Genomic DNA, 51,911 nt, shown 5'->3' with positions numbered 1-51,911 from the left:
GAGGTGCCCATGTTGACGCCATGGGGCACCATGCCGCCACGCCAGCCCATGCCGGACATGTGTACCTCGCTCACTCCGGTGAACTCCAGTATGGTGCGCACGTTGTCGGCATTGACCCCGGCACCGGGCATCAGGCTGGCACGGCCCGCCAGCACCTGCTGCATGGCCTGCAGAGTTTCCAGCCCCGCCAACGCGGTCGGCGCATGACCCGAGCTCAGGATGCGCTCGCAGCCGGCAGCGACTATCGTCTCCAGATCCAGCCGCCAGTCGGAGGAAAGGTCAATGGCGCGATGGAAGGTGACGCCGAGCGGCCCGGCCGCAGCCACCAGCTGGCGCAGCTGGTCGGCGGGCACCCGCCCCTCTTGATCCAGCAGGCCGATCACTACCCCCTGCAACCCGGCGGCGCGGGCGGCGGCGATATCCGCCAGCATCAGTTCAAACTCGTCGGCGCTGAAGCAAAAATCCCCGGCGCGGGGGCGGATCATGGCGTAGACGGGGATGCTGGCGTGGCGTGCAGCCAGCTGCATAAAGCCATAAGAGGGGGTCAGGCCACCCAGTCCCAGCGCAGAGCAAAGCTCGATGCGATCCGCGCCTGCTTGCTGGGCGGTGAACAGGGATTCCAGGTTGTCGATACAAATTTCAAGACGGGTCATGATGACTCCTTTATTGGAGAGATCAGACAGCACATCTGATCTCATAAATTGAGCAAGGCCGCGCCGCGCACCCCGCCGGCGCCACCAAAGCGGGCCTGGCGGATCTCGGGCAGGGCGACACCGGGCAGCAGATGGCCGGGCAGACGCAGCGGCAGCTGTTGGTACAGGGCAGGCAGGCCACTCAGGCCGCCTCCCAGCACCACCACCTCGGGATCAACCACAGAGATGGCGGTGGCAAGCCCGGCAGCCATGATCTCGAGCCAGCAGTCGACCGTGGCCACCGCATGGGGCTCATGGGCCTCGAAGCGCCCTACTATCTGGTGACCGCTGGCACGCTGGCCATGAAAATGGTGATAGAGCCGCTCCAGCCCGGTACCAGATGCATAGGTTTCAAAACAGACCAGGCGACCGCAGCCACAACGGGGACGAGGCAAATCGGGATACTTCATCAGCATGGTGGCCGGTAGCGGATAGTGGCCTATCTCCCCTGCCAGCCAGTTGCGGCCCTGGATCAGCTTGCCCGCCAGATAGACGGCGCCGCCGATACCTGTGCCTATGGTGACTCCCAGCGCGCTGTCTGCCCCGGCCGCAGCCCCCTGGTGCACTTCCGACCAGAGGAAGCAGTTGGCATCGTTGTCCACCTTGACCGGGCGACCCAGCAGCTCGGCCAGATCGGCGCCCAGATGGCGACCATTGATGGAGGGCAGGTTCGCCGCCACTATGCTGTGATCGTGCCGATTGAGGATGCCGGGAAAGCCGATGCCCACCGCGCCTCTCGCGCCGAAGCGGGCGTCCGCCTGCTCGACCCGGTCACGGATGAGCTGCTGCAACCCCTCGTAATCGTTGCCGGGCGTACTCATGCGCTCCTCATGGCAGAGGTTCAAGGCGCCGTCATACACGGCGAACGCTATCTTGGTGCCACCAATATCAAAGCCGTAATACATGCCCACACTCCCTTGTCGGTGAGTCACCTCACCTCAGCCTGTCCAGAGCAGCACATTGTATTAATTCGCAAAAAAAATAAAGTGACCGAGGGCGAAAAATGGGAGAGAGATCAAAGCAAACGGGACATTTGCCGTTGCAGGCAAGCCTGACCAAGGCTCATCAGGGTGCGCGCCTGACCGTCGAAGACGAAGCCGCGCCTCAGGTAAAACCCCTCGCCGATCCGGTTGCCATCGAGCAGCCACAATCTGACGCTGTCGCAGCCGGCGCGACGCATCTGCATGGCCACCGCCTGCCACAGCCGCTTGCCATGGCCCTGGCGCCAGTGATCGGGATGCAGGTAAAAGGCGCGGATCAGGGCGTTCGGCTCTGTGCCATCCAGCACGAGCTGCCAGTAGAGCAGGCCTATGACCACCTCGCCCTGGCAGAGCAGCATGGGCCTGGGGCCGGATTCGGCGAGCCGGCTCTGCCAGATCTGCAGGTGCTCGGTCACCGAAAGCTGGGCCAGCATGTCGGCACCGAGCACCTCGCAATAGGCCGCGAGCCAGCTGGCCCGCTGCATCACCGTCATGGCAGGGGCATCATCGGGCCGCGCCATGCGCAGGCTTACGCCTTGCATTGGGGCACCAGACCGGCGGCGCGGGCCTGTTCGTAGAGCGGCATAGCTTCAGCCTGCAGCGCCTGCAGCTCGGCGATCCGGTTCTCGTTGCTGGGGTGGGTGGAGAGCAGTTGCGGCGGCGCCTTGCCACCGGCGGCGGCACTCATGTTCTGCCACAGGGGAACTGCTTCGGCGGGATTGAAGCCGGCGCGGGCCATCAGATCCAGACCGAGGCGGTCTGCCTCACTCTCCTGCTCGCGGCCATAGGGCAGCATGACGCCCACCTCGACCCCGAGTCCCAGCGCCGCCATGGTGGCGCCGCGATACTCGCTGCTGCCCATGGCGATGTCGGCCGCCGCCAGACCGAGACCGGTCAGCTGGCTGCGGGATAGCCGCTCGTTGGAGTGCTGGGCCAGCACGTGGGTCAGCTCGTGGCCGATGACGGTGGCGAGCTGATCCTGGTTCTTGGCGACCTTGAGCAGGCCGCTGTAGACCCCGATCTTGCCGCCGGGCAGGGCGAAGGCGTTGACCTGCTTGGAGTCAAACACCACCACTTCCCAGCTGGTGATGCCGTACTGGCTCGGCACCTGGGCGGTCACCGCCTTGGCGACACAGGAGACATAAGCATTCATCCTGGCATCCTTGCTCACCTTCTCCTGCTTCTTCATCTCTTCGAAGGAGTCGGCCCCCAGCTTGCTCATCTGCTGGGGCGAGAACAGCAGCATCTGGCTACGACCGGTAGGAGACTGGGCACAGCTGGCCAGCAGGGTGGAACAGAGTGCCGCCAGGCCGAGCTTGAACAGGGGAGATGTCATGGAGGTGTCCTTCACCATAAAGATGCCCTATTTTCGGAAATGCGGGCGTCCGGCGCAAGTCGACAAATCATGCTGTTCGGCGAAAGTGGTCACATGTCGCCATTGTGGATCCACTCAAAAAGAAAACGGGCCCCGCAGGGCCCGTGTTGCAGAGGAAACCGGCTTACATTATGCCCAGTTTCTTCAGGTCGGCTTCGACCACCTTGGCCGGTACCGGTACGTAGCCATCTTTGGCCACTATGTTCTGGCCCGCCTTGGAGAGCACCATCTTCAGGAACTCTTGCTCCATCGGGGAGAGCGGCTTGTTCGGGTGCTTGTTCACGTAAACGTACAGGAAGCGCGACAGCGGATACTTGCCGGTGATGGCGTTGTCGGCGTTCGCTTCGATGAAGGTCTTGCCATCCTTGGAGAGCGGTACGGCGCGCACACCCGAGGTGACATAACCGATGCCGGAGTAGCCGATACCGTTCAGGGAGGAGGAGACAGACTGCACCACGGAGGCAGAACCCGGCTGCTCGTTCACGCCGCTCTTGAAGTCACCGTTGCACAGCGCGTGCTCTTTGAAATAGCCGTAGGTACCGGACACAGAGTTGCGACCGAACAGTTGCAGATCCTTGGAGGACCAGTTGCCGTCCAGACCCAGATCGGCCCACTTGGTGGCGGCCTTGGCTTCGCCGCACTTGAGGGTGCTGGAGAAGATGGCATCCAGTTGCGGCATGGTCAGCCCCTTGATGGGGTTGTCCTTGTTGACGAACACGGCCAGGGCGTCGACCGCGACGCGGATGGCGGTGGGCTTGTAGCCGTAGCGCTTCTCGAATGCCTCTTCCTCGCCGGACTTCATGGCGCGGCTCATGGGGCCAAACTGGGCGACACCTTCGGTCAGTGCGGTCGGGGCGGTAGAGGAGCCGGCGGCCTGGATCTGCACGTTGACGTTGGGGTACATGCGCTTAAATTCTTCGGCCCACAGGGTCATCATGTTGGCCAGGGTGTCCGAGCCGACAGAGGACAGGTTGCCCGAGATGCCGCTGGTCGGAGTGTAATCCGGCAGGTTTTTATCCACACCGGCAGCCAGGGTGCTGACGGAAAACAGGGTAGCTGCGGTGAATCCGATTACACCAGCCAGTTTGTTGAGTTTCATCCAATCTCTCCAAGGTTGCAGAACGCAGTCCATCAAAACACGGGTTAACTTGGCTCACCGTCGGTCACGCCGAGCGATTCGCTGAGTGTCATTTCATGCCCTCTTCCCCCAGTCCAGCGGTGGCAGAAGGCAATCGTCAATCTGAGGCCGAAAGTTGTAGCATCCCGAGCACTGCGATCGGCTGGTCGCGTTTCGTACTCTACCTGCGCCAAGTCGACGACAGGTCCGTTCTCAAGACGGCGCCAGTATCTGACCTGGCAGTGACAAATTTATGGATTTAATGTGACACTTTAATGACATGGCAAAGCTTTTGACCAAATGAAAAGAGGGCCGCTGTCGCCGCCCTCTTTGCACTGCTAACCCATTGCTGAAAAAGATTATTTCAACACCACCATGCGGGCTGGAATGAGGAAGCTGAAGCGGCTGCCGAGGCCGACCCGGCTCTCGATATCGAGCTGAGCGTCGTGATGACTCAAGGCATGCTTGACGATGGCAAGCCCCAGCCCGGAGCCGCCGGTATGCCGTGAGCGAGCCTTGTCGACCCGATAGAAACGTTCTGTCAGCCGCGCCAAGTGCTCGGGCGGGATCCCCTCCCCCTCGTCCTGCACCGCAAACAGCGCCATGGCCCCCTGCTTGCGCCACTCCACGCTGATCTTGCGCTCCGCCGGGGTGTAGTGAATGGCGTTGTAGACCAGGTTGGAGACGGCGCTGCGCAGCTGATCCTGATCCCCGCGAACGAACAGATTGGGCTGCACACTGAACTCGATCTGGTGCGCCCGATCCCCCGACAGCGCCCGTGCCTCCTGCTCCAGCAGCCCCAGCATGGCGGGCATGTCCACCAGATGGGAGAGATCCACCGACGGAGCCGCCTCGATGCGCGACAGGGTGAGCAGCTGATTGACCAGATTGTCCATGCGGATGGTCTGCTCCATCATCACCTTGTGCGCCTTGGCCCACAGGGCGGGGGGGGGCGGCTCTTCGGTCATCTCCAGATAGCCCTTGAGCACGGTGAGCGGAGTGCGCAGCTCGTGGGAGACGTTGGAGACGAAGTGCTTGCGGGTCTTCTCCAGGCTGCGCAGCCGGGTGACATCCCGCACCACCAGCATGGCCTGATCCTCGGCGTAGGGCATGATCCGAAACTCGAGAAACTTCTCCTCGTTGATGGGTGAGGTCATCTCGAACGGTTCGTCATACTGCCCCTTGTTCAGATAGGCGCCGAAGGCGGGATTGCGAATGAGGTTGCCTATGTGCTGACCGGCGTCTTCCGGCCAGCGAAAACCGAGCAGCTGCTCCGCCAGCCGGTTGCACCAGAGGATGCTGCCGTCGGTGCGAAACACCACGGCGGCATCGGGCAGGGCTTCCGCCCCTTCCCGAAAGCGGCGGATGAGGCCCGCCAGCTCGCGGCGCCGGGCACGGTGGCGCTGCTGCAACTTGTAGATGCCGTTGAAGATGTACTCCCAGCTACCGCTGCCGTTGGGGGGCACCAGGCTGCGATCGTGCCACAGCCAGTCCGACAGCCGCTTCTGGAAGCGATAGTGCCAGCCCAGATGCAGCAAGGTCGCCACCAGCAGGCAAAGAATGAGGGTATCCGTCAACCAGCCGACCAAGACGAAGGGCGCATAAAAAAACGCCATCCGCCACAACTGTCGCCGCCAGGCGTAAGGTTGCAACATAACTTCCTCTACAGACGGGTTGAGAAGCGATAGCCTGCGCCGCGCACCGTCTGAATCAATCGATCGTGACCCGTCTCTTCAATGGCCTTGCGCAAGCGACGAATATGCACATCCACGGTTCTGTCCTCGACGTACACATTGGTACCCCAGACATTGTTGAGCAACTGCTCGCGGCTGTAGACCCGCTCGGGGTGGGTCATGAAGAAGTGGAGCAACTTGAACTCGGTCGGCCCCATGTCCAGCGCCTTGTCCTCGGCGCTGACCCGGTGGGAAACCGGATCCAGCTTGAGCCCCTGCACCTCGATCACCTCGTCCACCGAGGTGGGGGAGACACGGCGCATCACGGCATGCAGACGGGCGGTCAGCTCCTTGGGGGAGAAAGGCTTGGTGATGTAGTCATCGGCACCCGCCTCCAGACCACGTACCTTGTCCTCCTCCTCACCGCGGGCGGTCAGCATCACCACCGGGATCTGGCGGGTCACCTCATCCTGCTTGAGTTGCTTGATGAACTGGATGCCACTGCCACCGGGCATCATCCAGTCCAGCACGATGAGTTCGGGGTAAGGCTCGCGCACCTTCGCCAGTCCATCGGCGTAATCTTCAGCTTCAATCGTCTCATATCCCTTTTGCTCGAGCACGAAGCAGAGCATTTCGCGGATCGGTGCTTCGTCCTCGACCACCAGAATTCGCTTAGCCATATCCCTTCTCTCTCCTGTGTGAAGATGGGTGCGCCAATTATTAGAACTTTCTGTGACACTTTTATGACTTTATGACAGGCGGGATGATAAACGTTTTCAGATTCAGTTGGCAGCCGCGAGTTGCAGCAGGTCCCAGCGGTTGCCACTGATGTCCTCAAACACCACCACCATGCCGTAGGGCTCGCTACGTGGCTGTTCACAAAAATGAACACCGTACGCCTGCATGCGCTGATAATCCCCCCAGAAGTCGTCGGTTTCGAGGAATAAAAACACCCGGCCGCCCCCCTGCTGACCGATGGCGGCCTGCTGCTCCGGCGTGGCGGCCCGAGCCAGCAAGAGCGCTGATCCTGGCGCGCCGGCAGGCGCCACCCGCACCCAGCGCTTGCCCGGTTTGCCCGGCTCGTCGAGGGGCGTGTCTTCCAGCAGCGCAAAACCCAGCCCCTGGGTGAAGAAGGCGATGGCCTCGTCATAGTCGGCCACCAGCAGGGCCAAGGCGCCTATGTGTTGTGCCATGGGAATACTCCTCAACAGATGAATGAAGGGGGCTCACGCCCCGGCTGGGGCGCATCATAACGGCTGGAAGGGCTGGGCTCCAGCCGTTATGCCCCGCTCTAAGAGCGGGCGCTTCGCCGCGGGCCTGGCCTGCGAGCTAGGCCACCTCGACCCGGTTGCGGCCCCGTTTCTTGGCCTGGTAGAGCGCCTCGTCGGCCCGCTTGAGGGCCTGCTCCAGCGGATCCCCGCGCCGCTCAGCCACCCCGAACGAGGCCGTGATGGGCAGCGCCAGCGGCCAGTGCGGATAGGCCACCAGGGCGACTCGCAGCCGCTCTGCCAGTCCCTCGGCGCGGACCTGCTCGTAGTGCAGGCAGACCAGCACAAACTCCTCCCCGCCCCAGCGCACCAGCCGGCACAGGCTATCGCAGTGGCGCAGCACTTCGCTCACCATGTGCTTGAGTACCTCGTCCCCCACCGGATGACCGTGGCCGTCGTTGACGCGCTTGAAGTGGTCTATGTCTATGTAGATGAAAGAGAGTGGTATCTCGCCAAGCTCGGCCAGCAGCTTGTTGCCACCGAGCCGGTTGAGGGCGCCGGTCAGGGGATCGTACCTGGCCTCCTCCTCGGTGCGCCGGGTCTTTTCGCTCAGACTCTGGCTGAGCGCCTCCGCCGCCTGCTTGGCCGCACGGGCCTTGCGCAATCGATCCCGCATCAGCAGGTGTTGTACCAGAAACAGCAGCAGGCAATAGCCCAGCCAGCTCAGCAGCAGGGGACGATAGAAGGAGCCCGGCTGCACCCAGCGACCATGAAACTCCATCTGTTCCAGCACCAGCCGGTAGTGGCCGGGCTGCATGCCGATACCGGAGGCCAGCTCGACGGCATAGACATGCCTCAGGTCAGGCCCCTGTTGCGCCAGCGGTATCTTGTACTGTTGCACCCACCATGTAGCCGGGGTGAACACCTTGAGCGGCACATCCTGCACCCGGCCGTAATCATCGGGGCGAAAGATCACCTCGTTGAACTTGTGGGACAACGCATCCCCGGCCCTGGAATAGGCGGGGTGATAGTTGCGCAGGTAGAGCCGCCAAACCTGGGGCCCCTCCCCCTCGACCCTGAGCCGGATGCGCACCCAGTCGAAGCGGGAGAGATCGATCCCCCGCTCTGGCTCGGTCAGGGTCAGCACCAGCTCGCAGAACGGAAAGGCATACCCGGCGCGCAGCTGACAATCGATGGCGGGTTTCTCCGCCGCCGCATGATTGTGCACCGAACCGCCCCCGGCCGACAGCAGGGTGGTGACCGACTGGCCGCCGTGGACCCTGTCATCCTGCGCCGTGACGGACAGACGGGCATTGCTCACCATGTCCAGCCGCCGATCGGGCCCGAATTCAAACAGCAGGATCGCCAGCAGGCTCAATCCCAGCAATACCCAGAACAGCACATTGGCCAGACGAGAATAGGAAGGGGTCATATAGGCTCCGCCCGACTAGGGCTCTGACTCTATACCAGGGGATCCGGCGTGCCGGGATCCCCTGGTTATTACACGCGCCGACACGGGCGCCATAGGGTATTTTCTCAGCCGGATACCGGCAGACAGGGCCGGACTCGCCCCGGGGTCAGGCGCGCCGCCCGGGCGCGGCCGTCCAGCGCCAACCAGGAGGTGCCAGGTCGGTCCCCCGGAAAGACGCACGCTTGCCAATCAGATGTGAACACAGGATAGAGCACTCCATGCCATGGAAAAATAACGAGAAATCAATAAAAAGGGCCCTGATGGGCCCATCTTACACAAGGGAAATGGCGAGCGACAGCACCCTCAGGGGCTCTCGCGCAGCGTCCGGTAGAGGGTGGTACGGCTGATGCCAAGCTGGCGCGCCGCCTCGCTCACGTTGCCCCCGCAATCCGCCAGGGTCTGCTGCACCCGCAGCCGGTTCTGCTGGCGCAAGGTGTGGGTACTCGCCTGCGACGAGGGCGCTGCCGATGAAGCGGGCAGATGCAGGTGCGAGGGCACAATCCAGCCCAGTCCTTCCGCCAGCACGCAGGCCACCTCCAACGCCTGCTTGAGCTGGCGCACGTTGCCGGGCAGCGGATGGGCCAGCAGTTGCTGCTCAGCGTCGCTGGTCAGACGCAGGGTCGGGTCCATCTCCGCCAGCAGTCGCTGGATCAATCCCAAGCGTTCGCTCTGTGGCCATGCCCGCAGCGGTGTCAGCTGCTGACGCCAGCCGCAGACTCGGTAATAGAGATCCTCGCGAAATGTCCCGGCCTGCACAATGGCCGCCAGATCCCGGTGGCTGGCGCTGACCAGCCAGAAATCCACCGGTTCGGGCTTGTGGCTGCCCACCGGGGTGACGCTGCGATCCTGCAACACCCGCAGCAGCCGGGTCTGCGCCAGCAGCGGCAACTCGCCGATTTCATCCAGCATCAGGATGCCGCCGTGGGCGGCGCGCAAATAACCCTGACTGCCCTGGCTGCGGGCACCGCTGAAGGCCCCGCCCACATAACCAAACAGCTCGGCTTCCACCAGATCTGCCGGCAGGGCGCCGCAGTTGACGCACACCAGGGGCCTCTCCTGCCGGCTCGACTGGCGGTGCAGGGAGCGCACCAGGTGCTCCTTGCCGCTGCCGGTCTCCCCCTCGATGAGCAATGAGATACCGCGCTCCAGCATCTTGAGCGGCACCTGTGCCGCCCCTTGTTGCGCTGTTTGCCGGGGCGCCGCAACCGGCTCTGGCACCAGCCGCAGGCCACGGCGTTCGCGCAGCAACTGCTGACCATCAAACCTGTGCTGGCCGAGCCAGAGCCGTCCGGCCCGATTGGCGCCGAGCAGCTCGCCCCCCTCCCCCAGCAGCAGACGGGCGGACCAGAGACTCTGGGGGTCGAGATCCACCAGCCAGCCCGGCTGGCGCGCCAGCAGCGCGTTTTCCAGCGTCATGGCCAGCAGCCGAACCGTGCCCAGCATGTCGCCGTCGTGATGGGCCGCATCGGTGGAGATGTCGAGCACCCCGAGCAATTGCCCGTCCGGCCCGAGCAGGGGGCAGGCGCTGCAACTGAGGAAGCTGTGCTGGGCGAAGAAGTGCTCGGCACCCAGCACCTGCACCTCGCTCTGCTCGGCCAGCGCAGTGCCGATGGCGTTGGTGCCCTTGCTCGCCTCCCCCCAGCGGGCGCCGCTGCGCAAAAAGATGCGCTCGGCGTGGCGGGCAAAGCCGTCGTCACCGCTGGCGGCCAGTATGGCCCCCTCGCCGTCACACAGCAGCAGGCGACAGGGCCTGCCCGCCAGCAACTGGACAAACAGCGGCAGCACGAAGCGCTGGAAGCAGACAATCAGCGTCTTGTGCTGCTCCTGGCGGGCCGACAGCTCCCCCTGGGGCAGCAGATCCAGCTCGGCGCTCTGCTGGCGATGCAGGCCCTGATGCAGGCAACGCTGCCAGGAACGCTGGATCGGGCTGGGGCTGAGACTGGATTGAGGTCGCTCGCTCATCATGCCTCCTGTTCACAAACGGCACGCATGGGGCCGGCAAATGTGGGTAACTCGCTCATCACGCCTCCTGTTCACAAACGGCACGACTGTCGCGGCCACTGTCCAGAAACGGCACAGTGTCATCGTCACGGCCGGGGTCATTGGTTAATCAAGATACGCTGCCGCACCCCGCTTTGTAACGTTTTTGTAACCTTTTGCCCGCTGGTCAGACCCTTTGGCATGGCCCTTGCGATACCCCGGCGTACCACACCGGCCAGCCAGCGCGTGCAGCCGGGCAGGACCTTCACACACATAAGGATGATGAGATGATTTATACCGCTCCCGGTCAGGCAGGTGCCCTGGTCAGCTTCAAGTCCCGTTACGACAACTTCATCGGTGGCGACTGGGTGGCCCCCCGCGCCGGCCGCTACTTCGAGAACATCTCGCCGGTGGATGGCCGGGTGTTCTGCGAGGTAGCCCGATCCGATGCCGCCGACATCGAGCTGGCGCTGGATGCCGCCCACAAGGCGTTCGCCAGCTGGAGCAAGACCAGCGTCACCGAGCGCAGCAACCTGCTGCTGCGCATCGCCGATCGCATCGAGCAGAACATTGAGGTGCTCGCCATCGCCGAGACCTGGGAGAACGGCAAGGCGGTGCGCGAGACCCTGGCCGCCGACCTGCCGCTGGTGGTGGATCACTTCCGCTACTTCGCTGGCTGCATCCGTGCCCAGGAGGGCTCGGCCGCCGAGCTGGATCAGCACACCGTCAGCTACCACTTCAAGGAGCCCATCGGCGTGGTCGGCCAGATCATCCCCTGGAACTTCCCGCTGCTGATGGCGGCCTGGAAGCTGGCCCCCGTGCTCGCCGCCGGCTGCTGCAGCGTGCTCAAGCCCGCCGAGCAGACCCCGGTCACCATCATGCTGATGATGGATCTCATCAAGGACATACTCCCCCCCGGCGTGGTCAACGTGGTCAACGGCTTCGGCGCCGAGGCGGGTCAGGCGCTGGCCACCAGCAACCGGATCCAGAAGCTGGCGTTTACCGGTTCGACCGAGGTGGGCGCCCATATACTGCGCTGCGCCGCCGACAAGCTGATCCCCTCCACCGTCGAGCTGGGTGGCAAGTCCCCCAACATCTATTTTGCCGATGTGATGCAGCACGAGAGCCAGTACATCGACAAGGCGGTGGAAGGCATGCTGATGACCTTTTTCAACCAGGGCGAGGTGTGCACCTGCCCCTCCCGCGCTCTGGTACACGAGAAGATCTACGACGACTTTATGGACAGGGTGCTGGCCCGCGCCCGCACAATCGTGCAGGGCAACCCCCTCGACACCGCCACCCAGGTGGGTGCCCAGGCATCCCGCGAGCAGTTCGACAAAATCCTGAGCTACATGGAGATAGGCCGTGGCGAGGGGGCCAAGATGCTGATAGGCGGCGGCCCGGCCAAGGTGAGCGGGTTGGAGGGGGGCTTCTACATCCAGCCCACCATCTTCTCGGGCCAGAACAAGATGCGGGTGTTCCAGGAGGAGATCTTCGGGCCGGCACTCGGGGTCACCACCTTCAAGGACGAGGCGGATGCGCTGGCCATTGCCAACGACACCCAGTATGGCCTTGGGGCAGGTCTGTGGACCCGCGACAGCAACCTGGCCTGGCGCATGGGGCGCGGCATTCAGGCCGGCCGGGTCTGGGTCAACTGCTATCACGCCTATCCGGCCCACGCGGCGTTTGGCGGCTACAAGAAGTCGGGGATAGGCCGCGAGACCCACAAGATGATGCTGGATCACTACCAGAACACCAAGAACCTGCTGGTGAGCCACGACATCAACCCCCTCGGCTTCTTCTAGGCCGCTCACCTGCCATGAGAAGGGCGCCTGCGGGCGCCCTTGTTGTTATGGTTCGCCAGGCGACCCTTCCCGATCTATCCCCATGCCTCCCAGCTGCTGGCGATAGCGCTGGGGCGAACAGCCCAGCTCACGGTTGAACATGGCGATAAAGGCTGAAGTGGAGCCGTAACCGAGCCGCCAGCCAATCTCCTGCACCGGCAATTCCCCCTTGAGCCAGGCCAGCGCCTTGAGCAGCTTGAGCCGGGCCCGCCACTGGCCGAAGTTCATGCCAAGTTCCCGCACGCAGCGCCGGGCCAGGGTGCGCTCCGTGCTGTGCAACTGCTCGGCCCACTGGGCCAGGGTGCGCGGATCGGCAGGGTCGTTGCGCAGCGCCGCCAGCATGGGGGCCAGCAGCTTGTCCTGGCTCATGGGCAGGTAGCTGTCCTGGCAGCGGGTGCGGGTCAGCTTCTCCACCAGCAGCTCGGCCTGGCGCACATCCCATTCATCCTGCATGTGGCCCAGCTTGCGCTCGCAAAAATCCGCCAGCATGGCCCGGATGAGCGGCGTCATCTCCAGCAGGCAGGGCTCGGCAGGCAGCCTGGCCGCCAGGGCGTGATTGACATAGATGGAGGTATAATCGAGGGCCTGCTGGTTGTAGGAGGCGTGGTCCAGATCCGCCGGCACCCAGATGAGGTAGTCGGCGGGAGCCACCAGCCGGTGATCGTCCAGCACTATCTCCATCACCCCCAGGCTTATCAGGCTGAGCTGGCCCCAGGGGTGGCTGTGGGGCGCGCAGGCGCTCTCGGCCTGGATCTGCTGATAGCGCAGATAGAGTGGGTTGGGCTCGGGCAGGGCTATGTCCGTCGAGTGATAGTGATGTAGTGCCATATCAGGGCAACTTGTCCTTTCCGCGGGATGAATTGTCAGTTTTACGTTACTTGATAACAGAAAGACAAGAGTAGACTGGCCATCTCGATAATAAGGAACCTTTGATGCGTATCTTCTTCCCGCTTATGTTCCCGCTGATGGCCGTGCTGATCTGGGCCACCAATACAGTGGTGTCCAAGGCCGCCGCCGATGTGCTGGATCCCGCCGCCATCTCCTTTTACCGCTGGGTGATCGCCGCCCTGGCGCTGACCCCCTTCTGCCTGCCACAACTGTGGCGCCGCCGTCGCGAAATCCGCCCCTGGCTCGGCAAGCTGCTGGTGCTGGCAGCCCTTGGCATGGTGCTTTACCAGTGCCTCGCCTACTACGCCGCCCACACCACCTCGGCCACCAACATGGGGGTCATCGGCTCCCTCATTCCGCTGCTGACCCTGCTGCAGAGCGCGCTTTTCTTCGGCCAGCGCCCGGGCAAGCAGGCGCTGCTTGGCATGAGCATCTCGCTGTTCGGGGTGTTCTGGCTGCTGAGCCAGGGCCAGCCGCTGGCCCTGCTGCACGACGGCATCAACCCGGGGGACGGGCTCATGCTGCTCGGCTCCGCCAGCTACGCCCTCTATGGCCTGCTGATCCGCCGCTGGCAACTGCCGTTTGGCCCCTGGCTCAACCTCTACATGCAGATCCTGCTGGCTGTGCTGCTGCTCATCCCGGTCGCCCTCAGCGCAGACTCCCTGGCGGTACCCGCCGAGGGCTGGGGTCTGGTGCTGTTTGCCGGCATCGCCTCCTCCCTGCTGGCGGCCTACTGCTGGATGCGCGGCCTCGCCTGCATGGGGGCGGAGCGCACCTCCGTGTTCATGAACCTGATGCCGCTGTGCACGGCGCTGATCGCCGTCATCACCCTGGGGGAGCCCATTCACGGCTATCACCTGCTCGGCGGCGGCCTGATCCTGAGCGGCGTCATGCTCTCCCAGTTCAAGCCCAGGGTACGCCCCGCCCTTGTGGAAGAGGCATAAACCGGCGAGACAAGCCGCTGCAGCACAACACAAGAAGGGAGCCTCGGCTCCCTTCTTGTTTGCATATCCACGCTAACACCCGCGGGCACAATTGCCCCGCCGCCAATGGTAACCCCCTCCCGACACGACTGTTATTCAGGTTTGCTCGTCGTGCGGGTCGAGCCGGGCCCGCAGCGCAAAGGCCGGTTCACGCAGATCGGACGATAAACCGCTCATGCGTTCACCCCCTTCATGCCTTCTCGGGTATAGCGATCCCCCGCCACCGGCAAGGCCCTGATGGCGCTGTCCAGCGCGGCGAGATCCTCTGCTGCCAGGCGCACCGACAGAGCGCCCAGGTTGTCCTGCAGATGGGGGATCCGCCTTGTGCCGGGAATCGGCACTATGTCATTCCCTTGCGCCAGCAGCCAGGCCAGGGCGATCTGCGCCGTCGTGCACTGCTTGCGCGCCGCCAGGGCCATGATCACCGCCACCAGCGAGCGGTTGGTGGCGATGTTTTCCTGCTGAAAGCGCGGCAGGCTGGCCCTAAAGTCGCCCTCTGCAAACGCCGTATCCTGCTGGAAACGTCCGGTCAGAAAGCCCCGCCCCAAGGGGGAATACGCCACCAGACCTATGCCCAGCTCGCGGCAGGTTGGCAGCACCTGGGCTTCGACATCTCGCGTCCAGAGGGAATATTCCGTCTGCACCGCCGCCACCGGATGCACGGCATGGGCGCGCCTCAAGGTGGCCGCGCTGACCTCGCACAGGCCGACACGGGCAATCTTGCCCTCCTGCACCAGCTGCGCCAGCCCTGCCATCGTCTCTTCGATGGGGTGCGCCGGATCGATGCGATGCACATAGTAGAGGTCTATCTGCTCGACCCCGAGCCGGCGCAGCGAGGCTTCACAGCTCTGCCGTGCATATTGGACGCTGTTGTCCAAAGTGCGCCTGTACTCGCCACTCTGGCGCACTATGCCGAACTTGGTGGCAACCTTGACCCCGGCTCTGTGGGTCGCCAGGAAGCGGCCGATCAAGGCTTCATTGTGGTGCGGGCCATACATGTCGGCGGTGTCGAGAAAATCGATCCCCATCTCGACAGCCCGGGCCAGTACCCGCAGCGCCTGCTCATCATCCCGCGGACCATAAAACTCACTCATGCCCATGCAGCCGAGGCCCATGGCGGATACGTCCAGATCAGTGCCCAGTGTTCGTCGTTGCATACATTTCCCCTTACAAGATGAAGGTCAGTATGGTCTTCCGAATATGATTCAGGTATAGACTGGATTGGTAGTCAGCTTTCCGATTTTGGAAGATACATGAACGCTCTCTTGCTATGGGATGACGCCCGGGTCTTTTTGGCCATCGCCCGCAGCGGCACCTTGAGTGGCGCCGCCCTCGCCCTTGAGATGGGCATTGCCACTGTCTCTCGCCGGCTGGATCGCCTGGAGTCGGCACTGGGTCTGCCGCTGTTCAGTCGTCATCAGCACGGTTATCGGCTGACCGATGATGGGGATGCCCTGCTGGCGCGGGCCGAAGCGCTGGAACATGCCGGACATGCCTTTGGCGAAGCCGGGCAGCAGCAGGGGCAAGTGGCCGGATGCGTACGCCTCGCCACCGCAGACAATCTGGCCAATCCGCTCATTATTCCCTCCCTGGCCAGGCTGTTTGCCATTCATCCCGACCTGAGGGTGGAGCTGGTCACGGGCGTGCAAACGGTGAACTTGCACAGGCGCGATGCCGATCTGGCCGTGCGCATGGTCAAACCTGATGCCGGTAATGTCACCATCAAGCGGCTGGGCACCCTGGGCTTCGGCCTCTATGGGGCCAGCAGCTATGTCGATAGCCGCCATCCGGTAACAGATGCCGCCAGCTTGGATGAGGATGCCTTCATCGGCTGGGGGGAATCTCATAGCCATTTGCCCGCCGCCAAATGGATTGCGCGCATACTGCGTGGCCGCCCCTGCAGGGTGGAGACCAATACCCTGTCGGCCCAGCAGGCCGCCGCCACCGCCGGTCTCGGGCTGGCGGTACTGCCCCATTATCTGGCCAAAGAGACGGACCTCGTCTGCCTCCTGCCAGAGCTGGGGGTAGATCAACCGATCTGGCTGGTGATCCACACAGATCTCGCCCACTCCAGACGGGTGCGGGCCGTCGCGGATCACCTGATCCAGCTGTTTGAAGAGGCCGAATCGGCCCTCCACCCTTTCCCCCTGGGCGCACTGTGAACAAGGCTGGTTAGGAAGGGCTGCAAAGCATATGGCAACAGGCAGACAGCAAGAAGGGAGCCAAGGCTCCCTTCTTGCATTGCATATCCACGCAAAAAACCGCGGGCTCAGTTGCCCCGCCGCCAGTGGTAGCGCCGCTCGGGCCGGCCACGCTGGCCGTAGTTGAGATCCACATCGACCCTGTCTTCCGACTCCAGATACTCAAGGTAGCGGCGCGCCGTGGTGCGGCTCAAGGAGAGGCGCAGCGCCACCGTATCGGTGGAAAACGCGGTATCCGGCTCGCCGGCCAGCAGCTCCAGCACCTGGCGCAAGGTGATGGCGTCGATCCCCTTTGGGGTATCGCGCACCTCCCTGGCCTGGGGACGCCCCTTGCCCATCAGCCGATCCAGATCGCTCTGCTCCAGGGAGCCGCGCTCGCAGATGCGCCTGTGCAGGGTGAGGATCTCGTCCAGGCTCTGCTGGATGCGAAACAGCCGCAGCGGCTTGATGATGTAATCCTGCACCCCCAGGTTGAGGGCCTGCTGTATGGTCTCAACGTCGCAGGAGGCGGTCACCATGATGACGTAAGCCTCGCGGTTGTGGCTGCGCAGCCGGTTCACCCACTCGAGGCCCGAGCCGTCAGGCAATGAGATGTCCACCAGCAGCAGTTGTGGTTCGGTCGCACGCATCATGAGATCGGCCTGGGTCAGGCTTTCGGCCCGACCCAGCAGGGAAAATCCGGGGGTGGAGGAGACCAGCTCGGCCAGAATGGATCCTATCCGTTCGTCATCCTCGATCACCAGAGTGAAAATGGGCTCCATAGATCACACCAATTGGTTTTTATTCAAGTAGATACCGAACAGGGTTGTCTGTTCGGCGGTGCGGCGCCATTCTATCACACCCCCTCGCCTGGCCACCGTCTCCTTGACCAGGAAGAGACCGACCCCGTGATCGCCGGTCTGGCGGCTGATGCCGTAATCAAACAGATGATCCGCCAGCGCCTCGTCCACCCCCTCGCCGCTGTCCTCCACCTCGATCACCAGCCGGCGGCCAAAATCGTTGAGGGAAATCAGCACTCGCGGCGGACACAGCTTGCGCCGCGCCCAGGCGGCGCGAATGCCGTTGTCGAGCAGGTTGCCGATGAGGGTGATGAGATCCGCCGACACGGCCGCCGGATACTCCGCCAGCGCCGAGTCGGGATCCAGCACCAGCTCCACCCCCAGCTCCCGCGCCCGGCTGAACTTGCCGAGAATGAGCCCGGCCACCGGCTTGTCCTCGATGGCCCGCAGCAGCCCCTGCAACATGGTCTGGCAGGCCTCGCTCTCCTGCTGGATCAGTTCTACCGCCTGATCCACATGGCCGAGCTGCAGCAGGCCGGAGAGGCTGCTCAGCTTGTTGGCGAACTCGTGGGTCTGCATCCGCAGCATCTCGGCATACTGGCGCAGATGGGTCACCTGCATGCCGAGGCTGCCGGTCACCTCGGGGCGACTGAAGATGAGCAGGCGCCCAGGCACCTTGCCCTCCACCGCCTGCCAGCGCCCCACGAACGACTCCCCGTGCACCGTGAAGCCGAGCTCGGTCTCGAGCTGGGTCAGGGCCGGGGCCAGCGGCGGCGACAACTCGGCGAGCGGCTGGCCCAGCAGGGAGTGCCGCCCTGTGCCCGGCAGACGCAGCTGATAACAGGCGGCGCTGTTGAGCATGCGAATGTTGCCCCCGCTGTCGATGGCGATCACCCCCTCGGAGATGTGCTCAAGCACCAGCTCCTGCAGCACGAAGCGGTTGACGATGGCCTCGGGCTCCAGATCCAGCAGGGTGCGGCGCAGCAGGTGTTGCAGCCAGAGCGCCAGCAGCAGGCCGCAGCCCAGCACGGCGACGATGGCGCTGACCAACAGGGTGATCCGCTCCAGATAGATGCCCTCTACAGTCCGCATCAGGTAGCCGACCGCCACCACCCCCATGGCGCGCCCATCCGCCCCTATCACGGGAGCGAAACAGCGAATGGCCGGACCCAGGGTGCCCTCGTCCCTGGAGCAATAACTGCCCCGCTCATTGAGCGCCGGCCAGATATCCTCACCACGGAATTTCTGCCCCACCAGCTCGGGCCTGGGATGACTGAGGCGACGGCCATGCTCGTCAGTCACCACCATGTAGGCGGCATCGGTGCGGCTGCAGATCCCCTGTACATAGTCGTGCAGGCCGGGATCCCTGCCCAGTTGCAGAGCCTGCACCACCCGGCTGTCCGCCGCCAGCACCCGCGCCAGATCGCTCCCCTTCTCCTCCAGGTTGCTCTCCAGCAGGTGGCGGATAAAGAGGGCAAGCAGGCTGCCCAGGATCAGGATCAGCAGCAGTGAGAGCCCGAGGGACAGAGTAACCAGTTGGTGGCGCAGTTTCATCGATTAGCCTTGCAACATCAGGAAGCGGACCAATAGTGCGGGCGCCACCAGGTCTGGTCAATCAGTGGCGCAGGATCACCGCTAAAATCGGCCAAGCCCTCCTCGCGGGCGGTGAGGGCCACGGCCCTGGCGACCGCGCGGGCCACCTCCCCCACCTGCTCTATGGGGGGCAGCAAGCGCCCCTCGGCCAGTGGATAGGCGCCCACAGCCCGCACCGCCGCCTGCAGCATGCCATCGCTGATGCGGCGCGCCTTGACCGCGCAGGCCCCCAGGCCAATGCCCGGGAACACGTAGACGTTGTTGCACTGGGAGACCACCCGCACCTCCCCTGCCACCGTCACAGGGGCGAAGGGGCTACCGGTGGCGAGCAGGGCACGTCCTCCGGTCGCCTGCCACACCTGCTCCGGCGTCGCTTCGGCGCTGCGAGTAGGGTTGGAGAGCGGCAGGATCACCGGGCGCTCGCAGGCGGCGCCCATGGCGCTGAGCACGGCTTCGTCAAACAGGCCGCCCTGGCCGCTCACCCCGATCAGCACCCCGGGGCGCAGCCGCTCAATGAGCGCAGGCAGCTCGGTGCAGGCCTCTTGTGGCGGGCGGGCAAACGGCCGCTGGGACGGCGTCAGGTTGGCGCGATCCAGGCAAACCAGCCCGTCCTGATCAAACAGCTGCACCCGCTCCGGGCCGCCCGCCAGTTGGGCCAGCATGGCGGCGATGCCGCAACCCGCCGAGCCGGCACCGACGATGAGCACAGGGGTGTCGGCCAGACGGCTGCCCACCTGTTGCAGGCCCGCCAGCACGCAGGCCGAGGCCACCGCAGCCGTGCCCTGAATGTCATCGTTGAACATGCACAGCTCGTCTCTATAGCGGGCCAAGAGGTTGGCGGCATGCTTGCCGGCGAAGTCTTCAAACTGCAGCACCACCTGGGGCCAGCGCTTGCGAATGGCCGCCACCACCCGATCCATGAAGTGGTAATAGGATTCGCCATCCACCCGGTTGGCCTGCCAGCCGAGGTAGGAGTCATCCTCCAGCAGCTCGGGGTTGTTGGTGCCCACATCCACGCACAGCGGCAGGGTACGCGCCGGGTCTATGCCGCCGGCGGCCGAGTAGAGCGCCAGCTTGCCGATGCAGATCCCCATGCCGCCGATGCCGAGATCGCCGAGTCCCAGCACCCGCTCACCATCGGAGATGACGATGACATCCACCTCCTGTTCTACCGCGGCGAAGATGGCGTCCAGATCGTCCCTGTCGTGCCAGGAGAGGTAGAGACCGTGGCTGCGCAGATAGAGATCGCTGTGGCGCTGACACGCCTCCCCCACCACTGGGGTGTAGATGATGGGCAGCAGCTCCGGCAGGTGGTGGCGCACCAGATCGTAGAACAGCACAGGGTTGTCTTCCTGCAGCTGGCGCAGCAGCAGGTGCTGATCGAACGGGCTCTGCATGGCAGAAACCAGGCGGTAGATGCGGCGCCGTTGCTGGGCCAGGGACTCCTCCTTGTGGGGCATGCGCCCCATCAGCCCCTGTCGCTTGCGTTCGGCATAGGGCAGGCTGGTGCCCATCATGATGTCGTTCATTGTCGATTCCTTATGCCAGCAGCGAGATGAGCAGGGTAGCCAGGATCAACATGACGGCGCCCCCGAGACGGGAAGAGATCTGGGCAAACGGCATCAGCTTCATACGCTGGGCCGCCGACAGCACGGCCACATCGCCCGTACCGCCCATGTTGGCCATGCACAGACCGCCGGTGATGGCCGCCTCTATGGGGTAAAAACCTATCATGCGCCCTACCAAAGCTGCCCCCAGGGCACCGCCGACCACAGTCACCAGCACCAGCACGAAGTAGCTGATGGAGAAGGCGCTGATGAGCTCGGGGATGCTGGTGTAGGCGACCCCTATGCCCACCAGCAGAGAGGGCGTCAGATTGCCGACCACGAACTGGTACCAGTCGGCGGCCGCCTGCTCGTAACGGCGCGGCAGCACGCCGCTCACCTTGATGATGGCCACCGCCAGTATCATGAGCGCAAAGGGATGCATGGGAATGAAGTTGCCGAGCAGGGAGCCCAACACGAACATGCTGGAGCTGATGAAGAGCCCCATGCCGAGGCTCTCCAGGGTCGGTGCCTGAACCTGCTCTTCGGCCACCTTCTGGCTGCTCTCCTTGATCATCAGCTGACCGTTGCCGGTCAGGGAGGGGTAACGACGGCCGAGACGGGCCAGCATGGTGCCCACCAAAATGGCCAGGGTGTTGGCGATCACCACGGCGGGCACCATGCGTGACAGCAGATCGGCGCTGGACATCTGCATCGGTCCCGAGAGGATCTCCACCAGCGGCACGGCGCCGGCGCCCATGCCACCGCCCATGATGGGCAGGCCGATGAGCAGCACCGCATTCTTGAAGCCATAGCCCATCAGGGAGCCGACCAGGCCGACGCTGAGCAGCGCCAAAGTCACGCCCCCCAGGATCACCGGCAGGTAACGCATGGCGGCATTTTTCAGCAGGGCACTGCTCATGCCAAAGACGGAGCCGGTCACCAGGCTGGCGATGAAGAAGTTGAGAAAGCCCCCTTCCTTCATGAAGCCGATGATCACCTGACCCGCCTCGATTGGCAGGATCCGGTATTCAAACAGGGCGGCGCCGCCGAAGATGGCGAGTATGGTACCGCCCCCCAGGTATTCACGTATGGGGGTGATGCGCTCGCCCAGCTCGGTCAGCAGGGTGCCGAGCACGAACATCAGCGCCAGCGCGCCGACCATGCCGAGCGGCAAGGATCCATTCCAGCCCGAGAAGAGCACACAGGTGGCAAGCCCGAGGAAGATCATCATGGGCATGCCGGCAATCTGTCGGTCGCCAAACAGCGCGATCCTGGTTTGTGGGGTAGAGAGGTTTTTCATTGTTATGCTCCAGCGTGTGGTGTGGCGCTACTCTAGTGATCCTCCCCTTCCCTGTCGGTTAGCCCGATTGCAAAGGCATATAAAAACATTAAAACCTTAAACTCTATGGCCCAAAAACGGCCATAAGCTACCTCCACCCGCGTTATTCACAAGCCCTGGACTGCGCTGGCCAGTCGCAGAAATAATGAGTGATGTCGACATCACACCACGGCTTGGCTGGATGAACATTAAACATTGATTAAATTTCACTCATCACCAGGCAGGAAATAATTGGATAGCGGTCGGATGATGACAGCCCCATATATAGGCTGCGTCTTCATACCAGAGCAGTGACAACGCGGGCATAGCGCCAACGCACTTCCATGAACTGAGGCTGGCGGATCACCGGGCCCCGGCTGCCACCGGCAATAGAGGGTTCCAAGATGGGATCTATATAGATCTCATTGCAGGCGTGGCGCGACAGCCGTGCCTTTCAGAGCGATCAAATGACACAGACGGGACAGTGCATGCCCCAAGGATCAGGCACACCTGAATGGCCAGTACCTCATTTCAACCTGCTTGTTTTCGCTATTCGGCTAATAACAGTGGAATATTGGCAGGGTCAAATTCATGACAGATATCGCTCGCTTCCAGACTGAGGCCATAATGCGCGTCGGCAACATATTCTCCATCGGCCAGCAGGCTCTCGATTGAAAAATGGGGGTCACCCGATTCATATCGTTCCACAGCTATCATCTCCCTGTTTAGCTGACCCATCAATATTAGTGGATAAAAAACAGGCTGCCTAATTTATATGACATCCTGTTGACCAAAAATAATAGCAGGCGCGACCCTTTCCTTATTTTCATCCCCCCAGCCAGCCCACGTTTATTTATCCCGCCAGGGTATGCCATGGGATTTCACGCACCTTTTGCTCATCCCAAACCAGAAAAGCCTCTTGTGAGGCTCTTCGCTCATCAAAAAAGCGCCATAAGAAACCTGTCTTAATTTTTTCTAAACAAGATCCCGATCACACTGTTTACTTAGCCTGCTAAATAACTACAATACTTAGCAGGCTAAGTAAATGGAGAGCACCACATGATGAAGGACCTGGAAATGTTGCGCGAGTTGTCCCTCGCCGAGCGAGTCGGACGACTGCATCGACTGTGGCGTACCGTGGCCGATCTTGAGCTGGCGCCCCTGGGTCTGACCCATCCGCGCTGGACCGCACTGTGGAAACTCAGTCGCCTCGGTGGTCACCTCAGCCAGAAGACGCTCGCCGAGGCGCTGGAGATAGAGCTGCCCTCGCTGATGCGCACCCTGGGCCTGCTGGAAGAGCAGGGACTGGTGGAACGCCACTGCTGCAGCCAGGACAAACGGGCCCGCATCGTGACCCTGACGCCAGCGGGCAAGGCGCTGCTCGACCAGATCGAGGATCGCATCATGGACATTCGCCGGGACCTGCTCACCGGCATCAGCCAGCGAGAGCTGGAACAATTTGAAGACATAGTGCACCGGATCTCCGCCAACGCCCTCGGCAAGATAGGTTCACAGAGTGAAGAGAGAGAATAAGATGACCCCGGATCAACAATTCAAACGCTGGATAAAATGGGCCATGGGGTCCTTCGTACTGGTATTTGGCTACTTCCTGCTGGCCGACCTCAAGATGCCACTCACCCCGCAAGCCATGGCCACCCGTGTCGTGACCAAGATGGCCCCCCAGGTCAGCGGCAAGGTGGCGCAGGTCGCCGTCGGCAACAACCAGCATGTCAAACAGGGCGATCTGCTGTTCACGCTCGATCCCGCCCCCTTTGAACTGGCCGTCGAACAGGCCCGCCTCGCGCTGGATCAGGCCGAGCAGCAGAACCGTCAGCTCGACGCCAACCTCAACGCCGCGACCGCCGACTTCAACTCGTTGCAGAGTCAGGCCTCCCAGAAGCTGCGGGAAGCCGAACGCATTGATACCCTCTATCGCCGTCACATGGTGTCGGAACAGCAAAAAGATGACGCTGACAGCGCGTTTCGCACCGCCCAGGCCAACCTGATGGCCAGCAAGGCCCGCATGACCCAGGCCAAGGTGAACCGCGGTCTGCCCGGCAATGACAACCTGTTGCTACGCCAGGCGCGCAACCACCTCGCCCAGGCCGAGCTCCACCTCGCCTACAGCCAGGTACACGCCAGCCAGGATGGCATCATCACCAACCTGCAACTCAAACCGGGCAGCTTCGCCGCGGCGGGAGCCCCGCTGTTGGCGCTGGTCTCCGAGCAGGTGGACGTGATCGCCGATTTTCGCGAGAAGAGCCTGCGTCACGTGGCGCAGGACAGCCAGGCGCTGGTCGCCTTCGATGGCGAGCCGGGCAAGCTCTATCCGGCTCGGGTCACCAGCCTGGATGCCGGTGTCAGCGCCGGTCAGTTCGATGCCAACGGTCTGCTGGCCAGCCCCACCGAATCGGATCGCTGGGTGCGTGACGCCCAGCGGCTGCGGCTGCACCTGACGCTGGAGCAGTTGCCAAGCCACCTGCCGGCCGGTGCCCGCGCAACAGTACAACTGCTGCCGGACAACGCACTAAGCGCTCTGTTTGCCCGTGGCCAGATCCGTCTGCTCAGCCTGCTGCACTACATCTACTAAGGTGGCGGCGATGAATCTGTGGCACAGACCCCTCACCGCCAACGAGCTGCGCCAATGTCTGCGCATCGCCTTTGGCTGCACCCTTGGCTTCCTGCTCTGCAAGCTGTTTGGCTGGAACTATGGCGTCTTCTATACCGTGACCCCGGTATTGCTGCTGGGCATGGTGCCTGTGATGAACGGCCATGCAGCCCGTCAGCTGATCGCGGCCGCCGTCATCTGCGGTGTGGAAGTGGGTCTGCTGGGAGGGCTGTTTGGCGGTCATCCCGGCCTGATGATCCCCATCGCCTTCCTGCTGTTTCTCTATCGCTTCGCCGCCATGTCCCGGGGCAGTCTGTTCCTGTTCGGCGCCAATGGCGTGCTGAGCCTGAGCATAATGCTGCACTTTGCCAGCTACCCGCAGACCGATCTCAACGACCTCATCTTCAACAATCTGTGGTCCAGCGTACTGTCAGTGCTCATCGCCTACCTGTTGACGGCACTGATCCCGGATGTGGAAGAGCGGCCCAAGCCGGCGGCAGCCCCCAAGGCGCCACACAGGATGCGGCACGAGGCCCTGCTCGGCGCCAGCATAGCCACACTCTCCTTCATGGTGTTCCAGATCTTCGACTTGCGGGACTCCATGTCCGCCCAGGCCACCACCCTGCTGCTGCTCTTTCCCATGCACTGGAACGGCGCACTGAGCTATGCCCGCAAGCGGGCCATGGGCACCCTGCTCGGTGTGACCTTCGGCCTGCTCAGCCAGCTGGTACTCTACGACTGGTCCGGCTTGCTCCTGCTGGTCGCCCCCATGCTCTGGCTCGGGGCCATGCTGTTCAGCCACGCCCATGTGAAGGAGGCGAGCGGCTCCGGGGTTGGCTTCGGCGCCCTCACCACCCTTGGCATACTGTTTGGCCAGTACCTGACCCCGGGCAACGATCTGGTGTTCAGCGCCCTCTATCGGGTGAGCAGCATACTGTTTGCCATCGTCGCCACCCTGCTGGCCTGTTATCTCATCCACCGACTGCTTAACCGCTTCGAGGCGACTCGGTTCGGTTATTGACCCCCTGTTGTTAGCTCAAGGATGTGCTGTCTTTCGCCCCGCTATGCCTACCGGGGCGTTTTTTTGTCCGCGTTTTGCAGGCCAGCCACTCTGGTCGGACAACAACTGCAACTATGCTTGCAAGGGTGGTCACAAGGCGGAGAGGCACAATGGCACGAGTTCACAACGGCTGGCTGGCAGTGGCCCTCTCGCTGGGCATGAGCGGCGCCTGGGCCGCCCCTGTGCTGATCGCCGCCGAGGATGACTGGGCCCCTTATTGCGAGCTGAACAAGGAGACTGGCCAGCCAGAAGGACTGGCACCGGATCTGGTGAAAGCCATCTTCGCCGTGGAGGGCATAGCCGTCGAGTTTCGTACCATCCCCTTCGCCCGCTGCATGCACGAGGCCAAAAGCGACAAGGTGCTTGGTTGCTTCGATGCCACCATCACGGAGGAGAACCGCTACCAGTACTATTGGCACGAGACCCCCATGTTCGAGGAGGATCTCGCTATCTTCGCCCTGGCCAGCGAGCCTCGCCGGGATCTCAAGCTCACCTCGCTGGAAGAGAAAACTGTGGGCATCACCCTCGGCTACACCTATCCCACCGACTTCATGGAAAACCCCAGGATCACCCGCTTTCAGGCCAAGTCGGACACCCAAATCATCGAGATGCTGGTGCGTGGCCGGGTCAATTACATATTGATGAACGAGATGCCGGGCTACCTCAAGATCCAGCAAAAGCAGCTGACCGGCCGGATCGTCAAGGTGGGCAAGCTCTCCACCGACGGCTTCTGGCTGGCCTTCTCTCGCGCCAATCCCCAGGGAGAGACCATGGCCAGACGCTTCGAGGAGGGACTGCAAAAGATCAAAAACAATGGCACCTACGAGGCGCTGGTACGGGACTTCGAAGCCAGGCTTGGACTCCATTGAACAGTTTTGCAGCGGCACCGGCGATATATAACGAACCTGGCCCGAACCGTGCTAATGTGGCCCCTCACTTACCGGCCGATTGCGCTCTGCACCTGATGACAGGCTTGTCATGCAAAAGAGTCGCCAGCCAGGGCAGCCCTTGCCCACCTCTCACCCTCAACCTGACGTCGCCAGACCAGCTGTATTGACCCGATGCCATAAGGCGCATCCTCCCCCGTCGCAGTCTGCTCTCACTGTTGTTATCTGCTATCCACTCTTTTTTACTGCGACAGCGGCCATCCCGACGAGAACAAGCTTCAAGCCAGCGGCCTGAGGTGATTTTCTGTTTGGCGCAGCCCTGCCGCCCACACAGGACACATTGACATGATTGCCTACCTCATTCTGGTTCATCGCTATCCCGATCAGTTCAAGCGTCTGTTCAAGGCGATTTACCACGACAGCAACCACTACCTGATCCACGTGGACAAGAGCTCGGGCCCAGATCTGCAGCAGGAGATAGCCCGTTTTCTGGGCGATTACCCCAACGCTGCCATGCTACCCAGCAAGAATGCGCTCTGGGGCGGTTACAGCCTGGTGGATGCGGAGCTGCGCGGCATAGAGGCGCTGCTGGAGCAAAACAAGGAGTGGGAGTTCTTCATCAATCTGAGCGCCCAGGACTTCCCGCTGCGCTCCCAGAGCGACATTCACGACTTCCTGCGTGATCACAAGGGCAAGGATTTCCTCAAGGTCGCGGATCAGCGCCAGCACAGACCGGACACTCTGCACCGCATCGATCACTATGTGACCGAAACTGCCCATGAACTGGTGTGCGAGCCGGTGAAAACCCGTCCCTACCTGGAAGGTGTGACCCCCTACATTGGCAATCAGTGGATGATCCTGAGCCGGGCATTCTGCAAATTCGTCAGCCACAGCCCGGAAGTCGATCGTTTCAAGGATTTCTACCGCCACACCCTGATCGCCGACGAGGGCTTCTTCCAGACGGTAATCATGAACACCAGCTATCAGGGTCAGATAGTCAACGATGACAAGCGAGCCATCGACTGGATCCCCATGGGTGACATCAAGCTGCGCCCGCGCGACTACACGGTGCACGATGCCGAGGCCCTGCAGCAAAGCGAGCACCTGTTCGCCCGCAAGTTTGATGAGACCATAGACAGCGACATACTGGATATCCTGGAGCGCGCCATGAGATGCCCCCTCGACACCCCCGTCATCCGGCAAGCTGCGTTGGTATGACCATGTGATTCATCCGGACACTTACCGACGCAGTCCGCCTCCGGGAAGATTGCGACTTGGGTACAAGCTGGTAGGCTCAAGCCCGGATGACACCGATGGAGAGTTCAAGATGAAACACGCCAATATTCTGTTGCTGGGCATCACGGCCCTGACCCTGCTGAGCGCTTGCGAACGCGGGGCCACCACATTGAGCGTGACCGGCGGCGATCCCGTCACCTATCAGTGTGAACAGGGCAAGAAGGTGCAGGTGAGCTACTTCGCCCTCTCCGACCAGAGCCTGAACTTCGTCAAGCTGGCACTGCCCGATGGCAAGGATTACACCCTGCCGCAGACAGTCTCCGCCTCCGGTGCCCGCTATACCGATGAGCATGAGGCCGTCTGGTGGAACAAGGGGGAGGAAGGCTTCGTCGAGATGCGCGACAAGGATGGCGAGTGGCAGAGCGTCTACAACGACTGCAAACAACAGTAATGAGAAATCCCGGCCTGGCCGGGATTTTGTTATATGACCCCGTCATCGAAGCGACTCACTGCACGCACCCGTATGGTGTCCGGGTTCTGCTCATACACCCGATAGCGTGTCTTGGTTGAGTCGATTCAGGACGACGCTGCGTCATCCTCCGGCATGGTTGCCGACCAGTGACGGTAACAAGTCGACTCCGTTTGAGCATCATAAAAAAAGCCAACCCGGTCGGGTTGGCTCAGCATGCAACAGAGGACCTGATTCAGCCGCGTTTGTCGCTCACCACCAGCCAGAGCGCATGCACCATACCGGGCAGGCCGCCGAGCAGGGTCAGCACTATGTTGATGAAAAAGTGCAGGCTGAAGCCTACTTGGATAAAGGCGCACACGGGGGGCAGAAAAATGGCCAGCAAGATCTTGAGCAGATTGTTCATCTCGCACTTCCTCGTCAAAGATGTTTCACGGTTCGGGATGGGCTCACCATAAACAGCCTTGGCCTCAACTGCAAACGAAACAAAGGGCCGCTCACGACTGAGTGAAACAGGGGATCCGCTCCCCCGGTTGCTCGCGCCAGGCCTTGAGGTCGTGGATCTGCTGGTTGCTGCTACCACGCCAGAGCAGACCGGGATCTGCCAGCGCCTTCTCGAACTTGCCATCCACCAGCACGTCCAGCAGGGCGACCAGCTCGCGCTGGGCCTCTGACAGTTCGCCGAGCAGATAGCCGGTCCAGCACCAGATGTCCTTGCCGGGGCACTCGGCCCGCACCCGCTTCACCAACGCCAGCACCTGGGGCACGTTGGCGGGGTGGAGCGGATCACCACCGGAGAGCGACAGACCTCGCCGTTTGATACGGCTGTCGTTGAGATCCGCAATGATGCGATCACTCATCGCCTCATCAAACGGCTTGCCGCCATCGAGCCGCCAGGTGCTCTGGTTGTAGCAACCCGGGCACTGGTGCTCGCAGCCCGACACAAACAGGGTGGCGCGGGTGCCGGGGCCATTGATCACATCGACCGGGTAGTATTGGTGGTAGTGCATCGCTTGTTTCCTGCCTCGTTCACGGGAATGCGGCATGGCTGCCGCCCTCCAATGAAAATGGCCCCTTGAGTCAGGGGCCAGCTCTTCATCGCCTGTGCGCTTACATATGTTTGACGCGGCGCTTCACTTCTTCCTGCTTGCCCGCATTGAAGGGGCGCGCATCCGGACTGCCGAGATAGCCGCAGACACGGCGGGTCACCGACACCTTGGCCGGGTCGTGGTTGCCACAGCGCGGGCAGGTAAAGCCCTTGGAGGTACACTCGAACTCGCCGGTAAAGCCGCAGTCGTAGCACTCGTCAATCGGGGTGTTGGTGCCGTAGTAGGGCACCCTGTCATAGCTGTAGTCCCAGACGTTTTCGAGCGCTTCCAGGTTGTGCTGGATATTGGGGTACTCGCCGTAGCAAATGAAGCCGCCGCTGGCGATGGGCGGATAGGGCGCCTCAAAGTCCAGCTTGTCGTACGGGTTCACCTGCTTCTCCACGTCGAGGTGGAAGCTGTTGGTGTAATAGCCCTTGTCGGTCACACCAGCCACCACGCCAAACTCCTTGGCATCGATGCGGCAGAAACGGGTACAGAGGTTCTCGCTCGGGGTGGAGTAGAGGCTAAAACCGTAGCCTGTCTCCTCTTTCCACTCATCGGTCGCCGCCTTGAGCCGCGCTATGATGGCGACGGCCTTCTGGCGCAGGGTGTCGCTGTCAAACAGATGGACATCAGTGCCGAACAGGGCGTTGATGGTCTCGTGCACCCCTATGTAACCGAGCGAAATGGAGGCGCGACCGTGCTTGAAGATCTCGCTGACGTTGTCGTCGGCCTTGAGCCGCACCCCGCAGGCCCCTTCCATATAGAGGATCGGGGCGACCCGCGCCTTGACGCCATCCAGCCGCTCGATGCGATACATGAGCGCCGTCTTGGCCACTCGCAGGGTGGCATCCAGCTTGTCCCAGAAATCCGCTTCGTCACGGGATTTCAGGGCGATGCGCGGCAGGTTGAGGCTGACCACCCCTATGTTGTTGCGACCTTCATGGATCAGCTCGCCATTTTCCTCATAAGCCCCGAGGAAGGAGCGGCAGCCCATGGGGGTCTTGAAGGAACCGGTCACCTTGACCACCTGGTCGTAATTGAGTATGTCCGGATACATGCGCTTGGAGGCACACTCCAGCGCCAGCTGCTTGATGTCGTAGTTGGGATCGCCCTGCTTGTGGTTGAGGCCATCCTTGATGGCGAACACCAGTTTCGGGAACACGGCGGTCTTTCTGTTCTTGCCAAGGCCGGCGATGCGGTTGCTGAGGATGGCACCCTGGATCATGCGCGACTCCCAGCTGTCGCCAAGGCCGAAGCCGAAGGTGACGAAGGGGGTCTGGCCGTTGGCGGTGTGCAGGGTATTGACCTCGTACTCCAGCGACTGGAAGGCGTCGTAACACTCCTTCTCGGTGCGGGCCATGGCGTAGGCATCCACATCGGCAATACCCCACTCCTCGGCCACTTCCCTATGTTTCTGCCAGCTGATGGTCACATAGGGAGCCAGCACCTCGTCAATGCGGTTGATGGTGGTGCCGCCATAGATGTGGCTCGCCACCTGGGCAATGATCTGGGCGGTCACGGCGGTGGCCGTGCTGATGGATTTGGGGGTATCTATCTCCGCATTGCCCATCTTGAAGCCGTGGGTCAGCATCCCCTTCAGGTCGATCAGCATGCAGTTGAACATGGGGAAGAAGGGAGAGTAGTCGAGATCGTGGAAGTGCAGATCGCCGCTCTCGTGGGCCTGCACCACGTCGCGGGGCAACATGTGGCTGGTGGCGTAGTGCTTGGCAACGATGCCGGCCAGCAGATCGCGCTGGGTCGGGATCACCTTGGAATCCTTGTTGGCGTTCTCGTTGAGCAGGGCCGCGTTGGTCTGCTCCACCAGGCCACGGATCTCCTGAGCCAATCGGCCGCGGGCCTCGCGAGCCTGATCCCGGTCGTGACGATATTCGATATAGGCACGGGCGATGGCCTTGTCGTCGGAAGCCATCAGGTGGTTCTCGACCCGGTTCTGGATCTCGTGGATATCCACCTCGCCACGCCCTTCCAGCTCCTGACTGACGGCGGCGGCAACGCGCTCACCCAGGGTCGGATTGGCCTGACTGACCGCCTCTGCCGCTCGGCCCACTGCCTCGGCAATCAGCTTGGCATTGAATGGTGCGCGACATCCATCACGTTTGATCACAACCGGTTTCATGCGTTTTTCCCGTTTAAAAGGCCAGGCTATCGCCTTCGGCTTACCCTTGTTTGGTGCCCTTCTCCACGCCTCGTCCTGGGCGCAAATAAATTCAGCCGAGACTTGACAAGCCAGGGCTGACGATGAGAAGAGAACAGCTTGTACACAGCTTAATAACACAACATATAGGTGTTTTATATGAATGCGTCCCTATATGTGGTGTCTATTAGGCACCAAAGCACGGCTGTATTTCTTGATCCAGAACAGGTTTTGAGGCGAGTGGCGCAGTTCGCGACCAGTGAAAAGCAGCCCCATACAAGGCCATTCTCAAGCCTGGTGCGGGCTGGCGTTCGACGGGACCGTGACAGAAAAAAATCCCCCCCCTGCGACAGTCGTTGACGAGGGCATGTCTGGCGCAAAACAGGCATAATGAGTGGAATGTCATTGCTATCGACGGGACCCGACATGGCCAAGACCCTGCTACTGCTGCTGTGCCTCCTGCCCTGCCGGTTGTGGGCGGCCGAGATCCTGGTGATCAGCAGCTATCACCCCGAATACCTGTGGGATCAGAGTTACAACGCCAGCCTGCAGGCCCATCTGAGCGGCAAGAATCACATCAGCCACTTCTACATGGACACCAAGCGCCACCCCAATGGTGATTTCGACAAGATTGCCGAACAGGCGCTGGCCTTCTACCAGCAGGTCAAGCCGGATCTGGTGGTGCTTGGTGACGACAACGCCATCAACTATCTGGCCAATGAGATTGCCTCCCTCGGCACCCCAGTGGTGTTTCTCGGCATGAACGAGAACCCGCGCCACAAGGGGCTGGTCGGTCACCCCAAGATCACAGGCGTACTGGAGCGCCCCCTGCTCAAGCGCAATATCAGCGAGATGAGCCAGCTGATGGGCGGCATCAAGAAAGCACTGGTGCTGTTTGATTCCAGCAACGTGGCGCTCACCGCCATCGAGGACGAGTTCAAGACCCAGACCGATCTGCGGGTCGGCCAGACCCGGGTCAACAGCCAGCTCATAGGTGACTACAGCCTGTGGCAGGAGGCGGTGCTCAACGCCAAAAAAAATGGCTACGAAGCCATCTTTATCGGCCTCTACCACACGCTGGTAGATGATGATGGCAAGCACGTGAGCGAACAGACTGTGCTGGAGTGGACCAGTGCCCACAGTCCTGTGCCCCTGTTCTGCTTCTGGGAGTTCACTGTGGGCCCAGGCAAGGCCATCGGCGGCCTGGTGCTGGATGGGCGCGATCAGGGGGCGAAAGCGGCCGATCTCGTCAACGCCATCCTGGCGGGGGCCCAACCCAAAACGCTGGCACCACGCGCCGCCCTGCGCGGCGAATATGTGTTCAGCAAGCAGGAGCTGGCCCGCTGGCAGCTCACCCTGCCCGACAAGTGGCGCAACAAGATCCTCTGGCGTGAGTGATTCACCACCCAAAAACAAAGAGAGAACCCGGCCATGCCGGGTTCTCTCTTATCGGGTTGCGCTGCTAGCAAGCTTGGCCTGGGCGACTCAGCCCTGCAACGCCTGTTGCAACTCTTCTTCGGTCCAGATGGTGATGCCGAGCTCCTGCGCCTTGGTCAGCTTGGAGCCAGCGGCTTCCCCCGCCACCAGCACATCCGTCTTGGCCGACACCGACCCCGCCACCTTGGCACCCAGCGCCTGCAGCGCCACCTTGGCATCGTTGCGTGACAGCTGGGTGAGAGTGCCGGTCAACACGAAGGTCTTGCCGGCAAAGGGCTGATCGCTTGCCTCCTTCTTCTCGATGGCCGGCCAGTGGATACCGGCCGCCAGCAGTGCTTCCAGCACCTCCACATTGTGGGGTTGACGCAGGAAGTAGTAGACGTGCTTGGCCACCACGTCCCCCACGTCGGCCACCTCGAGCAGCTGCTCCACCGAGGCGGCGCGCAGGGCCTCCAGAGTGAGGAAATGGTTGGCAAGGTTCAGCGCGGTCGCCTCCCCCACCTCGCGAATGCCCAGCGCAAACAGGAAACGCGGCAGGGTAGTGCTGCGCGCCGCATCGATGGCCGCCACCAGATTGAGTGCAGATTTCTGCCCCATCCGCTCAAGGCCGGCGAGCTGGATGGCGTTGAGGCTGAACAGGTCTGCCGGGGTCTTCACCAGCCCCTTGTCTACCAGTTGCTCGACAATCTTGTCGCCGAGGCCATCCACGTCCATGGCACGCCGCGCCGCGAAGTGCTTGATCGCCTCCTTGCGCTGCGCCTCGCAGAACAGGCCACCTGAACAGCGGGTGACCACTTCCCCTTCCAGCCGCTCCAGCGCCGAGCCACAAACCGGACATTGGGTAGGGAAGAGGATCTCGCGGGCATCAACGGGGCGCTGCGCCTCCACCACGGCGACTATCTGCGGGATCACGTCCCCGGCCCGGCGCACTATCACTGTATCGCCGATCATGACGCCAAGGCGTTCAATCTCGTCGGCATTGTGCAAGGTGGCATTGGAGACGGTAACGCCACCAACGAACACGGGCTTGAGCTTGGCAACCGGGGTCACTGCGCCGGTACGGCCGACCTGAAACTCGACGTTCTCGAGCAGTGTCATCTCCTCCTGGGCCGGGAACTTGTGGGCCGTAGCCCAGCGCGGGGCCCGCGCCACGAAACCCAGCTCCTCCTGCAGGGGGATGGCATCGACCTTGTAGACCACACCGTCGATCTCGTAGGCCAGCTCGCCACGGCGGGTCAGGATGTCATCGTGGAAGGCCTGACAACCAACCGCCCCCTCCTTGAGTTTCACCTCCTGACTCATGGGCAGGCCCCAGGCTTTGAGCTGACACAAGCGGCCGAAATGGGAATCCCCCAGCTGATCGCCGCCCACCCCGACGCCATAGGCATAGAAGTTCAAGGGCCGGCTGGCGGTGATGCGCGAATCGAGCTGGCGCAGGCTGCCTGCGGCGGCGTTGCGCGGATTGACGAACACCTTCTCCCCTGCCGCCAGCGCCTTGGCGTTCATCGCCTCGAAGCCGGCCTTGGGCATAAAGACCTCCCCCCTCACCTCCAAGCGAGCGGGCCAGCCCTCGCCCCGCAGGACGAGCGGAATGGCCTTGATGGTGCGCACGTTCTCGGTGATCTCCTCGCCCGTGGTGCCATCGCCCCGGGTGGCGGCCTGCACCAGCTGGCCATCCACATAGAGCAGGCTCACCGCCAGACCGTCCAGCTTGGGCTCACAACAGAAGGTGAAGCTCACCTCCCGCTTCAGGCGATCCCTCATCCGCTGCTCGAACGCCTGCAGCTCCTCGCTGCTGAACACGTTGTCCAGGCTCAGCATGGGGATCTCGTGGCGCACCTGTTTGAAGGCGGTCAGCGGTTGACCACCGACCCGCACGCTGGGGGAAGCGGGGGTCTTCAGCTCGGGATGGTCGGCTTCCAGCGCGATCAGTTCGCGCATCAGCCGATCGTATTCGGCGTCCGGCACGGTCGGCTCGTCCAGCACATAGTACTGATGACCGTATTCAATCAGCAGCTCACACAGTTGACGGTGGCGGGAGAGGGTTTCGCTCATGGAGAAGTCTCGGACTGTGGTTGGAATAATAAGTTAACTGCACAAACAAAAATGCGGCACCGGGGTACCGCACTCTTGATGTACTCGACCCGCGTGGAGTCTTAGTCGCGACTGGCCTCGTAGGCAGCCAGTTCGTGCCGGTAACGGGCTATGGTCTCGTCGCTCAGCGGGCTGCGATCCATGTCAGTCAGCATGGCATCCAGATCGCTGGCCAGCTGGTCGGCAGCCTGCAGCATGTGCTCGAAGGCAAAGGCGGCATTGCTGCGCAGCGGCAACTGCATGAACAAGGAGACACCCGGGGTGTCGAACTGCTCCATCCGGTAGGGATTGAAGGTGCCCGGCTTGACCATGTTGATCATGGAGAAGAGCACTTCACCCTTGCCGTTGAGATCCTCATGGCGATGGAAGATGTCCATCTCGCCAAACTTGAAGCCCAGCGCCATCAGGGAGGCCAGCAGGGTGGCCCCTTGCAGGTCGTGACCGGGGCGCGCCATCAGGTTGATGACATAGACATCCTGCCAGATCTTCTCGACCGGCGGGGTATCCATCAGCGGCTCGCGGACGGGCTCTTCATACACGGGCTCCTCGTAGGCAGGCTCGGGGACTGCATAACGGGCCTGCTTGTATTCGGGAGCCGGCGCCTGAACCGGTTCGCGCACACCAAACGTCGGGGCTGTGGCATAAGCCGGTTCGACCAGGGGTTCATCATCCAGCGGTTGCAGCAGCGGCTCGCGCTGGGGACGGGAACGGTGTACCGGGGTACGACGGATCACCTGGGCAGGCTTGCGCACCGGCGCTGCGGGCGCTTCCTCTGCTGTCTCGGCCAGGGGCTCCTCGAACTCCTCCTCGTCCTCTTCGTAGACGGGGGGAGGGGCAACCGGGCGAGCGGCAGGCTTGCGCACCACGGGCGGTGGCAGCTCGGCGTCATCATCCTCATCATCGAAGGCGGGGACGGGGGCGCGGCGGCTGACATCCGGCTGGCGAGCCTCGTCGCTGTGGAGCTTGGGCTCGGCACGACGGCTGCCACTGACCACACGCACCTGACCTATGCCATCGCTGTCGAAGGCGTCATTGTCACGAGTCCGTGATTTGGATTCCATCCGGCCCAGAGGTTTCTCTTTGATCGGTGCCTGACGATTCTTTCTGTTGCTCCACAACCCGTGAATGAGCAATGCCGCAATAGCAATACCGCCCAGGGCAACCAAGATGTAACGCAATTCCTGCATTAGCTGCTTCTCTTTCTAGTTTTGCTCAGCCAAAGCGACGGCTTCACCGATATCGACCGACACAATGCGAGAAACCCCGGGCTCTTGCATCGTGACGCCAACCAGCTGCTCAGCCATCTCCATGGAGACCTTATTATGACTGATGTAAACGAACTGTACTGTGCTCGACATCTCTTTGACAAGAGAACAGAAGCGACCGACGTTCACTTCATCGAGCGGTGCATCCACCTCATCCAGCAGACAAAATGGTGCTGGATTGAGTCTGAAGATGGCAAAAACCAGCGCAAGTGCGGTTAACGCCTTCTCCCCCCCGGAAAGCAGGGCAATGGTAGCATTCTTCTTACCCGGAGGTCTTGCCATGATGCTCACTCCGGCCTCCAAAAGATCATCCGAGGTCAGCTCAAGCCAGGCACTGCCTCCCCCAAACACTTTTGGAAAGAGGGATTTTAAATCTTCGTTGACCTTATCGAAAGTGTCACGGAAGCGTATTTGTGTTTCTTTATCAATTCTTTTAATGGCTTGGCTCAAAGTTTCCAGCGCTTGCTCAAGATCCTGACACTGGTTTTCCAGGTAGGTTGAGCGGGTTTTCGCCTCTTCGTACTCCTCCAGCGCAGCCAGGTTGATGGCGCCAAGTGCCTCCACCTGTACCTCCAACATCTGGAGCTCCTGACGCAACTTGCCGCGATCGGCGGCGATCAAGACAGCCTGATCAAGATCCACCAGCCGTACCCCCAGCTCCTCGAACTGCTCATGCAGCCCCTGACGGCGGGTCAGGTTGCGCTCGCGCTCCAATCTGAGCTGGGCCAGCTTCTCCTGCAGGGTCACCAGCTGCTTGTGATCAACGCTGCGGGCCTGCTCCAGTTCGGTCAGTTGTCGCTCCAACTCTGCCAGCCTTTGATGGCAGGCAAGTTGCAGTGCTTCAAGGTTGCGTTGCTCGGCCAGCAGGGGCGACAGATCCTGACCCGGCGTGGCTCCGGGCTCCTTGAGTTCGGCCAATTCCAGTCCGAGCCTGGCCAGCTCCTGCTCACGCAGCGTGATGAGCTGGCGCTGATTCTGCAGCTCCAGCTGCAAACGCTGGCAGCCGGCCTGCTGCTGCTCCCGGCGCAAGCGAGCCTCTTCCACCGCCCGCTCGGCACTGCTGACCCGCTCCTGGGCAAGTTGCAGCGCCTGAGCCAGCGGCTCGCCCTGCTCCTGCAATTCGCCGAGCCGCGCTTCATCGAGCTCGAGCTGCTGCAGGGCCGTGGCCAGTCGCTGCGCCTCCTCGGCCTGCTCCTGGTCCAGCCTGATCAGCTCTTCGCCAAGCTGGCCGAGCCGCTGCAACCGCTCCTGGCGCTGGCCCTCGCGCAGGCTCCAGGCTTCACGCAATTGCTGCCACTGTCGCTCCTGCTCGCGCACGGTGCGCTGGACCAGCTCGAAGGCGCCGTGCAGCCGGGCGCGCTCGGCATCGGCCGCACCCAGTTGCTCATCCAACCGGCCAAGCACCTGCCGGCCTGCCGTCAGTTCAGTGTGTAACCGCTCACGTTCACCAAGCAGCGCCAGAGTGCCGAGCGCCCCGCCCTGACCAAGGTCAGCCCAGTTGGGACCAAACCAGTCTCCCGCCGGGGTCAGTACCGACTCACCGGCCAGGAGGCCTGGCTGGCGGGCCAGTGCCGCCTCCCGGCTCTCCGCCAGCCAGATGGCGTTGAGAAAGGCGGGGATATGATCGCCCTCGAGTCGGGCCGCCAGGGTACCGGCAACCGCGGGCAGGGCCGGGCCAATCCAGAGTCCGCTCTGCTCAAGGTTGCACTCGTCCCCTGGCTGGGCGGTGAGCCAGCGCCCCAGCACCTTGTCCAGCGCCTGGGCCCATTCGGGCGCAACCTGCAGCCGATCCGCCAGGGTGGCACCCACCATCTGCTCCCCCAAAATTTGGTCAAGCGTGGTGAGGCGGGCGTCCAGCTCCCGCAGCAGGCCACTCTGCTGGCCCTGCTGTGATTTGCATTCTTCATGGCGGGCCACGCTGGCCTGCCACTGTTCATCGAGCTCGGCGAGCCGGGCGCGCGCGAGTGCCAGCTCGGCCGTCAGGGCATCGAGCCCGGGTTGCAGGCTCTCCCCTTCCCCGCCGAGGGGGCCGGCCTGTTCATCCTCCAGCTTGAGACGGGCCAGCCGGGTCTTGGCCTGCAGCTCCTGCAGACCGTTCACCTGTGCCCGGGTCTGATTGAGCCGCCCCTGTAACTGGCTGAGCTGCTGCTGCCACTGCTGCTGATGCCGCCGGGCCTGCTCCAGCTGCTCGCCGGCTGCCAGGCGCGCCTCCTGCTGATCGGTGAGCAACTGCTCACACTGTTCGAGTCGCGCGGATTCAACCTCCTCTCTGAGGGTGCTGTCGGTCAGCTGCTCCTGCTGGCTGGCCAGTTGGGCCTTGATCGCCTCGATACGCTCGCCGAGCGCCTGGCGCCGGGCCTGCCAGTCACGGCCAAGCTCGGTCTGGTGCAGTTGCTGTTGTTCGAGGCGGGCGATGGCCTGACCACCGAGAAAAATCTGCTGCTGGCGGCTCGCCTGCTCGGCCTGGGCCTCCTGGCGGGCCACCGACAGGGTGACGTGGCGTCCCTCGTCGGCGGTGCGCTTGGCATCCAGCGCCGCCAATGCCTGTTCGGCCTGGGCCAGCTCGGCCTTGGCTTCGCCGAGGCGGGTCTCCAGCGCCCACAGCTCGGAACCGATGAGCTCGGCCCGGGCGGCGCGACTGCGGCCCTTGAGCTGCTTGTAACGCTCTGCGGTTTCGGCCTGGGCTTTCAAATGCTCGAGGCGCGATCCCAGCTCGCCGCGGATATCGCCGAGCCGCTCCAGGTTCTCCTGGGTATGGCGGATGCGCTGCTCGGTTTCCCGGCGCCGCTCCTTGTAGCGGGAGACACCGGCGGCCTCTTCCATGAACAGCTTGAGATCGGCGGGGCGCGACTCCACCAGCCGGCTGACGGTGCCCTGCTCTATGATGGCGTAGCTGCGCGGGCCCAGGCCTGTGCCGAGGAAGAGGTCGGTGACATCCTTGCGGCGACACTTCTGGCCGTTGATCTGGTAATGGTTGGAGCCGTCGCGCAGCACCTCGCGGCGCACCGAAATTTCGGTAAAGCGGCCAAATTCACCGGGCACCCGGTTGTGGGGATTGTCGAACACCAGCTCCACCGAGGCGCGGCCGTGGGGGCTGCGGTTGATGGAGCCGTTGAAGATGACGTCCGTCATGTTCTCGCCGCGCAGATGGCGGGCCGAACTCTCCCCCAGCACCCAGCGCACGGCGTCGATCACGTTGGACTTGCCGCAGCCATTGGGCCCCACCACGGCTGTCATGTCGGCCGAGAACTCGATGCGGGTCGGCTCGACAAACGACTTGAAACCGGCGAGTTTGATCAATTTCAGACGCATGGGGGCCTATGTGGGTAACGAAATAAAGAGGAGGCGGGCAGGCGACTTTACCAAATCCAAACCTTGTTTGTAATATGCTGGCAGTTTCCCATGAACAGATGGAGCTCAGATGAGCCAATCACCCCCTATGGTCAAAGACTCAATCAGCGGTGCGGACTACTTCCTGCGCGGCTTTTCGCTCATCCGCCAGCCCGGCATCCGCACCTTCGTGCTGATCCCCCTGCTGGTCAACTTCGTGCTGTTTGCGGGGGCCTTCTACGCCCTCTTGCTGCAACTGGACGGCCTGTTCGGCTGGCTGCACCAGCAGATCCCCAGCTGGCTCGACTGGCTGGACTACCTGCTCTGGCCCATCGCCCTGGTGACCATACTGGTGGTCTTCTCCTTCCTGTTCAGCTCGGTGGCGAACTGGATAGCGGCCCCCTTTAACGGCCTGCTGGCGGAGAAGGTGGAACAGACCCTCACCGGCGAGGTGGTCAGCGACACCGGCATGCTGGACATAGTCCGGGATGTGCCCCGCACCTTCGGCCGCGAATGGACCAAGTTGAAATATTACCTGCCCAAGGCCATCGGCTGCCTGATCCTGTTCCTCATCCCTGTGGTCGGGCAGACACTCGCCCCCGTGCTCTGGTTCCTGTTCAGCGCCTGGATGATGGCAATCCAGTACATCGACTATCCATTCGACAACCACAAGATCAGCTTCATTACCATGCGCGATGCCCTCAAGCAGCGCCGTGGCAAGTGCCTGAGCTTTGGTGCCCTGGTTACCCTCTTCTCCGCCATCCCGGTGGTGAATCTGTTCGTGATGCCGGTGGCCATCTGCGGCGCCACCGCCATGTGGGTGGATCACTACCGCGCCGAACAGCTCAAACGCTGACCCCCTTCCCGCGCGGCAAACGGGCACCCTGGCAGTGCCCGTTTGCTTTTTGCATTATAAAAAATAATGCTTAGCCTTCATTGCTTGTCGCCTATAGCCTGAATTGATAGGATGCGGGCCTTTCTCGCACCCTGGGATATCTCATGTTACATGCACTCTTCTTGTTGGGCCTGGTGGCCGAAGGGATGACTGGCGCGCTGGCAGCGGGTCGGCGACGGATGGATCTGTTTGGCGTGGTGATCATCGCCTCGGCGACGGCCATAGGCGGCGGCACCATACGGGACGTGCTGCTTGGCCACTATCCGCTGCTCTGGATCGAGCATCCGGAATATGTGTTGCTGGTGGCCGGCGCTGCCATGGCGGCTGTCATCTCGGCGCCGCTGATGCGCTACCTCGGCAAGCTGTTCATGGCGCTTGATGCGCTGGGACTGGTGGTCTTTTCCATCTTCGGAGCGGCCCGTGCGCTTGAGATGGGCCATGGGGCCGGTATCGCCTGCATCATGGCGGTGGTGACGGGTGCCTTTGGTGGCGTGCTGCGGGATCTGCTCTGCCAGCGTATTCCCCTGGTGTTTCGCCGCGAGCTCTACGCCGCCATCTCGCTGGTGACGGCCGCCCTCTACTGCCTGGCGCTGGATCAGGGCCTGCCCAACGACTGGGCCGCCTTTGGTGCCATCGGCATCGGCTTCGTGCTGCGACTGCTGGCGGTACGTTTCAAGTGGGGGCTGCCCACCTTCCATTACCAGTACGCGACGCACTGAGCGCGCCAGGTTCTGGCGAGGCGGTACGGATCGCCGACAACAAAAAAGCGCCTGACAGGCGCTTTTTTGTATTGATAACCGGGCGCTTGCCTCAGTTGATCCCTTCCGAGCTGAAGAAGGTCGCCTTGTCGGCGATGAAACGGATCTTGATGTTCTTGCCCTCGTTGCCCCAAATGCAACTGGTGGTGCCGAGCGCATCGTCGCAGCGCTCAGCCTTGCCGAGTATGCTGCTCGCCTGGGTGTAGCTGATCCCCATCTCCAACTTGTCGTAGTTCTCGCGATTGAGCTTGCTGCAACCGGTCAACAGCAGGGCGATCAGGCCCCCAAGCAAAATATGTTTCATCTGGTTCTCCTCTGGATGGTGTCCAGAGCCTACCAGCTCGACCACCCTGTTTGCCAGCCGTCATCCGTGCGGCCACCACCCTAGTTGAGGCCGCCCACGACTACCAGCTGCGCACAGGCCCGGTATCGAGGTGCACGAAGTTGTCATGGGGATAGTAGCCGACCCCGCCCACTTTGAGATTGAGCGCCGCCTTGCGCAGGTGCGCCAGCTGCACGCCCGGGATCCGCACATCCACCGCCTGCCCCAGGGTGTGATAGCTGTGCTTGGCCACACCGCGGCTCCTGCTGCGCTTCTGGCTGTTGGTCACGGGGGAGCGATAACCCGAGATGAGCTGGATCTCGCCGTGACGACCCAGCTTGTGCTGCAACAGATAGAGCTGATCGAACAGCTTCTTGTCTATGTTGAACACTTCGTTGCGACGGTAGTCGCGGAAAATATGGTTGAGCTCGGCCAGCCCGTCTTTCAGGTACCGGCCATCCTCCCAATAGCTGGCGCTCACCCGCTCGCCGGTATTGAGATTGAAGAAACTGAGTTCACGTCCCGCCGTACTGCGACTCGCCATGGCCGGGGATGACAGCATGGCTCCTCCCAGCAGGCAGCCGGCCCCCAGCAGCAGGCGACGTCGGCTTATCTCTTGTTCAAGCATCCGTTGTCCGTCCATCGCAGATTGAAGTGAAACAGGTGAATGAATTTGATACAGGGGCTCGAAACTACCTGCAGGGTCCCTTCATGTCAAACCGCAGGGGCTCAATAGAAAAGCCCGGCACGGGCCGGGCTTTTCACTCTGTGGCGAGGATCACAGCAAGCGACTTTGGAAGCTGACTCGATCAAATCCATAGATGTCGTTGCGCAGTTGCTGGCGACCCTCTTCGTCGATCCAGCTGCTCCAGTAGACGGTAAACACCGGGATCGGAGTGGTCAGCGGCAGCCACTTGGTCTGGGTCTCTTTCAATATGCTGGCCACCTTGTCCGGCTGGTAGCGGGAGTCCGCCAGCAGCAGCTCGGCCAGATCGTCCGCATGCTCCACCCGGATGCAACCCGAGCTGAAGGCGCGCGCCCCCTGCTCGAACAGCGCCTTGCGCGGCGTGGAGTGCAGGTAGATGGCCTCGTTGTTGGGCAGGTAGAACTTGTAGCGGCCCAGCGCATTGTGATCCCCCGGCTTCTGCCGCAGGCGATAGGGGAAACCTGTCGCCAGCGCCTGCTGCCACGCCTCCTCGGTAAACTGCACCGGATTGCCTTCGCCGTCGATCACCTCAAACTGTTCGCGATTGAGATAGGCGGGATCCCGGCTCAGCTTGGGCAGAATATCCTTGCTCAGGATGGAACGTGGCACATGCCAGGCCGGGTTGAGAACGATCGAGCGGATCTCGCTGGCCAGGATGGGGGTCGCCCGCTGCTCCTTGCCGACGATGACCCGGCTGGTGAACACCTCATTGCCGGACTCCACCACGCTCAGTCGATAGTCGGGAATATTGACCAGCACGTAGCGGGCACCGGAGAGCTGATCCACCAGATCGCGACGCCACAGGTTGCGCAGCAGCAGGCTGGCACGGACCTCGGGCCCGGTATTGAGCCAGCTGCGGGTCTGCCGACCAATGATGCCGTCGGCGGTCAGACCGTGGCGGCGCTGGAACTGCTTGATGGCCTGCTGGGTGTCGGCATCATAGGTGGCGTCGTCATGACGGGGAGCCACATCGCCCAACTCGTTGAGTATGGTGCGGATCTGCCCCAATTCGGCTGAAGTTTCCCCCGCCCGCAGGGTCGGCATGGTGAGGGTCGGCCAGCGTTTGGCCATTGGCATGGCAAGCAGCTTGCGCACTTCCTCGCGCACCCCGTCGTACTCGGCAACCTGGGGTCTGAGCTGCTTGACCTGTTCCAGCAGGTTGTCACCAGCGGGCTCGTGGGCCAGCGGCTTGTTCAGATTGAGTTTGAGGGTCTGCATCTGCTCGCGGGAGACCAGATCCATGGCACGCCAGGCTTGCTGGAAACGGGCCAGCTTGCCAAACACCTCGTCATAAATGGCGCCGCGCTGATCAACGGGCTTGGCCTGCAGCTTCTTCCAGAGGCTGAAGAAATCCGGGTGCAGCTGGGCTAGTACAGCCTCCTGCAACTGCTGTTCCAACTCGTGGCGAGCCTGTTCCGCCGTGCTGTTTTGGTACCAATCGTGCTGCACCGCAGCATTGGTCACCACCACCTGACCCTCGCTGGCCTGCACCATGGCCGCAGGCCAACAGCCCAGCCAGATCAGGTTTGCCAATGCCAGCCAATACTTCTTCCCCATGCTTACCTCAAGATCGGTTCACTTCAGCCTGTCAGACCCGGCGGTCAAGGCGCTCATGATGCGTGAATGCCAACGACTTTACTAGCTGGCGGGCGCATAGCGCCGCCAGATAATGTCATACTCATTTGTTGCTTTAAATTCAGCCAACTCCCGATTGAACGCCTTGACAAACGCGGGCGACAGCCGCTTCTTGCTGAACATGAAGAAGGTCGGTGCCTCATATACGGGCATGGTGTGAGGCACGATCAGATCGGCAAGCCCCTCTTCTTTCAGACCCCAGGGGGTCGCCAGAATATCCCCGAGGAAGCCGTCGATCCTGCCGAGCACCAGCTTGCCATAGTTTTGCCGATCGTTGACCACGCTGACCTGGGCCGCATAACGGCGCATCAGTTCGGCGGTTTCGGCACCATAGTAGTAGTCCTTGGTGACCCCCAGGGTGTGGCCATTGGCCAGCCAGGTCGCAAGATCGGATTCGGAATAGGAGGATGACTTGCGGATCCAGAGCACGCTGCGCCCCGGGTTGTAGGCATCGGAGAACCAGGCGTAGCGGCCACGCTCGTCGTTGAAATAGGCCTCCATGGCCATATCGAGCGAACCCTGCTCCAGGCCATGCAACACCCGCTTCCAGGGCAGCTCGACATAGGTCGCCTGGCAGTCCAGACGCTTGAGCATGGCATTGAGCGCCTCGACCGCAAAACCCTGCAGCACCCTGGGCGCGGTCGCCGTCGCACTGGCGTAATAGTGATAGGGTGGCCAGTTGTCGTAACCGACCCGCAATGGAGAGGGGCACAGGCTGTTTGCCGACACCAGCGGGGTCAGCAACCAGAGCATCCAACAGAAGAGTCTCGGCTTCATGGGTCATCCTTGACTTGGCGATACGTCATCATAAATCGGCCTTGGTAAAATGGCGACAGATCCTGCCACAGCGATCGCGACTGCCAGCACAGTGTCTGAACGGGCCCGCCGCGGCAGCAGGGACTCAGCCCGGAAATGAGCCCAGCCCCTGCGCGGCATAAGGCAGGATCAGGCGATAAAAAGGGCAAAGCAGGAACATTTGGAGCACTGACTGGAAAGGGGTTAATATGTGACCAAATATATTTTTGTGATCCACTATGCTTTTTTTGCAATTGGATTAGCATATGCGCGAAATCAGCCTACCAATCGTGAGGCGTAGAGAGTGATATGACGTACAAAAAGTTCGGTTTTCTGACGGCCATCATGGCCCTGAGTGGTTTCTACCTTTACACCCTCTATCTGGCTGCTCATCCCAACGTGAGCCTGGCCTACAAACTCTATTATCTGGAAGGCAAGACCCGCTTCTGGGAGCACAACTCCAGCATGACCTATCAGCCCGGTAACGAGCTCAATCTGACCAAGCCGAGCCGCTTCCTCTCCAGCGAAGGCTGGGCCAAGAAGCCGAGCGCGGACGGCACCGAACTCAGTGGCCAGGGTGGCCTCTACTTCGTGCTGCCAAGGCAACAGGCACAACCCGAACAGCTGACCATCCAGGCCCGGGTCAACAGCCCGCAAGCCGGCGCGCTGCTCAAGGTAGCCCTGGGTCATGACTTCACCACCACCATCAAGCTGGCCAAAGCCGGTATCAACGAGATCCGGCTCAATCTGCCGGGCGAGTCGCTGACATCGGATCCCAAGCGTCCCAACTTCCTGGCACTGTCCGCACCGACACCTCTCAATGTCCAGTCAGTACGGCTGACAGTCGCCCAGTAAGACGTATTATCCAATACGCTGTTTTATAAAATAATTTTCCAAATAAGGAAGTTTTCATGTCGCATGCCGATTTTCGACTCTCTCTGATCGTTCCCGTATACAACGAGGAAGAGAGCATAGATGCCTTCATCAACGCGATAGATAACGAACTGGCGCCCCTCAAGGATCGGCTGGAGATAGTGTTCGTCAACGATGGCAGCCGTGACCGCACCCGTGAGGTGATCGAGCAGGCCATTACCCGCGATCCCCGGGTGACCCTGGTCAACCTGGCACGCAACTTCGGCAAGGAAGCGGCCATGACCGCCGGCCTGCATCATGCCAAGGGCGATGCCATAGTCCCGATGGACGTGGATCTGCAGGATCCCCCTGCCCTGATCCTGGAATTCGTCAAGCTTTGGCAGACTGGTGACTATGACACCGTCTACGGCATCCGGGTGGATCGCAGCGCCGATACCCCGATGAAGCGGGTCACCGCCGGTGGCTTCTACCGTTTCTTCAACGCCCTCTCCACCAGCACCAAGCTGCCGGAGAATGCCGGTGACTTCCGCCTGATCGACCGCCGCGTGGTCGAGGCGATCAAGCAACTGCCGGAGCGCAACCGCTTCATGAAGGGGCTGTTTGCCTGGGCCGGTTTCCGTGCCGTCGGCGTGCCTTACGAGCGCCCCGCCCGTCATGCCGGTGAAACCAAGTTCAACTACTGGAAGCTGTGGAACTTCGCCCTCGATGGCCTGATGAGCTTCTCCAGCTGGCCGCTGCGGGTATGGAGCTACGTCGGGGTCGGCGTCTCCTTCATCGCCTTCCTCTACATCCTCAAGATAGTGACCCAGGTGGTCTTCTTCGGCATAGACGTGCCGGGCTACGCCTCCCTGATGTCGGTGGTGCTCTTCCTCGGCGGTATTCAACTGCTGTCGCTCGGCATCATAGGCGAGTACATAGGCCGCATGTTTGTGGAAGTGAAACAGCGCCCCGTCTACCTCATCGAAGGTGTGTACGGCCAGTATGCCAAGCAGGATGAAGCGCAACAGCAGGACGGCGCGGCAACCGGCAGCAAGAAGAGCGCCGGCAAGAAGGCGGTCACAGTGAAAGCTGCTGACGACCAGCAGAAGGAGCAAGCGCCTCAATGATCTCCCGCGAGGAATTCTGGCGCCTGTTTCGGTTCGGTCTGGTCGGCGGGGGGGCAACCCTCGTCGACCTTGGCACCTCTATCGCGCTGTTCCACACCTGGCCCGCCATCTCTGAGCACTGGGTCACCACCATCGCCTTCATGATTGCCTTCTGGTTCTCATTCTTTGGCCATCGCTACATCACCTTCCAGAAACAGGGCGCCATCGGCAAATTCTTGCTGGTCGCACTCTTCTCGCTGGCGGTGAGAAACCTGATATTGAGCGGTCTGCTGTTTGCGGGTCTTTCCGGTCTGCTGCCTGTGGTGATCGCCACCCTGACAGTCACCGTGCTCACCTACCTCCTCTCCAGGATCTGGGTATTTGCCTGATGAATGACATGACAACTATGACCCCTGACAACGTGGGCCCCTACCGCCCGTCACTGCGGATCAGCGGCCGTGACTGGCTGATGATCATCGCCGCCTTCATGCTGAGCCGAGTGGCGCTGTATGGTATGGGCTATTTTGGCGTTCAGCTTTATGGCGCCACCGACATAGGCCCTCTGCAGGCCTACTGCCAGTTCGACTGCGTCTGGTTCCAGCGCATCATAGAGAACGGCTACGATCTCTACCCGCGCTGGCTCAGCAAGGGCAACGCGGCCAACTGGGCCTTCATGCCGCTCTACCCCATGCTGTCGGGTGCGCTCTCCAACCTGCTCAAGGTCGAGAGTCTGATCGGCCTGATGCTGGTGGCCAACATCGCCTTCTTTGCCAGCCTGTCGCTGATGCTGCTGGTACTGCGTCAGCTCAAGCTGGGTGACGAGACAGCCCGCTTCGGCGTCTGGCTGCTCGCCTTCTCCCCCTTCTCCGCCTATTTCGTCTCCGGTTATACCGAGTCGATGTTCATGGCGCTGATGCTGGGGATGTTCCTGTTCGCCTATCGGGAACAGTGGCTGATGGTGGCCCTGCTAGGCGTCTTCATCTCGGGCACCCGCAACCTGGGGGTCATGATGGTGTTCCCCGTGCTGATCCTGGCCCTGCAGGCCTACGGCTGGCGCGAGTTCTTCCGCTTCACCGAGCGGGCCTTCAAGGTGGTATTCACTCTCTGGATGATCCCGCTCGGCCTGTTTGCCTACATGGTCTACCTCTATCACCTCACTGGCGATGCGCTGGCCTTCAAGCATATCCAGGTGGCCTGGGGCCGTTACATGGACAGCCCCCTCGACTGGTGGCTGAGCGGCTTCGAGCTGGGTGGTCGCAAGTCCTACCTCTCCATCATGGTGATGTTCGGCTGGGCCCTGAACCTCTACCTGTTCAGCCAAAAGCGCTGGGCCGAGGCGACCCTGATGTTCATCTGCTGCACCATACCGCTGATGACTGGCCTCAACGCCATGCCGCGCTACATGTTCGGCCTCTATCCGACCATGCTGGCCATTGTCCTGCTGACTCATCGCTGGCCTGCCATTCGCCCGGCCCTGCTCTGCGTCAGCGGCATGGTGGCCTCCTTCATCGCGGTGGCCTTCGTCAACTTCAAGTTCTTCACCGTCTGAGGTAACAACTTGCACCAAAAAGCCGGTCGACTGACCGGCTTTTTTTATGGCCGGCGTTCCGGTGTCACACTTTCCCATTTCTGAAAACGTAACCATTTGAACTGAGGTCACAAATCGGCGCTTTGCCTGTCCATGCCCGCCACCATGCCCCCTAGAATGAGCCCCATTGACGGAATCTGGTCCGCTTACCCCTGCTCAAGGAATGGCTTATGTGTCGCTCTCCTCGCTTCTCCCCCCTCTGGCTCGCCCTGCTGGCCGGCCCCCTGTGTTCAGGCCTGGTGCTGGCCTCCCCCGAGGTGCATCTCTATGTGGATGGCAAACCTGTGGCCGAGGCGCTGACGCTGGACAAGGGCACCGTCAGCCTGACCCACAAGCTGGACAAGGGCAGCCACCAGATCCGCATCAGTGACCCGGGCAGCAGCTGCGGCACCAGCTTCGGCCCGAGCGAGAGCAAGCCGCTCCCCTTCGGCACCGCCCAACCCATGGACAAATGCGCCAAGGGGACAAGTTTCACCCTGCGGGTGATGCTGGCCGGGGATTATCAGTTCACCTTCAACCCGGCTACCCCCAGCCTCAAGGTGCTGCGAGCCACCAAGAAGAGCGAGTTCAAGCGCCAGCCCCCCGAGGAGCCCTGCATCAGCTGGGATGGCGGCCCTGTCACCGTATCGCTGCAGGGAGTCTGGCCCGACGGCACCCGGCTGCGGGATGCCTATTCCAGACAGGAAGCCCTGGTCAAGGGAGGCAAGCTGACCCTGACCCCGACCAGGGAGAGCGGTGGTCTGCTGCTGCTCGAACCGGTCAAGGTAGCCAAGCAAGAACCTTTCAGCTGGGATCAGGCCAGCGTCTATTTCTTGCTGACCGATCGCTTCCACAACGGCGATCCCGCCAACGACCACAGTTTCGGTCGCCAGAAGGATGGTCAGGACGAGGTTGCAACCTGGCATGGCGGCGATTTCAAAGGGCTGACCGAGAAGCTCGACTACATCAAGAGCCTCGGCATGAACGCCATCTGGATCACTCCCATGGTGGAGCAGGTACACGGCTTCATCGGCGGCGGCGAACAGGGCAACTTCCCCTTCTATGCCTACCACGGTTACTGGGCATTGGACTTCACCAAGATTGATCCCAACTACGGCGATGAAGAGAGCCTGAAAACCCTGGTGGACGAGGCCCACAAGCGCGGCATGCGGATCATTCTGGACGTGGTGATGAACCACGCCGGATACGCCACCCTGGCCGACCTGCAGGATCTGGGGCTCGAGAGCCTGACCCAGAACAGCGGCAAGCTACCGATCCGCTGGAACGAGTGGCGCCCGAGCGGCGGCCTCAACTGGCATGGCTACAACCAGTTTATCGACTACCAATCACCAGACTGGAACAAGTGGTGGAGCGGTGATTGGGTACGGGCCGGCCTGCCCGGTTACCCGCAACCCGGCACCGACGACGTGACCGGCACTGTGGCGGGGCTGCCGGACTTCCTGACCGAGTCCACCAAGCCGGTGGGCTTGCCGCCGCTGCTGGCGGCGAAGAAAGACACCAGGGCCAAGGCGCTGCCCAACGCTACGGTGAGCGACTACCTCATCGCCTGGCACACCGACTGGGTGCGCCGCTTTGGCATCGACGGCTTTCGGGCCGATACCGTCAAGCACTTGGAACCAGAGGTGTGGGCCAGGCTCAAGCAGGCGGGCACGGCGGCGCTCAAGGAGTGGAAGGCCGCCAACCCGGACAAGGCGCTCGATGATCTGCCCTTCTACATGGTGGGCGAGGTGTGGGATCACGGGGTCGCCAAGGACTTCTGGTACCAGAACGGCTTCGATTCGCTGATCAACTTCGACTACCAGCGCGAGTTTGCCCTGCCTCAGGCCCAGTGCATGGCGGGCAGCGATCCCACCTATGCCAGCTACGCCAGCCGCATCAACCAGGATCCCGAGTTCAACGTGCTGAGCTACATCAGCTCCCACGACACCAAGCTGTTCTTCGGCGACTATCAGGACGTACCGCTGCAGCGGAGGGTGGCCAACAGCTTCATGCTGCTGCCGGGCGGCATCCAGCTCTACTACGGGGACGAGTCGGGCCGGGGTCTGGCCAAGGATGGGGGCGTGTTCGATCAGAGCGTGCGATCTGACATGAACTGGCAGGAGCTGGCGAGCGGCGACAAGGCCGAGCTGGTCAAGCACTGGCAGCGACTCGGCCAGTTCCGCGCCGCTCACCCGGCGGTGGCGGCAGGCAGCCACAAGAAGCTGTCCGATGCGCCCTACAGCTTTGTGCGGGAAAAGGGGAACGACAAGGTGGTGGTGGTGTTTGCCGGTCGGCAGAAATAACGTCTGGGCTACATTAGCCACAAGAGAGAGGGGAGCCACTGGCTCCCCTCTCTTCATGTCAGTCATCGTCGAACATTCAGCAGGGCCGCCTACGCCGGCTGGCGCGCCGCCACCGGCCACTGCAGGCGTACCTTGACCAGCAGCGCCTGCCACAGGGGCCAGGCCAGCAAGGCCTGTTGATAGATGCCGGCCTGACCGGGCAGCTGGATGCCGTAGCTGGCCAGCCGATAGGCCATCACCCCATAGAAGGCGTCTATGATGCCCGCCTCGCCGAAGTAGAAGGGCCCCCTCGCCTGGGACCAGATTGTCTGCAAGCGAGCCAGCTCGCCGATGGCTTCTACCGGCGGCTCGCTGCGGGTCGGCGCCCCCTGGAAGAAGGGCAGCTGACTGCGGATCTGGCCAAAGCCCGAGTGCAGTTCGGCGCACAGGCTGCGGGCCAGCGCCCGTTCTGCGCGGGAAGCGGGATAGAGCTGGCGGTCTGGACAGAGCTCGTGCAGGTATTCGGCGATGGCCAGCGAGTCGTGTATCCGCACGCCATCGTGATCCAGCCAGGGCACCAGGCCGGTGGGCCCCACGCGCTTGAGCCGCGCCAACGCCTTGGCATCTTCCAGATCAAACACCTGCTCCTGCCACTCCAGCCCGCTCATGGCGAGCACCAGAGCGGCACGCATTGCCCAGGTGGAGCCAGTGCCCACCGTCAATACCAAGGATCCCATCTCTTGCCTCCTGCATGGGTTGCTCATGACCATCCCATCGGCCCCAATGGCACGACATCCGACGGTCGCTTCACATTTGCACGCCTGCGGGTTTGACCCCCTCGGGGAGCGATGCTAGTTTGATTTTCCAAAACAATCAGTTAGCAACAATGTGAGCAATGGATAGCCAATTTACCATCGTCATCGCAGATGACCACCCCCTGTTTCGGGGCGCCCTCTATCAAGCGGTGCACATGGCCATCAACGACGCCCAGCTGCTGGAGGCGGACTCCATCGACAGTCTGACCAGCCTGCTGGGGGAACACCCTGAGGTGGACCTGTTGCTGCTCGATCTCAAGATGCCGGGCGCCAACGGTTTCTCCGGCCTCGCCCACCTGCGCGGCCAGCACCCGGATCTGCCCATAGTCGTGGTCTCCGCCTCGGAGGATCCCGCCATCATCCAGCAGGTGCTGCGGCTCGGGGCACTGGGCTTCATCCCCAAATCTGTGCCCATGAAGGAGCTGGTCAACGCCCTCAATACGGTGATCGGGGGGGATAACTGGGTGCCGGCCGGCATCTCGCTGCATCCAGAGTCCGAAGATGGCCCCGATTTCGCCAGCAAGCTCGCCAGCCTCACGCCCCAGCAGTACAAGGTGCTGGTGATGCTGCGCGATGGCAGTCTCAACAAGCAGATCGCCTGGGAGCTCAATGTCTCCGAGGCCACCATCAAGGCCCATATCACCGCCATCTTTCGCAAGCTCGGCGTCAAGAACCGTACCCAGGCGGTGATCGCGTTGCAGCAGATGGATATCAAGGACGACTGACCCCCTTGCCACCATCAAGGTCCATATCACCCCCGCCTTTCGCAAGCTCGGGGTCAAGAACCGTACCCAGGCGGTGATCGCGTTGCAGCAGATGGATATCAAGGACGACTGACCCCTTGCCACCATCAAGGTCCATATCACCCCCGGCTTCCGCAAACTCGGGGTCAAGAAT

General features: G+C 62.1%; 47 protein-coding genes and 1 pseudogene (1 of these 48 cut by a window edge). 20 read left to right on the top strand and 28 right to left on the bottom strand.

Features of this window, described 5'->3' with window-relative positions:
• The 10 genes from BN1128_RS07230 to BN1128_RS07185 form a co-directional block, all read right to left on the bottom strand.
• The coding region (locus tag BN1128_RS07230; protein ID WP_042867333.1) for a copper homeostasis protein CutC at window positions 1-653 on the bottom strand (653 nt) is incomplete at its 3' end.
• Between the two features lie 41 nt (window positions 654-694).
• Window positions 695-1,597: an ROK family protein gene (locus tag BN1128_RS07225; RefSeq protein WP_042867273.1), complete on the bottom strand. Its 903-nt coding sequence runs from the start codon at window positions 1,595-1,597 to the stop codon at window positions 695-697.
• A gap of 110 nt (window positions 1,598-1,707) precedes the next feature.
• Window positions 1,708-2,214, bottom strand: coding sequence for a GNAT family N-acetyltransferase (locus BN1128_RS07220; RefSeq protein WP_042867271.1), 507 nt, complete (start codon window positions 2,212-2,214; stop codon window positions 1,708-1,710).
• Window positions 2,202-3,008: a M48 family metallopeptidase gene (locus BN1128_RS07215; RefSeq protein ID WP_042867269.1), complete on the bottom strand. Its 807-nt coding sequence runs from the start codon at window positions 3,006-3,008 to the stop codon at window positions 2,202-2,204. Before BN1128_RS07215 ends, BN1128_RS07220 begins: the two co-directional genes overlap by 13 nt.
• A 163-nt stretch (window positions 3,009-3,171) precedes the next feature.
• A complete protein-coding gene (locus BN1128_RS07210; RefSeq protein ID WP_042867267.1) occupies window positions 3,172-4,146 on the bottom strand; it encodes a PstS family phosphate ABC transporter substrate-binding protein in 975 nt (324 codons plus the stop codon).
• 377 nt (window positions 4,147-4,523) lie between these two features.
• A complete protein-coding gene (phoR, locus tag BN1128_RS07205; protein WP_042867264.1) occupies window positions 4,524-5,819 on the bottom strand; it encodes a phosphate regulon sensor histidine kinase PhoR in 1,296 nt (431 codons plus the stop codon).
• Between the two features lie 8 nt (window positions 5,820-5,827).
• Window positions 5,828-6,517, bottom strand: coding sequence for a phosphate regulon transcriptional regulator PhoB (gene phoB / locus BN1128_RS07200; RefSeq protein ID WP_042654001.1), 690 nt, complete (start codon window positions 6,515-6,517; stop codon window positions 5,828-5,830).
• A 102-nt stretch (window positions 6,518-6,619) separates the two neighbouring features.
• Window positions 6,620-7,030 (bottom strand): VOC family protein, encoded by a 411-nt coding sequence (locus BN1128_RS07195; protein WP_042867261.1) that lies wholly within the window; start codon window positions 7,028-7,030, stop codon window positions 6,620-6,622.
• 136 nt (window positions 7,031-7,166) lie between these two features.
• A complete protein-coding gene (locus BN1128_RS07190) occupies window positions 7,167-8,477 on the bottom strand; it encodes a GGDEF domain-containing protein (protein ID WP_042867258.1) in 1,311 nt (436 codons plus the stop codon).
• A 342-nt stretch (window positions 8,478-8,819) separates the two neighbouring features.
• Window positions 8,820-10,478, bottom strand: coding sequence for a sigma-54-dependent Fis family transcriptional regulator (locus tag BN1128_RS07185; RefSeq protein ID WP_042867257.1), 1,659 nt, complete (start codon window positions 10,476-10,478; stop codon window positions 8,820-8,822).
• Between the two features lie 305 nt (window positions 10,479-10,783).
• Here BN1128_RS07185 and exaC point away from each other — a divergent pair, with 305 nt between their 5' ends.
• The gene (exaC, locus tag BN1128_RS07180; RefSeq protein WP_042867256.1) at window positions 10,784-12,301 is read left to right on the top strand and encodes an acetaldehyde dehydrogenase ExaC; all 1,518 of its coding nucleotides are present in this window, start codon (window positions 10,784-10,786) and stop codon (window positions 12,299-12,301) included.
• A 45-nt stretch (window positions 12,302-12,346) separates the two neighbouring features.
• Here the strand turns inward: exaC and BN1128_RS07175 are convergent, their stop codons facing one another.
• Window positions 12,347-13,168, bottom strand: coding sequence for an AraC family transcriptional regulator (locus tag BN1128_RS07175; RefSeq protein WP_042867254.1), 822 nt, complete (start codon window positions 13,166-13,168; stop codon window positions 12,347-12,349).
• A 104-nt stretch (window positions 13,169-13,272) separates the two neighbouring features.
• On the opposite strand from BN1128_RS07175, the gene BN1128_RS07170 reads away from it, so the two are divergent.
• Window positions 13,273-14,172, top strand: coding sequence for a DMT family transporter (locus BN1128_RS07170; RefSeq protein WP_042867253.1), 900 nt, complete (start codon window positions 13,273-13,275; stop codon window positions 14,170-14,172).
• 212 nt (window positions 14,173-14,384) lie between these two features.
• On the opposite strand, the gene BN1128_RS07165 is transcribed toward BN1128_RS07170, so the two are convergent.
• Window positions 14,385-15,368, bottom strand: coding sequence for an aldo/keto reductase (locus BN1128_RS07165; protein WP_042867252.1), 984 nt, complete (start codon window positions 15,366-15,368; stop codon window positions 14,385-14,387).
• 96 nt (window positions 15,369-15,464) lie between these two features.
• On the opposite strand from BN1128_RS07165, the gene BN1128_RS07160 reads away from it, so the two are divergent.
• On the top strand, window positions 15,465-16,373 hold the full coding sequence (locus BN1128_RS07160; RefSeq protein ID WP_042867251.1) for a LysR family transcriptional regulator: 909 nt from the start codon (window positions 15,465-15,467) through the stop codon (window positions 16,371-16,373).
• Window positions 16,374-16,480: 107 nt separating this feature from the next.
• On the opposite strand, the gene BN1128_RS07155 is transcribed toward BN1128_RS07160, so the two are convergent.
• The 5 genes from BN1128_RS07155 to BN1128_RS24540 form a co-directional block, all read right to left on the bottom strand.
• On the bottom strand, window positions 16,481-17,173 hold the full coding sequence (locus tag BN1128_RS07155; RefSeq protein WP_005316875.1) for a response regulator: 693 nt from the start codon (window positions 17,171-17,173) through the stop codon (window positions 16,481-16,483).
• Between the two features lie 3 nt (window positions 17,174-17,176).
• Window positions 17,177-18,745, bottom strand: a complete 1,569-nt coding sequence (locus BN1128_RS07150; RefSeq protein ID WP_042867250.1) for an ATP-binding protein — start codon at window positions 18,743-18,745, stop codon at window positions 17,177-17,179.
• 17 nt (window positions 18,746-18,762) lie between these two features.
• Window positions 18,763-20,313 carry an oxaloacetate-decarboxylating malate dehydrogenase gene (maeA, locus tag BN1128_RS07145; protein ID WP_042867249.1) on the bottom strand — a complete coding sequence of 517 codons (1,551 nt, stop codon included), beginning with the start codon at window positions 20,311-20,313 and terminating at the stop codon, window positions 18,763-18,765.
• Window positions 20,314-20,323: 10 nt separating this feature from the next.
• Window positions 20,324-21,631: a 2-hydroxycarboxylate transporter family protein gene (locus BN1128_RS07140; RefSeq protein WP_042867248.1), complete on the bottom strand. Its 1,308-nt coding sequence runs from the start codon at window positions 21,629-21,631 to the stop codon at window positions 20,324-20,326.
• 567 nt (window positions 21,632-22,198) lie between these two features.
• Window positions 22,199-22,390, bottom strand: coding sequence for a hypothetical protein (locus BN1128_RS24540; RefSeq protein ID WP_082030376.1), 192 nt, complete (start codon window positions 22,388-22,390; stop codon window positions 22,199-22,201).
• Window positions 22,391-22,708: 318 nt separating this feature from the next.
• Between BN1128_RS24540 and slyA the strand changes: the two genes are divergently transcribed.
• The 6 genes from slyA (at window position 22,709) to BN1128_RS07110 (ending at window position 27,891) form a co-directional block, all read left to right on the top strand.
• Window positions 22,709-23,182, top strand: coding sequence for a transcriptional regulator SlyA (slyA, locus tag BN1128_RS07135; protein ID WP_042867247.1), 474 nt, complete (start codon window positions 22,709-22,711; stop codon window positions 23,180-23,182).
• A gap of 1 nt (window position 23,183) precedes the next feature.
• Window positions 23,184-24,239 carry an HlyD family secretion protein gene (locus BN1128_RS07130; RefSeq protein ID WP_042867246.1) on the top strand — a complete coding sequence of 352 codons (1,056 nt, stop codon included), beginning with the start codon at window positions 23,184-23,186 and terminating at the stop codon, window positions 24,237-24,239.
• A 10-nt stretch (window positions 24,240-24,249) separates the two neighbouring features.
• The gene (locus tag BN1128_RS07125; protein WP_042867245.1) at window positions 24,250-25,278 is read left to right on the top strand and encodes a DUF2955 domain-containing protein; all 1,029 of its coding nucleotides are present in this window, start codon (window positions 24,250-24,252) and stop codon (window positions 25,276-25,278) included.
• Between the two features lie 197 nt (window positions 25,279-25,475).
• Window positions 25,476-26,186 (top strand): substrate-binding periplasmic protein, encoded by a 711-nt coding sequence (locus tag BN1128_RS07120; protein WP_244464567.1) that lies wholly within the window; start codon window positions 25,476-25,478, stop codon window positions 26,184-26,186.
• 363 nt (window positions 26,187-26,549) lie between these two features.
• Window positions 26,550-27,422, top strand: a complete 873-nt coding sequence (locus tag BN1128_RS07115) for a beta-1,6-N-acetylglucosaminyltransferase (protein WP_042867243.1) — start codon at window positions 26,550-26,552, stop codon at window positions 27,420-27,422.
• Between the two features lie 109 nt (window positions 27,423-27,531).
• Window positions 27,532-27,891 (top strand): MliC family protein, encoded by a 360-nt coding sequence (locus tag BN1128_RS07110; protein WP_042867242.1) that lies wholly within the window; start codon window positions 27,532-27,534, stop codon window positions 27,889-27,891.
• Window positions 27,892-28,144: 253 nt separating this feature from the next.
• On the opposite strand, the gene BN1128_RS24535 is transcribed toward BN1128_RS07110, so the two are convergent.
• The 3 genes from BN1128_RS24535 to nrdD form a co-directional block, all read right to left on the bottom strand.
• Complete coding sequence (locus BN1128_RS24535; protein WP_042867241.1) at window positions 28,145-28,315, bottom strand: YqaE/Pmp3 family membrane protein; 171 nt, start codon at window positions 28,313-28,315, stop codon at window positions 28,145-28,147.
• A gap of 91 nt (window positions 28,316-28,406) precedes the next feature.
• Window positions 28,407-28,919 (bottom strand): anaerobic ribonucleoside-triphosphate reductase-activating protein, encoded by a 513-nt coding sequence (nrdG, locus tag BN1128_RS07100; RefSeq protein WP_042867240.1) that lies wholly within the window; start codon window positions 28,917-28,919, stop codon window positions 28,407-28,409.
• A 100-nt stretch (window positions 28,920-29,019) separates the two neighbouring features.
• Window positions 29,020-31,137 carry an anaerobic ribonucleoside-triphosphate reductase gene (nrdD, locus tag BN1128_RS07095; RefSeq protein ID WP_042867239.1) on the bottom strand — a complete coding sequence of 706 codons (2,118 nt, stop codon included), beginning with the start codon at window positions 31,135-31,137 and terminating at the stop codon, window positions 29,020-29,022.
• A gap of 408 nt (window positions 31,138-31,545) precedes the next feature.
• Between nrdD and BN1128_RS07090 the strand changes: the two genes are divergently transcribed.
• Window positions 31,546-32,553 carry an ABC transporter substrate-binding protein gene (locus tag BN1128_RS07090; RefSeq protein WP_042867238.1) on the top strand — a complete coding sequence of 336 codons (1,008 nt, stop codon included), beginning with the start codon at window positions 31,546-31,548 and terminating at the stop codon, window positions 32,551-32,553.
• An 87-nt stretch (window positions 32,554-32,640) separates the two neighbouring features.
• On the opposite strand, the gene ligA is transcribed toward BN1128_RS07090, so the two are convergent.
• The 3 genes from ligA to BN1128_RS07075 all read right to left on the bottom strand — a co-directional run bounded on the left by ligA (window position 32,641) and on the right by BN1128_RS07075 (window position 39,263).
• The gene (ligA, locus tag BN1128_RS07085; RefSeq protein WP_042867237.1) at window positions 32,641-34,647 is read right to left on the bottom strand and encodes an NAD-dependent DNA ligase LigA; all 2,007 of its coding nucleotides are present in this window, start codon (window positions 34,645-34,647) and stop codon (window positions 32,641-32,643) included.
• A 101-nt stretch (window positions 34,648-34,748) separates the two neighbouring features.
• A complete protein-coding gene (gene zipA / locus BN1128_RS07080) occupies window positions 34,749-35,873 on the bottom strand; it encodes a cell division protein ZipA (RefSeq protein ID WP_042867236.1) in 1,125 nt (374 codons plus the stop codon).
• Window positions 35,874-35,888: 15 nt separating this feature from the next.
• Entirely contained in the window at window positions 35,889-39,263 is a 3,375-nt protein-coding gene (locus BN1128_RS07075; protein WP_042867235.1) for an AAA family ATPase, read from the bottom strand.
• 109 nt (window positions 39,264-39,372) lie between these two features.
• On the opposite strand from BN1128_RS07075, the gene cysZ reads away from it, so the two are divergent.
• Complete coding sequence (gene cysZ / locus BN1128_RS07070) at window positions 39,373-40,137, top strand: sulfate transporter CysZ (RefSeq protein WP_042867234.1); 765 nt, start codon at window positions 39,373-39,375, stop codon at window positions 40,135-40,137.
• A 143-nt stretch (window positions 40,138-40,280) separates the two neighbouring features.
• The gene (locus BN1128_RS07065; protein WP_042038201.1) at window positions 40,281-40,895 is read left to right on the top strand and encodes a trimeric intracellular cation channel family protein; all 615 of its coding nucleotides are present in this window, start codon (window positions 40,281-40,283) and stop codon (window positions 40,893-40,895) included.
• Between the two features lie 91 nt (window positions 40,896-40,986).
• Here the strand turns inward: BN1128_RS07065 and BN1128_RS07060 are convergent, their stop codons facing one another.
• From BN1128_RS07060 to BN1128_RS07045, 4 genes are all read right to left on the bottom strand, one after another.
• Window positions 40,987-41,238: a hypothetical protein gene (locus tag BN1128_RS07060; RefSeq protein WP_042867233.1), complete on the bottom strand. Its 252-nt coding sequence runs from the start codon at window positions 41,236-41,238 to the stop codon at window positions 40,987-40,989.
• A 100-nt stretch (window positions 41,239-41,338) separates the two neighbouring features.
• Entirely contained in the window at window positions 41,339-41,884 is a 546-nt protein-coding gene (mepK, locus tag BN1128_RS07055) for a peptidoglycan L,D-endopeptidase MepK (protein ID WP_042867232.1), read from the bottom strand.
• Between the two features lie 150 nt (window positions 41,885-42,034).
• Window positions 42,035-43,519 (bottom strand): L,D-transpeptidase family protein, encoded by a 1,485-nt coding sequence (locus BN1128_RS07050; RefSeq protein ID WP_042867231.1) that lies wholly within the window; start codon window positions 43,517-43,519, stop codon window positions 42,035-42,037.
• Between the two features lie 81 nt (window positions 43,520-43,600).
• Entirely contained in the window at window positions 43,601-44,374 is a 774-nt protein-coding gene (locus BN1128_RS07045) for a substrate-binding periplasmic protein (protein WP_042867230.1), read from the bottom strand.
• A 327-nt stretch (window positions 44,375-44,701) separates the two neighbouring features.
• Here BN1128_RS07045 and BN1128_RS07040 point away from each other — a divergent pair, with 327 nt between their 5' ends.
• From BN1128_RS07040 to BN1128_RS07020, 5 genes are all read left to right on the top strand, one after another.
• Window positions 44,702-45,247, top strand: a complete 546-nt coding sequence (locus tag BN1128_RS07040) for a hypothetical protein (protein ID WP_042038194.1) — start codon at window positions 44,702-44,704, stop codon at window positions 45,245-45,247.
• A gap of 56 nt (window positions 45,248-45,303) precedes the next feature.
• Entirely contained in the window at window positions 45,304-46,371 is a 1,068-nt protein-coding gene (locus tag BN1128_RS07035) for a glycosyltransferase family 2 protein (protein ID WP_042867229.1), read from the top strand.
• Window positions 46,368-46,739: a GtrA family protein gene (locus tag BN1128_RS07030; protein ID WP_042867228.1), complete on the top strand. Its 372-nt coding sequence runs from the start codon at window positions 46,368-46,370 to the stop codon at window positions 46,737-46,739. The genes BN1128_RS07035 and BN1128_RS07030 overlap by 4 nt, the downstream gene beginning before the upstream one ends.
• Window positions 46,739-47,899: a membrane protein gene (locus BN1128_RS07025; RefSeq protein ID WP_042867227.1), complete on the top strand. Its 1,161-nt coding sequence runs from the start codon at window positions 46,739-46,741 to the stop codon at window positions 47,897-47,899. Before BN1128_RS07030 ends, BN1128_RS07025 begins: the two co-directional genes overlap by 1 nt.
• Window positions 47,900-48,108: 209 nt before the next feature.
• Window positions 48,109-50,220, top strand: a complete 2,112-nt coding sequence (locus BN1128_RS07020) for an alpha-amylase (RefSeq protein ID WP_042867226.1) — start codon at window positions 48,109-48,111, stop codon at window positions 50,218-50,220.
• Between the two features lie 89 nt (window positions 50,221-50,309).
• On the opposite strand, the gene BN1128_RS07015 is transcribed toward BN1128_RS07020, so the two are convergent.
• Entirely contained in the window at window positions 50,310-50,936 is a 627-nt protein-coding gene (locus BN1128_RS07015; protein ID WP_042867225.1) for a glutathione S-transferase, read from the bottom strand.
• A gap of 158 nt (window positions 50,937-51,094) precedes the next feature.
• Between BN1128_RS07015 and BN1128_RS07010 the strand changes: the two genes are divergently transcribed.
• The 3 genes and pseudogenes from BN1128_RS07010 to BN1128_RS25275 form a co-directional block, all read left to right on the top strand.
• Complete coding sequence (locus BN1128_RS07010; protein WP_042867224.1) at window positions 51,095-51,739, top strand: response regulator transcription factor; 645 nt, start codon at window positions 51,095-51,097, stop codon at window positions 51,737-51,739.
• 7 nt (window positions 51,740-51,746) lie between these two features.
• Window positions 51,747-51,851: pseudogene (locus tag BN1128_RS24530) on the top strand (LuxR C-terminal-related transcriptional regulator); the annotation flags it as partial.
• A gap of 12 nt (window positions 51,852-51,863) precedes the next feature.
• Window positions 51,864-51,911: the 5' end (the start) of a hypothetical protein gene (locus tag BN1128_RS25275; protein WP_420864926.1), read on the top strand. 51 nt of this gene lie beyond the right edge of the window; 48 of the gene's 99 nt are visible here — the first part of the coding sequence; its start codon is at window positions 51,864-51,866; its stop codon lies off the right edge, out of view.

The sequence above is a fragment of the Aeromonas piscicola genome, from assembly GCF_000820005.1.
Classification (GTDB): domain Bacteria; phylum Pseudomonadota; class Gammaproteobacteria; order Enterobacterales; family Aeromonadaceae; genus Aeromonas; species Aeromonas piscicola.
This window is presented reverse-complemented; position numbering and strand designations above follow the sequence as displayed.

Bases quoted from the DNA above. Each gene is read 5' to 3' on its own strand.
- BN1128_RS07150 (WP_042867250.1), bottom strand. From the start codon at position 18,745: ATGAAACTGCGCCACCAACTGGTTACTCTGTCCCTCGGGCTCTCACTG.
- zipA (WP_042867236.1), bottom strand. From the start codon at position 35,873: ATGCAGGAATTGCGTTACATCTTGGTTGCCCTGGGCGGTATTGCTATT.
- BN1128_RS07090 (WP_042867238.1), top strand. From the start codon at position 31,546: ATGAGTGGAATGTCATTGCTATCGACGGGACCCGACATGGCCAAGACC.
- BN1128_RS07225 (WP_042867273.1), bottom strand. From the start codon at position 1,597: ATGTATTACGGCTTTGATATTGGTGGCACCAAGATAGCGTTCGCCGTG.
- cysZ (WP_042867234.1), top strand. From the start codon at position 39,373: ATGAGCCAATCACCCCCTATGGTCAAAGACTCAATCAGCGGTGCGGAC.
- nrdD (WP_042867239.1), bottom strand. From the start codon at position 31,137: ATGAAACCGGTTGTGATCAAACGTGATGGATGTCGCGCACCATTCAAT.
- maeA (WP_042867249.1), bottom strand. From the start codon at position 20,313: ATGAACGACATCATGATGGGCACCAGCCTGCCCTATGCCGAACGCAAG.
- BN1128_RS07010 (WP_042867224.1), top strand. From the start codon at position 51,095: ATGGATAGCCAATTTACCATCGTCATCGCAGATGACCACCCCCTGTTT.
- BN1128_RS07115 (WP_042867243.1), top strand. From the start codon at position 26,550: ATGATTGCCTACCTCATTCTGGTTCATCGCTATCCCGATCAGTTCAAG.
- phoR (WP_042867264.1), bottom strand. From the start codon at position 5,819: ATGTTGCAACCTTACGCCTGGCGGCGACAGTTGTGGCGGATGGCGTTT.
- BN1128_RS07185 (WP_042867257.1), bottom strand. From the start codon at position 10,478: ATGAGCGAGCGACCTCAATCCAGTCTCAGCCCCAGCCCGATCCAGCGT.
- BN1128_RS24535 (WP_042867241.1), bottom strand. From the start codon at position 28,315: ATGAACAATCTGCTCAAGATCTTGCTGGCCATTTTTCTGCCCCCCGTG.
- exaC (WP_042867256.1), top strand. From the start codon at position 10,784: ATGATTTATACCGCTCCCGGTCAGGCAGGTGCCCTGGTCAGCTTCAAG.
- BN1128_RS07025 (WP_042867227.1), top strand. From the start codon at position 46,739: ATGAATGACATGACAACTATGACCCCTGACAACGTGGGCCCCTACCGC.
- BN1128_RS07190 (WP_042867258.1), bottom strand. From the start codon at position 8,477: ATGACCCCTTCCTATTCTCGTCTGGCCAATGTGCTGTTCTGGGTATTG.
- BN1128_RS07215 (WP_042867269.1), bottom strand. From the start codon at position 3,008: ATGACATCTCCCCTGTTCAAGCTCGGCCTGGCGGCACTCTGTTCCACC.
- BN1128_RS07040 (WP_042038194.1), top strand. From the start codon at position 44,702: ATGACGTACAAAAAGTTCGGTTTTCTGACGGCCATCATGGCCCTGAGT.
- slyA (WP_042867247.1), top strand. From the start codon at position 22,709: ATGATGAAGGACCTGGAAATGTTGCGCGAGTTGTCCCTCGCCGAGCGA.
- BN1128_RS07220 (WP_042867271.1), bottom strand. From the start codon at position 2,214: ATGCAAGGCGTAAGCCTGCGCATGGCGCGGCCCGATGATGCCCCTGCC.
- ligA (WP_042867237.1), bottom strand. From the start codon at position 34,647: ATGAGCGAAACCCTCTCCCGCCACCGTCAACTGTGTGAGCTGCTGATT.
- BN1128_RS07120 (WP_244464567.1), top strand. From the start codon at position 25,476: ATGAGCGGCGCCTGGGCCGCCCCTGTGCTGATCGCCGCCGAGGATGAC.
- BN1128_RS07110 (WP_042867242.1), top strand. From the start codon at position 27,532: ATGAAACACGCCAATATTCTGTTGCTGGGCATCACGGCCCTGACCCTG.
- BN1128_RS07210 (WP_042867267.1), bottom strand. From the start codon at position 4,146: ATGAAACTCAACAAACTGGCTGGTGTAATCGGATTCACCGCAGCTACC.
- BN1128_RS07175 (WP_042867254.1), bottom strand. From the start codon at position 13,168: ATGGCACTACATCACTATCACTCGACGGACATAGCCCTGCCCGAGCCC.
- BN1128_RS07130 (WP_042867246.1), top strand. From the start codon at position 23,184: ATGACCCCGGATCAACAATTCAAACGCTGGATAAAATGGGCCATGGGG.
- BN1128_RS07035 (WP_042867229.1), top strand. From the start codon at position 45,304: ATGTCGCATGCCGATTTTCGACTCTCTCTGATCGTTCCCGTATACAAC.
- mepK (WP_042867232.1), bottom strand. From the start codon at position 41,884: ATGCTTGAACAAGAGATAAGCCGACGTCGCCTGCTGCTGGGGGCCGGC.
- BN1128_RS07165 (WP_042867252.1), bottom strand. From the start codon at position 15,368: ATGCAACGACGAACACTGGGCACTGATCTGGACGTATCCGCCATGGGC.
- BN1128_RS07015 (WP_042867225.1), bottom strand. From the start codon at position 50,936: ATGGGATCCTTGGTATTGACGGTGGGCACTGGCTCCACCTGGGCAATG.
- nrdG (WP_042867240.1), bottom strand. From the start codon at position 28,919: ATGCACTACCACCAATACTACCCGGTCGATGTGATCAATGGCCCCGGC.
- BN1128_RS07125 (WP_042867245.1), top strand. From the start codon at position 24,250: ATGAATCTGTGGCACAGACCCCTCACCGCCAACGAGCTGCGCCAATGT.
- BN1128_RS07140 (WP_042867248.1), bottom strand. From the start codon at position 21,631: ATGAAAAACCTCTCTACCCCACAAACCAGGATCGCGCTGTTTGGCGAC.
- BN1128_RS07065 (WP_042038201.1), top strand. From the start codon at position 40,281: ATGTTACATGCACTCTTCTTGTTGGGCCTGGTGGCCGAAGGGATGACT.
- BN1128_RS07160 (WP_042867251.1), top strand. From the start codon at position 15,465: ATGAACGCTCTCTTGCTATGGGATGACGCCCGGGTCTTTTTGGCCATC.
- BN1128_RS07045 (WP_042867230.1), bottom strand. From the start codon at position 44,374: ATGAAGCCGAGACTCTTCTGTTGGATGCTCTGGTTGCTGACCCCGCTG.
- BN1128_RS07030 (WP_042867228.1), top strand. From the start codon at position 46,368: ATGATCTCCCGCGAGGAATTCTGGCGCCTGTTTCGGTTCGGTCTGGTC.
- BN1128_RS07170 (WP_042867253.1), top strand. From the start codon at position 13,273: ATGCGTATCTTCTTCCCGCTTATGTTCCCGCTGATGGCCGTGCTGATC.
- BN1128_RS07195 (WP_042867261.1), bottom strand. From the start codon at position 7,030: ATGGCACAACACATAGGCGCCTTGGCCCTGCTGGTGGCCGACTATGAC.
- BN1128_RS07020 (WP_042867226.1), top strand. From the start codon at position 48,109: ATGTGTCGCTCTCCTCGCTTCTCCCCCCTCTGGCTCGCCCTGCTGGCC.
- BN1128_RS07155 (WP_005316875.1), bottom strand. From the start codon at position 17,173: ATGGAGCCCATTTTCACTCTGGTGATCGAGGATGACGAACGGATAGGA.
- BN1128_RS07060 (WP_042867233.1), bottom strand. From the start codon at position 41,238: ATGAAACATATTTTGCTTGGGGGCCTGATCGCCCTGCTGTTGACCGGT.
- BN1128_RS07050 (WP_042867231.1), bottom strand. From the start codon at position 43,519: ATGGGGAAGAAGTATTGGCTGGCATTGGCAAACCTGATCTGGCTGGGC.
- BN1128_RS07075 (WP_042867235.1), bottom strand. From the start codon at position 39,263: ATGCGTCTGAAATTGATCAAACTCGCCGGTTTCAAGTCGTTTGTCGAG.
- phoB (WP_042654001.1), bottom strand. From the start codon at position 6,517: ATGGCTAAGCGAATTCTGGTGGTCGAGGACGAAGCACCGATCCGCGAA.